This is a genomic window from Micromonospora sp. NPDC005252, assembly GCF_042872475.1.
Classification (GTDB): Bacteria; Actinomycetota; Actinomycetes; order Mycobacteriales; family Micromonosporaceae; genus Micromonospora.
Genome location: NZ_JBIAKN010000019.1, coordinates 1 through 56042, shown reverse-complemented (window position 1 = coordinate 56042; position 56042 = coordinate 1). Strand labels below are relative to the sequence as shown.

The 56042-nt window shown below is 73.4% G+C and carries 54 protein-coding genes and 2 pseudogenes (1 of these 56 running past the window's edge); 39 read left to right on the top strand and 17 right to left on the bottom strand.

The window, feature by feature from the left end; all coding sequences use genetic code 11:
- Window positions 1-294 carry the 3' portion of an Ig-like domain-containing protein gene (locus ACFYPH_RS29500; RefSeq protein ID WP_387186327.1) on the top strand. 966 nt of this gene lie to the left of the window's left edge, so the window shows 294 of its 1260 coding nt (coding positions 967-1260); the start codon falls outside the window, past its left edge; it ends in the stop codon at window positions 292-294.
- A 108-nt stretch (window positions 295-402) separates the two neighbouring features.
- Here the strand turns inward: ACFYPH_RS29500 and ACFYPH_RS29495 are convergent, their stop codons facing one another.
- On the bottom strand, window positions 403-1419 hold the full coding sequence (locus ACFYPH_RS29495) for an SMP-30/gluconolactonase/LRE family protein (protein ID WP_354859006.1): 1017 nt from the start codon (window positions 1417-1419) through the stop codon (window positions 403-405).
- A gap of 201 nt (window positions 1420-1620) precedes the next feature.
- Between ACFYPH_RS29495 and ACFYPH_RS29490 the strand changes: the two genes are divergently transcribed.
- Window positions 1621-2043, top strand: coding sequence for an STAS domain-containing protein (locus ACFYPH_RS29490; protein WP_355068341.1), 423 nt, complete (start codon window positions 1621-1623; stop codon window positions 2041-2043).
- A 132-nt stretch (window positions 2044-2175) separates the two neighbouring features.
- Here the strand turns inward: ACFYPH_RS29490 and ACFYPH_RS29485 are convergent, their stop codons facing one another.
- The 4 genes from ACFYPH_RS29485 to ACFYPH_RS29470 form a co-directional block, all read right to left on the bottom strand.
- Window positions 2176-2568: an FKBP-type peptidyl-prolyl cis-trans isomerase gene (locus ACFYPH_RS29485; protein WP_387186325.1), complete on the bottom strand. Its 393-nt coding sequence runs from the start codon at window positions 2566-2568 to the stop codon at window positions 2176-2178.
- A gap of 193 nt (window positions 2569-2761) precedes the next feature.
- On the bottom strand, window positions 2762-3319 hold the full coding sequence (locus tag ACFYPH_RS29480) for a hypothetical protein (protein WP_387186323.1): 558 nt from the start codon (window positions 3317-3319) through the stop codon (window positions 2762-2764).
- A 163-nt stretch (window positions 3320-3482) separates the two neighbouring features.
- Window positions 3483-4043, bottom strand: a complete 561-nt coding sequence (locus tag ACFYPH_RS29475) for a hypothetical protein (protein ID WP_387186321.1) — start codon at window positions 4041-4043, stop codon at window positions 3483-3485.
- Window positions 4040-4816: an Asp23/Gls24 family envelope stress response protein gene (locus ACFYPH_RS29470; RefSeq protein WP_387186319.1), complete on the bottom strand. Its 777-nt coding sequence runs from the start codon at window positions 4814-4816 to the stop codon at window positions 4040-4042. The genes ACFYPH_RS29475 and ACFYPH_RS29470 overlap by 4 nt, the downstream gene beginning before the upstream one ends.
- A 718-nt stretch (window positions 4817-5534) precedes the next feature.
- On the opposite strand from ACFYPH_RS29470, the gene ACFYPH_RS29465 reads away from it, so the two are divergent.
- Window positions 5535-6401 (top strand): hypothetical protein, encoded by an 867-nt coding sequence (locus tag ACFYPH_RS29465; protein WP_387186317.1) that lies wholly within the window; start codon window positions 5535-5537, stop codon window positions 6399-6401.
- Window positions 6402-6694: 293 nt separating this feature from the next.
- Window positions 6695-8014 (top strand): hypothetical protein, encoded by a 1320-nt coding sequence (locus ACFYPH_RS29460; RefSeq protein WP_387186315.1) that lies wholly within the window; start codon window positions 6695-6697, stop codon window positions 8012-8014.
- Between the two features lie 108 nt (window positions 8015-8122).
- On the opposite strand, the gene ACFYPH_RS29455 is transcribed toward ACFYPH_RS29460, so the two are convergent.
- Together ACFYPH_RS29455 and ACFYPH_RS29450 are read right to left on the bottom strand one after the other, a co-directional pair.
- Window positions 8123-8470 (bottom strand): Lsr2 family protein, encoded by a 348-nt coding sequence (locus tag ACFYPH_RS29455; RefSeq protein WP_007460530.1) that lies wholly within the window; start codon window positions 8468-8470, stop codon window positions 8123-8125.
- Between the two features lie 155 nt (window positions 8471-8625).
- Window positions 8626-8772, bottom strand: coding sequence for a LuxR C-terminal-related transcriptional regulator (locus tag ACFYPH_RS29450; RefSeq protein WP_354858985.1), 147 nt, complete (start codon window positions 8770-8772; stop codon window positions 8626-8628).
- Here ACFYPH_RS29450 and ACFYPH_RS29445 point away from each other — a divergent pair.
- The 4 genes from ACFYPH_RS29445 (at window position 8771) to ACFYPH_RS29430 (ending at window position 12345) form a co-directional block, all read left to right on the top strand.
- A complete protein-coding gene (locus ACFYPH_RS29445) occupies window positions 8771-9088 on the top strand; it encodes a manganese catalase family protein (RefSeq protein ID WP_355068355.1) in 318 nt (105 codons plus the stop codon). The two genes, ACFYPH_RS29450 and ACFYPH_RS29445, sit on opposite strands and share 2 nt — an antisense overlap.
- A 72-nt stretch (window positions 9089-9160) precedes the next feature.
- Complete coding sequence (locus tag ACFYPH_RS29440; protein ID WP_387186312.1) at window positions 9161-9442, top strand: hypothetical protein; 282 nt, start codon at window positions 9161-9163, stop codon at window positions 9440-9442.
- Window positions 9443-9480: 38 nt separating this feature from the next.
- Entirely contained in the window at window positions 9481-11811 is a 2331-nt protein-coding gene (gene lon / locus ACFYPH_RS29435; protein WP_387186310.1) for an endopeptidase La, read from the top strand.
- Between the two features lie 132 nt (window positions 11812-11943).
- The gene (locus ACFYPH_RS29430) at window positions 11944-12345 is read left to right on the top strand and encodes a DoxX family protein (protein WP_354858978.1); all 402 of its coding nucleotides are present in this window, start codon (window positions 11944-11946) and stop codon (window positions 12343-12345) included.
- 47 nt (window positions 12346-12392) lie between these two features.
- On the opposite strand, the gene ACFYPH_RS29425 is transcribed toward ACFYPH_RS29430, so the two are convergent.
- Window positions 12393-14138, bottom strand: coding sequence for a DEAD/DEAH box helicase (locus tag ACFYPH_RS29425; protein ID WP_354858976.1), 1746 nt, complete (start codon window positions 14136-14138; stop codon window positions 12393-12395).
- A gap of 63 nt (window positions 14139-14201) precedes the next feature.
- Complete coding sequence (locus ACFYPH_RS29420) at window positions 14202-15101, bottom strand: hypothetical protein (protein WP_387186308.1); 900 nt, start codon at window positions 15099-15101, stop codon at window positions 14202-14204.
- Window positions 15102-15232: 131 nt separating this feature from the next.
- Between ACFYPH_RS29420 and ACFYPH_RS29415 the strand changes: the two genes are divergently transcribed.
- Window positions 15233-16387: a sensor histidine kinase gene (locus tag ACFYPH_RS29415; protein ID WP_387186306.1), complete on the top strand. Its 1155-nt coding sequence runs from the start codon at window positions 15233-15235 to the stop codon at window positions 16385-16387.
- Window positions 16384-16989: a response regulator transcription factor gene (locus ACFYPH_RS29410; protein ID WP_354858967.1), complete on the top strand. Its 606-nt coding sequence runs from the start codon at window positions 16384-16386 to the stop codon at window positions 16987-16989. The genes ACFYPH_RS29415 and ACFYPH_RS29410 overlap by 4 nt, the downstream gene beginning before the upstream one ends.
- Before the next feature lie 294 nt (window positions 16990-17283).
- Here the strand turns inward: ACFYPH_RS29410 and ACFYPH_RS29405 are convergent, their stop codons facing one another.
- Entirely contained in the window at window positions 17284-17568 is a 285-nt protein-coding gene (locus tag ACFYPH_RS29405) for a hypothetical protein (protein ID WP_387186304.1), read from the bottom strand.
- Window positions 17569-17765: 197 nt separating this feature from the next.
- Between ACFYPH_RS29405 and ACFYPH_RS29400 the strand changes: the two genes are divergently transcribed.
- The 4 genes from ACFYPH_RS29400 (at window position 17766) to ACFYPH_RS29385 (ending at window position 19646) form a co-directional block, all read left to right on the top strand.
- On the top strand, window positions 17766-18533 hold the full coding sequence (locus ACFYPH_RS29400; protein ID WP_387186302.1) for a DUF5753 domain-containing protein: 768 nt from the start codon (window positions 17766-17768) through the stop codon (window positions 18531-18533).
- Window positions 18524-18715, top strand: a complete 192-nt coding sequence (locus ACFYPH_RS29395; protein ID WP_387186300.1) for a DUF397 domain-containing protein — start codon at window positions 18524-18526, stop codon at window positions 18713-18715. Before ACFYPH_RS29400 ends, ACFYPH_RS29395 begins: the two co-directional genes overlap by 10 nt.
- Before the next feature lie 176 nt (window positions 18716-18891).
- A complete protein-coding gene (locus tag ACFYPH_RS29390) occupies window positions 18892-19113 on the top strand; it encodes a hypothetical protein (RefSeq protein ID WP_387186298.1) in 222 nt (73 codons plus the stop codon).
- A gap of 23 nt (window positions 19114-19136) precedes the next feature.
- On the top strand, window positions 19137-19646 hold the full coding sequence (locus ACFYPH_RS29385) for a 2'-5' RNA ligase family protein (RefSeq protein ID WP_355137198.1): 510 nt from the start codon (window positions 19137-19139) through the stop codon (window positions 19644-19646).
- Between the two features lie 132 nt (window positions 19647-19778).
- Here the strand turns inward: ACFYPH_RS29385 and ACFYPH_RS29380 are convergent, their stop codons facing one another.
- Window positions 19779-22001: a family 43 glycosylhydrolase gene (locus tag ACFYPH_RS29380; protein WP_387186296.1), complete on the bottom strand. Its 2223-nt coding sequence runs from the start codon at window positions 21999-22001 to the stop codon at window positions 19779-19781.
- Between the two features lie 101 nt (window positions 22002-22102).
- Between ACFYPH_RS29380 and ACFYPH_RS29375 the strand changes: the two genes are divergently transcribed.
- From ACFYPH_RS29375 to ACFYPH_RS29345, 7 genes are all read left to right on the top strand, one after another.
- Entirely contained in the window at window positions 22103-22846 is a 744-nt protein-coding gene (locus ACFYPH_RS29375) for a winged helix-turn-helix domain-containing protein (RefSeq protein WP_354858952.1), read from the top strand.
- 121 nt (window positions 22847-22967) lie between these two features.
- Window positions 22968-23993 carry a cytochrome P450 gene (locus ACFYPH_RS29370; protein WP_387186294.1) on the top strand — a complete coding sequence of 342 codons (1026 nt, stop codon included), beginning with the start codon at window positions 22968-22970 and terminating at the stop codon, window positions 23991-23993.
- Window positions 23990-24781 (top strand): isocitrate lyase/phosphoenolpyruvate mutase family protein, encoded by a 792-nt coding sequence (locus tag ACFYPH_RS29365; protein WP_387186292.1) that lies wholly within the window; start codon window positions 23990-23992, stop codon window positions 24779-24781. Before ACFYPH_RS29370 ends, ACFYPH_RS29365 begins: the two co-directional genes overlap by 4 nt.
- Window positions 24782-24921: 140 nt before the next feature.
- Entirely contained in the window at window positions 24922-25890 is a 969-nt protein-coding gene (locus ACFYPH_RS29360) for a hypothetical protein (RefSeq protein WP_354858945.1), read from the top strand.
- A 4-nt stretch (window positions 25891-25894) separates the two neighbouring features.
- On the top strand, window positions 25895-27496 hold the full coding sequence (locus ACFYPH_RS29355; protein WP_355137186.1) for an asparagine synthase-related protein: 1602 nt from the start codon (window positions 25895-25897) through the stop codon (window positions 27494-27496).
- Window positions 27497-27552: 56 nt separating this feature from the next.
- Window positions 27553-28383, top strand: a complete 831-nt coding sequence (locus tag ACFYPH_RS29350; RefSeq protein ID WP_354858941.1) for a MerR family transcriptional regulator — start codon at window positions 27553-27555, stop codon at window positions 28381-28383.
- 113 nt (window positions 28384-28496) lie between these two features.
- Window positions 28497-28973 (top strand): DUF1203 domain-containing protein, encoded by a 477-nt coding sequence (locus tag ACFYPH_RS29345; RefSeq protein WP_387186289.1) that lies wholly within the window; start codon window positions 28497-28499, stop codon window positions 28971-28973.
- 6 nt (window positions 28974-28979) lie between these two features.
- Here ACFYPH_RS29345 and ACFYPH_RS29340 read toward each other — a convergent pair whose 3' ends face one another.
- Together ACFYPH_RS29340 and ACFYPH_RS29335 are read right to left on the bottom strand one after the other, a co-directional pair.
- The gene (locus tag ACFYPH_RS29340) at window positions 28980-30206 is read right to left on the bottom strand and encodes an SLC13 family permease (RefSeq protein ID WP_387186287.1); all 1227 of its coding nucleotides are present in this window, start codon (window positions 30204-30206) and stop codon (window positions 28980-28982) included.
- Window positions 30207-30387: 181 nt separating this feature from the next.
- Window positions 30388-31842, bottom strand: a complete 1455-nt coding sequence (locus ACFYPH_RS29335) for an LVIVD repeat-containing protein (RefSeq protein ID WP_387186285.1) — start codon at window positions 31840-31842, stop codon at window positions 30388-30390.
- 140 nt (window positions 31843-31982) lie between these two features.
- On the opposite strand from ACFYPH_RS29335, the gene ACFYPH_RS29330 reads away from it, so the two are divergent.
- The 4 genes from ACFYPH_RS29330 to ACFYPH_RS29315 all read left to right on the top strand — a co-directional run bounded on the left by ACFYPH_RS29330 (window position 31983) and on the right by ACFYPH_RS29315 (window position 37231).
- A complete protein-coding gene (locus ACFYPH_RS29330; protein ID WP_355068388.1) occupies window positions 31983-32681 on the top strand; it encodes a DUF305 domain-containing protein in 699 nt (232 codons plus the stop codon).
- Between the two features lie 43 nt (window positions 32682-32724).
- Window positions 32725-33936, top strand: a complete 1212-nt coding sequence (locus tag ACFYPH_RS29325) for a histidine kinase (RefSeq protein ID WP_363941531.1) — start codon at window positions 32725-32727, stop codon at window positions 33934-33936.
- Window positions 33933-34598 (top strand): response regulator transcription factor, encoded by a 666-nt coding sequence (locus ACFYPH_RS29320; protein WP_354858927.1) that lies wholly within the window; start codon window positions 33933-33935, stop codon window positions 34596-34598. Before ACFYPH_RS29325 ends, ACFYPH_RS29320 begins: the two co-directional genes overlap by 4 nt.
- Window positions 34599-34744: 146 nt before the next feature.
- Entirely contained in the window at window positions 34745-37231 is a 2487-nt protein-coding gene (locus ACFYPH_RS29315; RefSeq protein WP_387186282.1) for an ABC transporter permease, read from the top strand.
- A gap of 96 nt (window positions 37232-37327) precedes the next feature.
- Here the strand turns inward: ACFYPH_RS29315 and ACFYPH_RS29310 are convergent, their stop codons facing one another.
- Complete coding sequence (locus ACFYPH_RS29310; protein ID WP_387186280.1) at window positions 37328-38590, bottom strand: nucleotide sugar dehydrogenase; 1263 nt, start codon at window positions 38588-38590, stop codon at window positions 37328-37330.
- Between the two features lie 104 nt (window positions 38591-38694).
- The gene (locus ACFYPH_RS29305; RefSeq protein ID WP_387186278.1) at window positions 38695-40071 is read right to left on the bottom strand and encodes a serine/threonine-protein kinase; all 1377 of its coding nucleotides are present in this window, start codon (window positions 40069-40071) and stop codon (window positions 38695-38697) included.
- Window positions 40072-40596: 525 nt separating this feature from the next.
- On the opposite strand from ACFYPH_RS29305, the pseudogene ACFYPH_RS29300 reads away from it, so the two are divergent.
- The 10 genes and pseudogenes from ACFYPH_RS29300 to ACFYPH_RS29255 form a co-directional block, all read left to right on the top strand.
- Window positions 40597-41151 (top strand): annotated as a pseudogene (locus ACFYPH_RS29300) (RNA polymerase sigma factor); the annotation flags it as partial.
- Window positions 41152-41476: 325 nt separating this feature from the next.
- Entirely contained in the window at window positions 41477-42397 is a 921-nt protein-coding gene (locus ACFYPH_RS29295; RefSeq protein WP_387186276.1) for a hypothetical protein, read from the top strand.
- Between the two features lie 154 nt (window positions 42398-42551).
- Window positions 42552-43787 (top strand): ergothioneine biosynthesis glutamate--cysteine ligase EgtA, encoded by a 1236-nt coding sequence (gene egtA, locus ACFYPH_RS29290; RefSeq protein ID WP_387186274.1) that lies wholly within the window; start codon window positions 42552-42554, stop codon window positions 43785-43787.
- Window positions 43788-43843: 56 nt separating this feature from the next.
- Window positions 43844-45196 (top strand): ergothioneine biosynthesis protein EgtB, encoded by a 1353-nt coding sequence (gene egtB, locus ACFYPH_RS29285; RefSeq protein ID WP_387186272.1) that lies wholly within the window; start codon window positions 43844-43846, stop codon window positions 45194-45196.
- Window positions 45197-45236: 40 nt separating this feature from the next.
- The gene (gene egtC, locus ACFYPH_RS29280; RefSeq protein ID WP_387186270.1) at window positions 45237-45983 is read left to right on the top strand and encodes an ergothioneine biosynthesis protein EgtC; all 747 of its coding nucleotides are present in this window, start codon (window positions 45237-45239) and stop codon (window positions 45981-45983) included.
- 52 nt (window positions 45984-46035) lie between these two features.
- Window positions 46036-47001, top strand: coding sequence for an L-histidine N(alpha)-methyltransferase (gene egtD / locus ACFYPH_RS29275; protein WP_387186268.1), 966 nt, complete (start codon window positions 46036-46038; stop codon window positions 46999-47001).
- Between the two features lie 251 nt (window positions 47002-47252).
- A complete protein-coding gene (locus ACFYPH_RS29270) occupies window positions 47253-47840 on the top strand; it encodes a TMEM165/GDT1 family protein (RefSeq protein WP_354862932.1) in 588 nt (195 codons plus the stop codon).
- 39 nt (window positions 47841-47879) lie between these two features.
- Window positions 47880-48242: a DUF1622 domain-containing protein gene (locus ACFYPH_RS29265; RefSeq protein WP_354862934.1), complete on the top strand. Its 363-nt coding sequence runs from the start codon at window positions 47880-47882 to the stop codon at window positions 48240-48242.
- Window positions 48239-48562 carry a hypothetical protein gene (locus ACFYPH_RS29260; protein ID WP_354862935.1) on the top strand — a complete coding sequence of 108 codons (324 nt, stop codon included), beginning with the start codon at window positions 48239-48241 and terminating at the stop codon, window positions 48560-48562. The genes ACFYPH_RS29265 and ACFYPH_RS29260 overlap by 4 nt, the downstream gene beginning before the upstream one ends.
- Before the next feature lie 4 nt (window positions 48563-48566).
- Window positions 48567-48764 (top strand): hypothetical protein, encoded by a 198-nt coding sequence (locus ACFYPH_RS29255; protein WP_007460421.1) that lies wholly within the window; start codon window positions 48567-48569, stop codon window positions 48762-48764.
- 137 nt (window positions 48765-48901) lie between these two features.
- Here the strand turns inward: ACFYPH_RS29255 and ACFYPH_RS29250 are convergent.
- Window positions 48902-49189: pseudogene (locus tag ACFYPH_RS29250) on the bottom strand (Na+/H+ antiporter NhaA); the annotation flags it as partial.
- Window positions 49190-49303: 114 nt separating this feature from the next.
- Here ACFYPH_RS29250 and ACFYPH_RS29245 point away from each other — a divergent pair.
- Window positions 49304-50764, top strand: a complete 1461-nt coding sequence (locus ACFYPH_RS29245; protein ID WP_355137154.1) for a polysaccharide biosynthesis tyrosine autokinase — start codon at window positions 49304-49306, stop codon at window positions 50762-50764.
- On the opposite strand, the gene ACFYPH_RS29240 is transcribed toward ACFYPH_RS29245, so the two are convergent.
- Window positions 50745-51299, bottom strand: a complete 555-nt coding sequence (locus ACFYPH_RS29240; RefSeq protein ID WP_354863225.1) for a low molecular weight phosphatase family protein — start codon at window positions 51297-51299, stop codon at window positions 50745-50747. The genes ACFYPH_RS29245 and ACFYPH_RS29240 overlap by 20 nt on opposite strands.
- Window positions 51300-51467: 168 nt before the next feature.
- On the opposite strand from ACFYPH_RS29240, the gene ACFYPH_RS29235 reads away from it, so the two are divergent.
- The 3 genes from ACFYPH_RS29235 (at window position 51468) to ACFYPH_RS29225 (ending at window position 55242) form a co-directional block, all read left to right on the top strand.
- The gene (locus tag ACFYPH_RS29235) at window positions 51468-52715 is read left to right on the top strand and encodes a glycosyltransferase family 4 protein (RefSeq protein ID WP_354863224.1); all 1248 of its coding nucleotides are present in this window, start codon (window positions 51468-51470) and stop codon (window positions 52713-52715) included.
- A 99-nt stretch (window positions 52716-52814) separates the two neighbouring features.
- Window positions 52815-54599, top strand: a complete 1785-nt coding sequence (locus ACFYPH_RS29230) for a DUF4012 domain-containing protein (protein ID WP_387186265.1) — start codon at window positions 52815-52817, stop codon at window positions 54597-54599.
- Between the two features lie 13 nt (window positions 54600-54612).
- Complete coding sequence (locus ACFYPH_RS29225; RefSeq protein WP_354863222.1) at window positions 54613-55242, top strand: hypothetical protein; 630 nt, start codon at window positions 54613-54615, stop codon at window positions 55240-55242.
- Window positions 55243-56042 lie beyond the last annotated feature (800 nt).

The window sequence follows — 56042 nt, the reverse complement described above, 5'->3', positions numbered from 1 at the left end:
GGCGAGCAGGGCTACACCAACACCTCGCACGGCTGCGCGAACGTCTCCGCCACGGCCGCGGACTGGCTGATGGGGGTGACCCAGGTCGGCGACCTGGTCACCGTCAAGGGCACCGAGGTCGACCTGCAACCCGGCAACGGCTGGACGGCGTGGAACGTGAGTTGGGACGAGTTCGTCAAGGGCAGCGCCCTGCCGGTGCCGTCCGGGCTCAAGCCCGCGCCGGTCGCCCCGGCGCACCCGGGCGCGGTGGCCGGCGGGTCACCCGCGCCGGCGCCCTCGATCAGCGGGCGCTGAGGCACCGGGCCGACCCACCGTCGCGGTGGGTCGGCCCGTTCGCCGTGCAGGCACCCCGGCCGCGTCCGGGTCGGCCACCGCCCGCCACGCCGGGCGCGAGCCAGGCGGTCATCCCAGGGGTACGCGGGCCACGCCGGGCCCGATGAGGCTGCCCAGCCAGAGCTGGTCGCCGTGCTGTCGTACCCCGGTGATCATCCAGTAGTTCCCGGCCGGGCCGTGCAGCGTACGACGGACCGTGCCCTCGCCGTCGACCAGCGCGACCAGCCCGTAGCGGCGCGGCTGCGGCTGCATCGCGTCGGGCAGCAGAGCGGCGAGCTGGCGCAGCCGCGGGTGCGGCAGCAGCCGTTCGGCGATGGGCACCCGGGGGCTGGGCAGGGCGATCCAGTACGTCCCGTCGCCCACCGCGGAGAGATTGTCCGGGTACGCGGGCAGGTCGGCGAGCACCCGCACCCCGCCGCGCAACTCCACGCGGAGCAGCCGGTGGGTGGTGGTCTCGACCAGCATCAGCGCCGACTCGTCGGGGGTCAGCGCGATCCCGTTGGGGAAGTACAGCCCGTCGGCCACCACCTCGGTGCGTCCACTGCCCGGGTGGTGGGCCAGCACACGGCCGTTGGGGCGGTGCTCCAGCAGGTCCCGCTTCCAGTGCGAGACCGGGAACCGGTCCGACGAGTCGGTGAAGTAGACGGTGCCGTCGCGGGCCACCGTCGCGTTGTTGGCCAGGTGCACCGGCGGCGCCGTGCCGGTCAGCTCGCGGACCGCCCCGTCCGGCGTGACCCGCAGCAACCCGCGGTACGCGTCGCACACGATGAGCGCCTCCCCGGACGGATCCGCCTCGATGCCGAGCGGCCGGCCGCCGGTCTCGGCCAGCAGCCGGGGTTGGGTGCCGGCCGGCGCGTCGGCCGGCCACCACCAGATGTTGCCGTCCTCGTCGCCGCTGATGACCCGGCCGCTCGGGTCGACAAGCACGTCCTCCGGCCCGACGGCCCCCGGGGGGAGGGGCAGGAGGTCGACCTGGTCGAGCCGGCGGTCCGTGGCCGCCCACACGCCGTTGAGCGGAGGCGGGACGGTGGCCGGTTCGCGGACGGGACGGATCAGCCGTGGCGGCCGGGGCCGGGGGATCACCATCGGGTCATTCTCCACCGCCGATGCCCTGTCGACCTGGAGCGCCGTGCACGCGGCGCGGCACCTGGCCGTTCGGCCGACCGCGAGGGCCCTGGCCTCCACCCCTAGGGGGATGAGGGGCACATCGGGGGATGACCCTGGGCGTACCCGGGATCACTCCGCGGAGGGGCGAAACTGTCGGTGGTGGGGGCTAGATTTCACCTCATGGAAGAGCGCAGCGACCGGATCGACGTGCAGGTCAGCGTCGGTGACCAGGTGGTCCAGGTGCGGGTGGCCGGCGAGGTCGACATCGCCACCGTTGCCGCCTTCCGGTCCGCTCTGTGGTCCGCGCCGGCACGGCCGGTCGTGCAGCTGGAGATGTCCGGGCTGCGCCTGCTCTCCGCGGCCGGGGTGCGCGCGTTGCTCGCCGCGCACCTGCGCGTCCGGGCCCGGGGCGGCGAGCTGGTCCTGGTCGATCCCACCCCGGTGGTGGCCCGGGTGCTGCGCGCCACCGGCCTGCACCGGGTGATGCCGATCCTCGAGCCCGGCCGGGTGGTCGAGGCCGCCCGTCGTCCGGTGCCAGCCGATCTGGTCGAGGCCGCCCGTCGTCCGCCGGCCGCGGCCGGCGGCCTGGTGCTGGCCGCCTGACGCTGACCGCGGTGTGAGCAGGGGCCCCGTCCGAAACGCGGACGTGCGCACGCCGACCAGCGGTCCGACGCCGGCAGCGGGCGCGCTCAGGGGCCGCCCGGCATCGGGCCGAACGACCCCTGCCACGTTCGATCAGCCCACGCCGAGCAGGTCGACGACGAAGATCAGCGTCTCGCCCGGCTTGATGACGCCGGCAGCGCCGCGGTCGCCGTACCCCAGGTGCGGCGGGATGGTGAGGCGGCGACGGCCGCCGACGCGCATCCCCGCCACGCCCTGGTCCCAGCCGGCGATGACCTGACCGCCGCCGAGCGGGAACTCGAACGCCTCGCCCCGGTTCCAGGACGAGTCGAACTCGCCGCCGGTGGAGTGGGACACGCCGACGTAGTGAACGCTGACCAACTGACCCGGCTCGGCCTGCGGGCCGTCGCCCACGGTGATGTCCTCGACCACGAGGTCGGCCGGCGGCGCACCCTCGATCGGACCCACCTCGGGCTTGCCCGATCGGGCGCCTGCTGCCTGGTTCATGTGGGGATCTCCTGCCGTGTTGGGTGATGTGTCCGGTCACCGTCGATCCTGCCGGATAGCGCGTCACCGATGTGCGGCGGACCCGCCACCTGCCCCGACGCGTCCGGACCCGACCCCGGATCACCGAACTGGGGTCCGCGTCTCGGCGGGCGTCACCGGTGGTGACGCCCGCCGTGCGACGGTGCGGTGGTGCTCACCGCAGCCAGGGCGCCCGCGCGACGATCGGCAGCCTCGCCCAGAGCTTCCCGAGGCCCCAGGTGTCGCCGGCGTCGACCAGCGCCAGGACCGCGAGCACCGCGGCGTAGATCAGGTGGTCGTCCATGAAGAGGTTGTTCTCCGGAGGCAGGACGGCGGTCCACATGAGGACCAGCAGCAGCCCACCGGCCACGGCCGCGACCCGCATGCCGACGCCGAGCAGGAGCGCGATGCCGATCCCGGCGAGGCCGGCCATGAACAGCCAGTCGGCCCAGGCGGCGCCGGCGATGCCGGTGTAGACGTCCTTGAACGGGCCGGCGACCCCGAAGGTGAGGAAGCCCTTGGTGGGGCTGCCCCCGTTGATCCAGGCGTTCTTCGACCCGGTCTCGTGGCCGAGGCCGAACAGCTTGTCGAGGAAGGCCCAGAGGAAGATCCAGCCGAGCGCCATCCGGGTGCCGGCCAGGACGTACCGGGTGGCCTTCTCTCGGGTGGTGCCGGTCGCCGGAGCGGTGGTCTCGGCGGTGGTCCGCTCGATCGTCGCGGTCATGGTGTCCACGTCCCTTCTCTGCCTCGCACCGCGCTTCCCGGTGGCATCTCCATCAGACGCTCGCGGCGGCGCCCTCGGCAGGGCCGACGGACCGCACCGGCCCGGGACCTTGGACCCCCAACGGCCCTGCTGTTCGGGGTGGTCGTCTGGTGGGGCCTCGGCGGCGACCGGCTCAGGGTCGGGCCGGCGCGATCCGGGCCGTCACGTCGAGGTGTGCGGGTTGGCAGCCGGCCGTCGTGGCGAATCGGCGGACCGATTCGTGGACGTGCTCGCGGACTCCGGCGGCGCGGGCATCGCTGGTCAGGTCCACCCGGACCCACACGTCGGGGCGCGGTGGCGTGCCGGTGAGCACCACCCGGGCCCGGTGCACCCCGGGCGCGCGCAGCAGGTCCCGTTCCAGCGCGCGTACGAGCACCTCGCTGGCCATTCGGGTGCGACCGGGCAGGCGTCCGGGGCGGCTCAGCGTGCCCCGCAGGGCCCGGTCGGGTCGGCGTAGCGCCCGGTGCAGCAGGCGCTGGCCGGCGACGGCGGTCAGCAGCCCGCCGACCGCCGCGGCCAGGGTGCTCCAGGGCGTCGCGAGCCGCCACGCGTCCACCAGCCCGCCGCCGAGCAGGACCGCGTCGGGGTCGCCGAACGGCAGCGTGCCGGAACCGGCTGCCAGCGCGGTCGCACCGCCGGCGACCAGCAGCAGCGCGACGATCGTCCACAGCAGGCGGTGCGCGGCATCGGTCATGCCGGCCGCCGGCGGGGCAGCAGCCGGACGTCGACGCGGTCGGCGCGTGGCGAGGCGAGCTGACGCAGCTCCTGGCGCACGGCGAACTCGACCTCGGCGCGGGCCGCCGGGTCGCCGGTGGCGCGCAACCGGGGTCGCCACCGGTCGCCGTGGCGCCGGACCCGCACCCGGGTTCCGCGTACGCCCGGCACGGTGTCCGCCGCGTCGGTCAGCCGGCGTTCCACGCACCGCCGGTGCAGGTGCCAGCCGTCGCGCGGGTCGACTCGCAGTCGGACCGGCGTCCACCGGCGCAGTTGGGCGGTCAGGACGAGCAGGCCCAGCAGCGCGGCGGCGGCGGCCGCTGCCCGTACGCCGGGATCGTGCCACCGGGTGGTGGTCAGCGCGCCGTACCACCCGGGGCGGATGAGCAGCGGCGTCGGGCGACCCAGCGTGACCAGCAGCGCCTGCGCGGCCAGCAGGACGCCGCCGGCGAGCAGGGCGACGGCCAGCAGCGCGGACGCCACCCGGTTGGCGGTCGCCGTGGTCAGCTCGGGGCGTGCGACCGGTCGGTGCGGCGGGACGTCGTCGGCCGAGCCGGTCACCACCAGGTCCCGCACCGTGATCGTCACCGCTGCCACCGCGCGGCCGGTGCCGGCGAGCACCTGCTCGGCGACCGCCCGGCGGACCGCGTCGGCGACGGCGGGCACGTGGTGGCCGTACTCGATGATGAGGTTCAGGTCGAGGCCCACGGACCGGTCGCCCACGCGGACGGTTGCCGGGCGGACGTCGGACACGCCCGGCACCCGTCCGGCCGCGTCGGCCGCGATCCGCCCGACCTGGGCCGCGCCGTTTTCGCCGGCCGGTCGGTGCGCGGCGGGGCGCGGCCCGCCGCCGGTCGGGTCGGCGTTCGGGGTGGAACGGGTGGGGGTGGGGCGCGGGGGAAGTCTGTGGTGTCGTCCCGTTCGGTCGGCGTTCGGTCGGCGGCGGATGGTCGGATCACCGGCGGGGCGCGGCTGGCGAGGTCGACGCGGGCGCTCCCCCCGGGGTCGGCGAGGACCCGGCCCGCGCGCGGCGAGGGTGCCGAACTGCTGACGCGACATGCGCTGACCTCCCAGCCGGTCCGCTACGGGCGACCTCGCTGGATACACCTCGCCGGGCGTCCTGGAACACGACCCGCATGTGATCCAGGTCACAGGAGCCTGTCGAGCGCTGGCATCGCCCGCCGACCCTTGACAGGCTTCTACAACGGTGGAGATCCATTCGGACTGACCATCCACCGCGGCACCCCGAACGTCTCCGGGTCGGCCCGCCCAGTCCTGGTGCTCGGCGTCGACGCGCCCGGTGCGGGCAACGCGGCCCACCACGACATGGCCGTCACCCGGGGGTACTGGGAGCAGCTCCCCGGGGAACGCCCGCCCGGCCCGGCCGTCCGGGCCGCACCGCCGAGGCGCACACCATGATCGACCGCCTAGACTCGGCGCGGTTCGACCGACCGGCGGATGGATCAGGCAGATGACGAGCAGCGGTGATCGCGGCTGGCTGCGGGCGATGCCCGCCGATGGTGGACGCGACGCGCTGTTCGACCGCGCCGGCCACCGGGTGTACGGGACGTGCCGGCTCAGCGAGCTGGTGCAGGGGCGTCCGCCCGGCGTCACGGGCAGCCAGTGGGGTTCGGCCAGCCGGGCGGCGTTCGACCTCGTGGTCAGCGCCGCCGACACCGGGCGGCCGGTCGTCGCCGTGGCGATCGGTCCGGTCCCGCCTGCCGGGTCGACCGAGCAGCGCGTCGAGCGCCTCACCGACGCCGTGAGCGCGGCCGTCGGACTGCCCGTGCTGCGCATCGGGTCACCGACGCTGCGGGCCGCCGAGCACGGCCGGCGCCTCGTCGAGTACGTGGTCGACGCGCGCGCCTACGCGGCGGGCGGCACCGGGGACGAGCCCGCTCCGGTGGGCTTCCGCGACATCCTCGGACGGCTTCCGGACGGCCGGACCGGCCCGGTGAACGACCTCGGCACGTTGACCCGCGCGGCGGCGGTCGAGGCGTACGTGGCCGGGCGCCTGGCCGACCCGATCGTGCGCGGGCTGCACGTGCACTGGGCCGAGGGCCCGGCGGAGGGCTGGAGCTGGGTCCAGGTGCGCCCGGACGCCTGCCTGGTCGAGCGGGTCTCGGTGACCGCGCAGCGCTTCTCCTGCGGCGTCGACGCGGCCCGGCTGGCCGAGGACCTGGCGACCGTCGCGGTCGGCGAACGGCTGCGCGCCGTGCGGCCGGACGGCCCGGACCTGCTGGCGCGCGCGGACCTCACCACGGAGATCGTCGCGTTGAGCCGGCGGCGGGACGAGCTGGTGGGCGGTTTCGCGTTCGACCACCTCTGCGCGGACTGACCGGCCACTTTCCCTGCTGAACCCTGCTCCGCACCCGATCCGCTCGGGGGCGGAGCAAATTTTCCTGTGCGCGGGTTGAACCTTCCCCATCGCCGTCCCGTACTCCTGCGCGAATGAAGAGGATCTCCCCAACCGCGTCGACCGGACGCGGGAGACGGTGCGGAAAGGGCATCGTCGGCCATCGACACGTTACCGGGTAGGTCGCGGTGGTCGCCGCCGTGGCGTGCCATCTCACATCCGTCGGTCCGCCGAGGGCAGGAATCCACTACCGGATCGAGAAGGAGAGCAATTCGATGCGCAGGTCCACTCGGGCGCGCCGGTCACCCGGCATCGCGCGGAGCAAGCGTCTGCTGGCCGTTGTCGGCACGCTCGTGGTCTTCGGCGGAGTAGTCGCCGTCACCCAGATCTCGTCGGCCCAGGACCGGCGGACGAACAAGCCCCGGCCAGCCGCCGGGCAGTGCGTGGAGCCGAGCCCGGGCTCGACCGCGCCGAGTGGCGCCTCGACCAGCCGCACCTGGCAGAACGGTCGGTGGGTGCGTAACCACTGGGGTGACGGTCAGGAGTCGGTGGCGGAGTGCGAGGACGCCAAGGACGGCACGGTGGGCACCGGCTCGGCCGTCGCCTGTCCCGATGTGGCGGCCAAGCTGCCGCAGGTGCCGGATCGGGCGCGAGCCGAGGTCGACCGTAATCTCGCACAGTTGCAGACCCAGATCGCCGAGGCCGATCGACGGCTGGCCGCCGAGGGCAACAAGGGCGCCGATTTCATCCGCAGTGCGATCCTGCAGCCGCTGGCCGGAAAGCGTAAGGCGGTGCTGGACCGGATCACGACCGCTATCGACCGGGTCGGACCGCGTCCGCAGGGTTTGGCGCAGCTCGCCGAGTGCCAGGTGCAGCCGACCGGTAACAACAACGGCGGCAGCACCGGTGGCGGGAACAACAACGGTGGGAACACCGGCGGTGGCAACAACAACGGTGGGAACACCGGCGGCGGAAACACCGGCGGTGGCGGAAACACCGGCGGCGGCAACAACAACGGCGGGAACAATGGCGGCAACGCCCCCGGCGCGGGGCTCGGCGTGCTGGCCAACAACTGCGACGAGAGCCAGTTGCAGCCGCACAACGGTTTCCAGAACGGCAACCGGTGCGTGAGCACCGAGTTCGGTGAGGTCGGCGCCGCCGCCAACAACCCGTCGCTGCTGATCACCCAGTTCCCGCAGCAGGTCGGCCGCAACCAGCCCTTCACCCTGCGGGTCAGCACCAAGAACCTGGTCCGTGACCGCTTCCTCGCGGCCGGTCAGGGTGGGTACTACGTGGAGAGCTCGCTGCTCAACGCCCAGGGCCTGGTCCGGGGTCACTTCCACACCGCCTGCCGGATGCTGGACAGCCTGACCGCGCCGCCGGAGCCGCAGGAGGTGCCGGCGTTCTTCGTCGCGACCGAGGACGGTCGCGGTGGCGCCCAGCCGGACGACGTGACCATTCAGATTCCGGGCCTGCCGGAATCGGGTACGGCGCAGTGCTCGGTCTGGGCCGGTGACGGCTCGCACCGTCTGCCGATGATGGAGCGGGCGAACCAGACCCCCGCCTTCGACTCGATCCGCATCAACGTGAACTGATTCGACAGTCGGCCGGCCAGTCGGGGTGGACAGCCCCGGGTGGCCGGCCACGCACACAGCGACGGGGTCCTGCCGTTTCCGGCGGGACCCCGTCGCTGTTGCCGTGTGTCAGCGGCTCTTGTACGCCTCGACGACCTCGACCGGGATCCGGCCCCGCTCGGAAATCTTGTAGCCGTTCTTGACGGCCCATTCCCGGATCGCCCGGTTCTGCTCGCGGTCCATTCCGGCGCCGCTGGGTCGCCCCGGCCGCCGAACTGTCCGTGTGTTCTCCGCCGGGCCCCGACCGATCCGCCGACCCGCATTGATGTACGGGTCCAGCGCCTTACGCAGGACGCCGGCATTCTCGTCCGAGACGTCGATCGTGTAGGCCACGCCGTCGAGACTGAACTCGACCGTCCGGTCGGCCTTCCCGCCGTCGAGGTCGTCGGTCAGGACCGTGATTACTTTTCTCGCCATTGCCGATTACTCCCTGTGTGTGGCGGGATGTGTCCAAAGTCTGACCTACCACCCGGGGAATCCGCAACAATATGCGTCCCATTCATTCGGCGCGTCGCGATTGAGTGGCGCACAAAACCGCGAACCGACGCGGAATCGCGGGCGTTGCCGGCGCGTCAATCGGTAAGCAGGCCGGCGTGGCCGGCGATGGCCGCCGCCTGCGCGCGGTTGGAGACCCGCAGCTTGCGCAGCAGCGCGGCGGTCATCCGTTTCACCGTCCGTTCCGAGACGTGCAGTTCCTCGGCGACGTCGACGGTGCTCATGTGGCTGGCCGCCATCGAGCAGCTCAAGGAGGACGGCCTGGAGGACATGCCGGTGCCGGACGCCTTCCCGGATTCCGGGGAGTTCACCGACGAGTTCGGCTACACCTACCTGGGCTTCTCCTCCGGCACCGACGCCGCCCAGGGGCGCTGGGCGTCCGGGCCCGCGCCGGACGGCAGGGGCGAGTTCCGCTACGACGACAATCCGCGCGCGAACGCCCCCGAGCCGGTGCTGCCGCCCGGTGACCCGCGGCTGTACGGCACCAACCCGGGCATGGCCGGCAGCGCCGTGGACACCGTCACGAGCAAGCTCACCTGAGGTCGTCTCGTCGGGTCGCCCGCCCCGCACGGGACGGGACCGGCCCACCCAGGAAACGAGGAGGAGAAGCGCATGTCCGTCGTCGCGTCCGTCCGGGACACCGCCGTCGTCCCGCTGTCGCGTACCCGGGTGAAGCTTGTGGTCTGCACGGTGTTGACCGCGCTCGCCGTCGGCGTCGGGCTGCCCGCCCGGGTGGTGCTCGCCCTGTCGTTGACCAGCCTGGCCATTCCCGTCGCCGTGGCGCTTGCCGGCGGCGTCCGGGCGGTCCGGGAGCTGGTGCTGCCGGTTCGCCCGCCGGCGCCGGGCAGTGGTCTGGGTCACACCTCGGAACAAGGGGAACGCTTTGTTACTTGAGTGAGACACGCTCAACTCAACGCGATAGCAGGTGTTCGATGGCAACTCTTCCGGTACTTCCCCTGACCGACGCCGTGCTGCTGCCCGGCATGGTCATCCCGGTGACCCTCGACCCGACCACCCAGGCCGCCATCGACGCGGCCCGGACGACCGGCGACCGCAAGCTGCTGGCCGTGCCGCGTATCGACGGCGAGTACGGCCCGGTCGGCGTGGTCGCCACCATCGAGAAGGTCGGCCGGCTGCCCGACGGTGAGCCTGCCGCCGTGGTCCGTGGCCTGTCCCGGGCCCGGATCGGCTCCGGCGTGCCCGGCCCCGGCGCGGCCCTCTGGGTCGAGGCGACCGAACTCGACGAACCCGCTCCCGCCGGCCGTGCCCGGGAACTCGCCCGCGAGTACCGCGCCCTGGTGACCTCCGTGCTCCAGCAGCGAGGCGCCTGGCAGGTCATCGACGCGGTGGAGCGGATGACCGACCTGTCCGAGCTGGCCGACTCGGCCGGCTACGCGCCCTGGTTGACCCTGGACCAGAAGACCGAGCTGCTCGCCGCGCCGGACGTCACCGCCCGGCTGGAGCTGCTGGTCGGCTGGGTCAAGGCGTACCTGGCCGAGCAGGAGGTCACCGAGCAGATCAACAGCGACGTCCGCGAGGGCCTGGAGAAGTCGCAGCGGGAGTTCCTGCTGCGCCAGCAGCTCGCCGCGATCCGCAAGGAGCTGGGCGAGGACGAGCCCGACGGCTCGGCCGACTACCGCTCCCGGGTGGAGAGCGCCGACCTGCCGGACAAGGTCCGCGAGGCGGCGATGCGCGAGGTCGGCAAGCTGGAGCGGGCCAGTGACGCCTCCCCGGAGGCGGGCTGGATCCGCACCTGGCTGGACACCGTGCTGGAAATGCCGTGGGGTACGCGTACCCAGGACAACACCGACCTGGGCGCGGCCCGGGCGGTGCTCGACGCCGACCACGCCGGCCTGGCCGACGTGAAGGACCGCATCCTGGAGTACCTCGCGGTGCGCAACCGCCGGGCCGAGCGCAACCTCGGCGTGGTCGGCGGTCGCGGCTCCGGCGCGGTGCTCGCCCTCGCCGGTCCTCCCGGGGTCGGCAAGACCAGCCTCGGCGAGTCCGTGGCCCGGGCGCTCGGGCGCAACTTCGTCCGGGTGTCGCTCGGCGGCGTCCGCGACGAGGCGGAGATCCGCGGTCACCGGCGTACCTACGTGGGCGCGCTGCCCGGCCGGATCGTGCGCGCGCTGCGCGAGGCCGGCTCGATGAACCCGGTCGTGCTTCTCGACGAGGTGGACAAGCTGGCCGCCGGCTACGCCGGCGACCCGGCCGCCGCCCTGCTGGAGGTGCTCGACCCGGCGCAGAACCACACCTTCCGGGATCACTACCTGGAGGTCGACCTGGACCTGTCCGACGTGCTGTTCCTGGCCACCGCCAACGTGGTGGAGTCCATCCCCGGCCCCCTGCTGGACCGGATGGAGCTGGTCACCCTGGACGGCTACACCGAGGACGAGAAGGTCGCCATCGCCCGCGACCACCTGCTGCCCCGGCAGCGGGAGCGGGCCGGTCTGACCGCCGACGAGGTAAGCGTCGCCGACGAGGCGTTGGCGCTGATCGCGGGGGAGTACACCCGGGAGGCGGGCGTCCGGCAGCTCGAACGGGCGCTGGCCAAGATCCTGCGCAAGGTGGCGGTGACGCTGGCGACCGACCCGTCGCCGGTACGCGTCGACACCGACAACCTCACCGGCTACCTGGGGCGGCCGAAGTTCACCCCGGAGTCGGCCGAGCGCACCGCGGTGCCCGGCGTGGCCACCGGCCTCGCCGTCACGGGCGCCGGCGGGGACGTGCTCTTCATCGAGGCGACGAGCATGGAGGGCGAGCCGGGGCTGACCCTGACCGGCCAGCTCGGTGACGTGATGAAGGAGTCGGCGCACATCGCGCTCTCCTACCTGCGCTCCAACGGGCGGCGGTTCGGCATCGACCCGAACGTCCTGGCCGGGCGCCGGATCCACGTCCACTTCCCGGCGGGCGCGGTGCCCAAGGACGGCCCGAGCGCCGGCATCACCATGGTGACGGCCCTGGCGTCGCTGGTCACCGGTCGCCCGGTCCGCCCCGAGTTCGGGATGACCGGCGAGGTGACGCTCTCCGGACGGGTGCTGCCGATCGGCGGGGTGAAGCAGAAGCTGCTCGCCGCGCACCGGGCCGGCCTCACCGAGGTCATCATCCCGGCGCGTAACGAGCCGGACCTGGACGACCTGCCGACCGAGGTGCGCGAGGCGCTGACCGTGCACACCCTGGCCGACGTGGCCGACGTGCTCGCCCTGGCGCTGCGCCCGGCCGACGTCCAGGCGCTGGACGGTCCGGCGCTCTTCAAGGTCTGACGCTCCGAACCAATGGCCCCCGCCGTCTTCTGACGGCGGGGGCCATTGATGTACGCGCACAGGGGTCTACTGTCTCGCTTGAACCCTCAATCACCTCTCCGCCGCGAGGCGGTTCCCCCGGAGGAAACCCCCGTGAACCTGGTGCTCTGGATCATCCAGATCCTGCTCGCCGTCGTCTTCGCCGGCGCCGGCCTGGCCAAGCTGACCCAACCCAAGGAGAAGCTGCGCGACCGGATGGGCTGGGTCGACCCGGTCCCGCCGACCCAGGTCAAGGCCCTCGGCGCCGTCGAGCTGCTGGCCGCCATCGGGCTCGTGCTGCCCGCCCTCACCGGCATCGCCACCGTGCTCACCCCGCTCGCCGCCGTCGGGCTGGTCATCGTCATGGTCGGCGGCATCCTGGTGCACCTGCGCGACATGAAGACGCGCACCGGCGACCGACGCAAGCTGGAGATCCAGGGCGCGATCACCTGCGTCGTGCTGCTTGTCCTCGCCGCCCTGGTGGCGTGGGGCCGATTCGGGCCGTACTCCTTCTGAGCCTCTCGCCGGCGACCGTCGTACCCCGGCGGTCGCCGGCGGCGCGCTCAGCGCCCCTCGCCGCCGCGGTCGCGACGAACCGTGGCCTTGCGGCCCTTGATGGTGCTGGAGCGCAGCCCGGAGATCACCTCGTCGGCCACCCCCTGCGGCACCTCCACCAGGGAGAAACGGTCGGCGATCTCGATCGAGCCGATGTCCCGGCCGCGGATCCCGGTCTCGCCGGTGATCGCGCCGACCAGATCCTGCGGGCGCACGCCCGCGCGCCGGCCCAGGCCGACGAAGACCTGGACGGTGTTGCCACCGCCCGAGCGGGGCCGACCCCCGCCGCGCCGGTCGCCGCCCCGGCCACCGGCCTCCGGCCGACCCTCGCGCGGGCCGCGCACCGGCGCCTGCGGGATCTCCTCCTCGTCGTCGGAGCCGGGGGACGTCACCTCGTGCGCCAGTTTCACCGCGGCGAGCGCGACCTCCATCAGGTCGAACTCGTCGGTAAGCGTCTCCACGATCACCCGGAACGGGTCCAGGTCGTCCTCCAGCAGGCTCTCCCGCAGCGCCGCCTGGGTCAGCTCCAGCCGGCGGGTCCGCATGTCGGCCACGGTGGGGATCTTGTCGATGGTGATCCGCTGGCCGGTCACCCGCTCGATGGTCTTGAGCATCCGGTGCTCACGCGGCTCGGCGAGGGTGATCGCCACGCCCTCCCGACCGGCCCGGCCCACCCGACCGATCCGGTGCACGTACGACTCCGGCGCCGACGGCACGTCGTAGTTGACCACGTGGGTGAGCTGCTCGACGTCCAGCCCACGGGCGGCCACGTCGGTGGCGACCAGCAGGTCGGCGGTGCCGGCCCGCAGCCGGCCCATCACCCGGTCGCGCTGCTCCTGGCTCATCCCGCCGTGCAGCGCCTCGGAGCGGTAGCCCCGGCCGTTCATCGTCTCGGTCAGCCGGTCCACCTCCTCGCGGCTGCGGCAGAACACGATCGCCGCCGTGGGCGACTCGACGTCCAGGACCCGGCCCAGCGCGGCCGGCTTGTGCGCGCGCGTCACGATGTACGCGCTCTGCCGCACCCGGGGCGCCTCGCCGGCCACCGTCGGCTCCCGGCCGATCTCGATGCGGACCGGCTCGCGCAGGTGCTGGCGGGCCATCCCGTCGATCCGGGACGGCATGGTGGCCGAGAACAGCACCGTCTGGCGCTGCGCGGGGGCGTGCTCCAGGATCGCCTCGATGTCCTCGGCGAAGCCCATGTCGAGCATCTCGTCGGCCTCGTCGAGCACGACGGTGGCCAGGCCACCGAGGCGCAGGGTGCCCCGGGCGATGTGGTCGAGGGCACGACCCGGGGTGGCCACCACCACGTCGACGCCCATGTCCAGGGCCCGTAGCTGCCGCCCGATTGGCTGCCCACCGTAGATCGGCAGCACTCGCGCGCCCAGGTCCTTGCCGTAGCGGTGGAACGCCTCGGACACCTGCACCGCCAGCTCCCGCGTCGGCACCAGCACCAGCGCCACCGGGTCCCCGCCGTCGCGGTGGGCCGTCATGAGGTTCAACAGTGGCAGCGCGAACGCCGCCGTCTTGCCGGTGCCGGTGGCGGCCTGACCCAGCAGATCCCGACCCTCCAGCAGCGGTGGGATAGCCTCCCGCTGGATGGGGGTCGGCTCCTCGTAGCCGAGGGCGGCCAACGCGCCCAGCAGCTCGGGTCGCAGCCCCAGCTCGGTGAAGGCGTACACCTCTTCGGTGCCGGCGGGGGTGGCGTCAGTCGGTGCGTCAGTCGGTGCATCGTGCTGTGCAGGTGCGGAACTCATGTGCCAAGCCTTTCATTCCGCCGTCCGGGCCGCTGCGCCGACCGGCACAAGAGCGCACCCGGGTCAGCCGGCGGCGGTCAGGATCGCCAGCACCATCACCGCCGCGAGGGCCGCGTCGAGCACCCCGCACCACTCGGCGTAGGCGCGTGGCACCACCCGGCCGGTGCGGTGGTGCACCAGGTCCCAGCCTGCGTGCGTCAGCCACCCGAACGCCACCAGCCACGCGGCGGTCCGTCCGCCCGCCGCGACGGCGACCAGCGTCAGGGCGACCCAGGCCGCCAGACCGGCGAGTTGAGTGGCGAGCACGCCCGGCCCGCGCAGCGTCCGCCGGGCCACGCCGATCACCAGGTAGCCGCCGGGCAGCACCAGCATCGTCCACGGGCTGAGCACCCCCGGGTCGACCCACATGTCGACTGTCATCAGCAGCGCGAGCCCGGTCGGCCAGCGACGGGCGAGCGCCACCACGGCCGGGTGCCGGCGTACCGCCGTCGGTGTGTGGTGCCGGTGGCGGACCGCCACCAGCACCATGGCCGGCACCATCAGCAGGTGCCCGCCGAGCAGCAGGGCGTCGCCGTCCAGCAGACCGGCCCGAAACGGCACGAGCAGCAGCAGGAACGGAACGTACATCGTGGCGGCCATCTCGCCCACCCCACGCCAGCGGTGCCCCCGGTGACGCATCCACACGGTCATGCCGACGGTCATGTTCGTGGCCATCACCAGCGCGGCCACCTCCGGGCGACCCAGCGTCGCGCCCACCCCGAGCAGGGTGCCGGCCGCGTCCCACAGCGGGCCGAGCAGCAGCATCCCGACGAGCATCGCGATCGCCATCTCGCCGAGGTGCCACCACCACCCCCGCCTGCCGCCGGTCGCCGCCGGGACCGGGGGCGCCGGCTGACCGGTCGGCACGGGCGCGGCCGACGGTACGACGGGTGCGGTGTCCGCGTACATCTGTGTCTTGTCCATGCCTCGACCCTGCCGGCGGCGCGGCGGCAAGGGCAGATGCGTCCGTCACCGGAAGTTCGTGCGGGCCGCACGGTTCGACCGTGACATCTCGCAGGGGTGGACCGTGCGCGGGGCGGTCCTAGGATCGGTGCGTGCTGAGCGAGGCGGGGACTCCCCGGGCGGACCGCCGGTTGCGCCGGGCCCGCCAGGCGACGCTGCTGTCGCTCGTCACCGGCGTCTGGGCGAGTGTTCTGCTGCCCGCGGTCGGCCTGGCCCGCGAGCCCGATGCGGGCCGGGCGGTGCTCGGCGCGGTCGGCGTTCTCGCCTTCGTGATCGCCCAGACCGCCGTGCTGTACGCGGCCGTGACGCCGTGGCTCGACAGGCGCTGGCGCCGCCGTGCCCACCTGGGTCTGGCCGGGGCGGCGGTGCTGACCGTTCCGCTGGTGGGGCCGGTGGCGGCCGGCGCCTGGCCGACCTGGGCCTGGCTCGGGGCGGCGCTGATCGGCATGGCGCCGCTGCTCGTCCGGCCACCGGCCGCGCTCGCGGTGGCGGCAGCCGTCCTGCTGGTGTCGGTGGCCGTCGCCGGGTGGACCGGTGGTTCCGTCGCCCGCCACCTGGCGGTGACCGGCGGGATCGGGGTGGCCGTCGCGGCCGTCAACGGCTTGCAGGTCTGGTTCTGGGACCTCCTGGTGGACGCCCGGCAGGGCCAGGCGGCGCAGGCCCGGCTGGCCGCCGCCGAGGAACGGCTGCGCTTCGCCCGCGACGTGCACGACGTGCTGGGCCACCGCCTCACCGTGATCGCCCTGAAGGCCGAACTCGCCGCCCGGCTCGCCCCGGTCGACCCACAACGGGCCGGCCGGGAGGCCGCCGAGGTGCAGCGACTCGCCGCGTCGGCGCTGACCGAGGTACGCGAGACCGTGCACGGCTACCGCGCCGTCGACCTCGACGAACAGCTCACCGCGATCGTGGGGGTGCTGCGGTCCTGCGGCGTACGGTGCACGGTCGGGCCGCCGCCGGCGGACCTGCCGCAGTCCGCCGCCACCGAACTGGCGGCGGTGCTGCGCGAGGCCGGCACGAACGTGCTGCGGCACAGCCGGGCCGACTGGTGCCGGATCCACATCGACCGGGAGGACGACGTGGCCAGGATGACTGTGGTCAACGACGGCGCCGACGACCGGGGCCCGGACGCGCACAGCCACGGCCTGCGCGGCCTGGCCGACCGGCTCGCCGCCGCCGGCGGCGATCTGCGGGTACGCCGGGAGGACGCCGTGTTCACGCTCGAGGCCACCGTGCCGGTGGTGACGTGATCCGCGTCCTGCTCGCCGACGACGAGGACCTGATCCGGGTCGCCGTCGGCGCGCTGCTCGGTCTGGAGCCGGACATCGAGGTGGTGGCACACGCCGCCGACGGGCCGACGGCGGTCACGGCGACGCTCGCGCACCGCCCGGACGTGGCCGTCGTGGACCTGGAGATGCCCGGCCTGGACGGCATCGCGGTCGCCGCCGAACTGGCCCGAGCGCGGCCCGAGTGTGCGGTGGTGGTCCTCACCGGGCACGGCCGGCCGGGTCACCTGCGCCAGGCGCTGACCGCCGGCGCCCGAGGCTTCCTGCCCAAGGGCTCGCCCGGTGGCGCGCTCGCCGACGTGATCCGCCGGGTGCATGCCGGCGGCCGGTACGTCGACCCGTCCCTGGCCGCCGACGCGTTGACGCTGCCGGCCTGCCCGCTGACACCCCGCGAACTGGAGACGCTGCGGCTGGCCGAGTTCGGCGCACCGGTCGCCGTGATCGCCCGCCGGGTGCACCTGTCCACCGGCACCGTGCGCAACCATCTCTCCGCCGCCGTGCAGAAGCTCGGCGCGACCGACCGTGCCGAGGCGGTACGGACCGCCCGGGACAATGGCTGGCTCTGACCTGTCGTCACCCCTTTGCTCTGCTTCACCCCACGCAACACCGGGCCTTCGAAAGGCTCGGCTACCGGCAACGCGCCCAGGCGACGAACCGATCGTCGAGGTCTGGCGTGGACATGCCGGAATGATGCTCGGCGGCCTCGTCCCTCAGGGCTGTCAGGTGGACCAGCAGGGCCGCTCGGTTCTCGCGGTACTCGCCGAGGAGACTCAGCTTCGCCGCCGAGCAGGGCCAGGCGATCCCGCACGACTGGCACCGCCAGGTGGGACGGGTCGGCAGGTGGGGGAGACCGCGCCGCCTCACCCGGACGCTCCCGTCCGAGCCGGGCGGCGCTCGGGCCCCACGGACAGCCACCGCAGCCCGTCGCGGAGGACGAACACCTCCCGCTTCGCCACGGCCCGGCCGCCGCGACCCAGCTCGTACCCCTCGACCCACGTCCACCCGTGATAGGTGTGGCGGTCGGTCAACTCGCGTACGACCCGCAGGGTGAGCGGGCGGACGAACTGCGGACTGGCGGCACGGGTCAGGTACAGAACGTCTCCGACCCTGATCGTGCGGGCATTCGCCGCGACATCCTCTGACACGTCGCGCTCCTTCCGAGGTGGAGGGAGCCGCCCCTGAGCGTCATCCCCAGGGACGGCTCCGTTGCGAACGCGTCCGCCGGGTCTCGGGTCCCTGCCGGCCGCGCCGTTCCACCAACACCCTGCCGACTGTTGCGGCCCAACTACACTGCGTTGCACTATGGCGGTAGGACGTTCGGGATATCCTGGGAGGACAGCGGATGAACCACGCCGTCGTGGAGGCCATGACCCAGTGCGGTGAGACGGCCGACTCCCTCGCCGCTCAAACGGGCGTCGACCCGAAGACCGCCGCCCGCTGGGCAAACCCTGGACGGATCCCGCAGACCCGACACCGCGCCCAGGTCGCGGCGATCCTCGGCCGAGAGGTAACCGAGCTGTGGCCGGACATCCTGAAGCGCCGCGAACCGGTGTGGTTGCGCGCCTGGATCGACTGGGAACGGGAGGCGGTGGCGCTCCGCTGGTTTGAGCTGGCCTGGGTTCCTGGCCTTCTGCAGACCGAGGCTTATGCGCGGGCGACGCTGGCGGGGGAACCGCTATCCACGGAGGAGGTGGACCACTTCGTGAAGGCCCGCATCGGGCGTCAGGCCATCCTCCACCGTGATCAACCGCCCCTGCTGATCGCGGTCATGGATGAAGCCGTTCTGTGGCGATCGGCAGGCGGCGACCGGGGCTTCATGCGCGACCAGTGCACTCACCTCGTTCAGTGCGCGCAACTTCCTTCGGTGCAGATCTACGTCGTGCCGACGTCTGCGGGGATGTATTCGGGTCTCGGCGGACCGTTCATCGTTGCCGAGTTGGACGGCGGTGCACGCGTTGCCCATGTGGACAGCCAGGCGCAGGCGCAAATAATCGACCAGTCTCCAGAGATTGCTACCCTTGACCGACGGTGGGAACGCATCCGCGGAGAAGCTCTCTCGCGCGGGCAGTCCCTAGATCTGCTCAGGGAAGCGGCTGCATCATGGACCTGACCGGTGCGCAGTGGCGCAAGAGCACCAAGAGCGGCAACAACGGCGGCTCATGCGTGGAGGTCGCCGACAACCTGCCGGGGGTCGTTCTCGTTCGGGATACGAAGGACCGTGACGGTGGGACGTTGACCTTCGCGCCGGAGGCGTGGCGGGGCTTCGTGACCTTCGCGCGGGCCCAGCGCTGACCGATGGGACAAGTCAGGCCCTCGTGTCCGAATTGGCTGCAATGATGGCTTGATGCCCAGGAAGGTCGCGGCGGGCCCGGTCAACCCGGTCCGGGCAAGCGTCGTCGAACTGTTCTTCGACCTCGTCTTCATCTTCACCCTCGGCCGTCTGTCGACGGCTGATCTTCGAGGCATGGGTGTTTGGCCAGCTGACCAAGTACTGCCTCACGGCCGTGGTGGGCTGCCTGATCCTGAGCCCGGTGGCGGCACAACTCCCGCCACTGGCGGTGGGTCTGCTGGGCGCGGCGACCATCACCGCCGTCGCCGCGTTCGACCTGACGATCCGAGCGCGGGTCATGGGCGCGGTCAACCCGACGGCCGCCGGCGGGGCCAGTCACCTGTACGGCCGGGGCCGGTGACGCGTTCGGGCTAGCGTGTCTGCGTGCGTACGGTGGAATTGGTCTGCTCGCCCGGGTTGGACGCCGCGATCCGGACGGTCTGGGTGCGGTTGGCGGCCGCAGGGTTGCCCAGCCTGGCCCGCAACATCCATCCGACGAACCGGCCGCATCTGACCATGGCGGCCGTGGACGAGTTCCCGCCCGGTGTCGAGCACCGCCTGGCCGAGTTGTTCGACGCCGCGCTGCCGGTGCCGGTGACGCTCGACCGGGTCGTCGTCCTCGACGGCAGCGCCCCGCTGGTCTGGCTCGTACGGCCCACGCCGGCGTTGACCGCGCTGCACGCCGCCGTCTGGGACGTCCTCGACCAGGCCGACGGGCACCGTCCCTGGCACGCCCCGGGAGCGTGGGTGCCGCACCTCAGCCTGGCGCTGCGGTTCCGCGACGCGGACCTGCGGATGGCCCGCGCCGTGACCGGTGGGCAGCGCCCGACGGGCGCGTTCGTCGCCGCCCGCAGCTACGACGGTACGGACCGGACGGTGACCCCGCTCCCATGACGTCACCGGCGCTGTTGAAGGGCTCCCTGCGCGATCGGTGGCAGCTGAGCAGTCCGACACGCCGAGGGTCGCACTGCTGAACTGCCACCGATCGCCGCGGCTGTCCCGCGTGCGGCCGACCAGGCCGTTGCGTCAGCGGTAGAAGCGCAGGTAGTCGAATTGAGCGGTGACGGCCGGCTCGGCGCCGCCGTGCGCGACCAGCCCGATCCGGGGGGTGGTGTCTGCGGGGAACGTCCACACCGCGCCCCACGTCCAGGTACGCCCGTCTGAGCTGGAGCCGGCCCGGAACTCGTGCTCCCCGGTGGCCCGGTCGACGTGGTGTGCGAGGCGTAGCCAGGTGGTGGTGGCCGGTGTGCCGACGATGCTGCCGCCGTACACCGGCTGGCCGGCGAAGGGCAGCTCGTAGCCGTACTCGACCTGCCGGGTGTTCCAGATCGCCACCTGGGTCAGCCGGGCGAACCGGTCGTCGTCGACGTAGGCGACCAGCCCGGCCTGCTGGTAGTTGCGGACCGTCTCCTCGCCCAGGTCCAGCGTCACCTTCGTCTCGGCGACGTAGTCACCCCGCGGAGCGTCGCGCAGCAGCACGCCGGCCGTGTTGCCGGTGCCGGTCAGGTCGGCGGCCTGCACGGGCCAGCGCAGCGCCCCGTCGGCGACGGTGGCCGCCGGGTCCGCGCGTACCCACTGCCAGTCGTCGTCGAGCCCGCCGCCGAACTCGTCGGAGTACGCCGGCAGCGGCGCACCGACCCGGGGCTCGGGCACGGCCCGCCTGGCCGGCTGGTACAGCCGCGCCACGCTGACGTTGTCGAACTCGGCCGTGCCGCCGGTGGCCGTCAGCCCGGGTCGGCCGGCGACCGGGCGGTCCAGCCGCAGGGACACCACGGCGAGCTGGTCACCGAGGCGGGCGGGGCTCAGCTCGGCGACGAGCTGCTGTCCGCGTACCTCGATGGCCAGGTTGTGTCGACCGCCCAGGTCGAGCCCGGCGGGCAGCGGCGCGCTGGCCTGGCGGCGGCCGTCGCGGGCGACCAGCCGGCCGGCGGCGGCGTCCACCCGGACCTCGACCCGATCGCCGAGGGTGACCCCGGCGCTGGTCGCGCCGGTGAGCCGCAGGTCGGCCTCCGCGCGCACGTCCCCGCCGACTGTGGTACGGCTGGTGAGCGCGCCGCTGCCGCTGAGCCGGCCGTCGATGACCCGCCACTGGCCGGCGCGCTGCCAGCCGGCGAGGCTCGCGGTGTCGAAGCGTTCGTCGACGCGGCCGGTGGTGACCGGTGCGGGTCGGGTGCCCTCGGACGGGCCCGCGCCGGCGTTGACCGTCGGCCAGCCGTCGATCCAGTCCAGCCGGTCGAGCAGCATGGGTCGCTCGTTGATGCCGAAGGGCTCGTCGAGGTACGGGTCGGCCCGGTCGATGGCGTGGTAGACGATCCAGTCCTGGCCGGACAGGTCGGTGAGGAACCCGTTGTGCCCGGTGCCGATCCAGCGGTTGCCGTTCTGGGTGAGCACCGGCGTGCCACCGGCCCGGGACGCGGTCAGGGCGACGCCGTCGCGGTCGGTGAACGGGCCGCGCGGGCTGCGTGCGCGTCCGACCTGGACGGAGTAGCCGGTGGCCGGGCCGGCGCAGCAGTTCGCGGTGGAGGCGAACAGGTAGTACCAGCCGTCGTGGCGCAGCACGTAGCTGCCCTCGAACTTGTTGTCGATCGCCACCAGCGTCGGTGCGCCGACCGCGCGCAGGCCGTCCGGGCTGAGTTCGGTGACCGAGATGCCGCCGTAGTAGCTGCCGTAGTAGAGGTAGCTGCGGCCGTCGACGTCGGTGAACTGGCTCGGGTCGATGGTCCACAGCCAGCCGCCACCGCCGCCGGGGCGCGGGGCGACGACGGGCTGGTCGGCGAACGTCCACGGCCCGGCGGGGGTGGGGGCGGTGGCCGCCCCGATCGCGTAGTCGCTGCCCTCGGTGGAGACGGTGGTGTCGGTGACCGTCACGTACATGACCCAGCGGTCGCCGAGGCGGCGGACGTCCGGCGCCCAGTACGCCGCGCCGGGCGCCGCGTAGGGCGGGCGCTGGTCGGGGCCGAACGCGTCACCGACGTACGTCCAGTCGACCAGGTCGGCCGAGCGGGCGGTGGGCACCCGGTGGAAGACGCCCTCGCCCTCGCGCAGCGGGTCGGTGGTGCCGTAGGCGTACCAGAAGCCGTCGTCGCCGCGGACGATCACGGGGTCGGCGAAGGTGTCGCCGACGTCGGCGGAGATCGGATTGCGGTAGCGGGACGGGCCGTCGGATCCGGCGGCCGACGTGGACGGGGACACGGCCAGGAGCAGACCGAGCACGGCGGCGAGCGCGCCGCCGCGGCGGAGATGTCGCATGTGGACCTGCCTCGGGGGAGTGGGCGGTGTGCCCTCCGTTCTTACAACGTTGGATACAACGTTGTAAAGAGTCTGCGGTGGCGTCTCCCTAGACTGGGTCGATGAGTACTGGCACCGACGGCCGGGGAATGGCCGAGCTGGCCGCCCTGTTGGCCGACGGCACCCGAGCGGGCATCTGCGTGGCGCTGCTCGACGGCCGGGCCTGGACCGCCGGCGAGCTGGCCCGACGTGCCGGCGTCGCCCCGTCGACAGCCAGCGACCACCTCACCCGCCTGGTCCGGGGTGGGCTGCTCGTCGAGGAACGGCAGGGCCGGCACCGCTACCTGCGCCTGGCCGGGCCGTCGGTGGCCCAGCTGATCGAGGACCTTGCCGGGCACGCGCCGACCCCGCCCGCGCCGACCACGTCCCTGCGCGCGGCGCGTGCCACCGCCGCCCTGGCGTACGCCCGGACCTGCTACGACCACCTCGCCGGGCGGCTGGGCGTGCTGATGTACGACGCACTGCTGGCCGCCGGCCGGCTGGACCGGTCCAGTGGGTTGGCGCTGACGCGTGACGGGTGGGCCTGGGTGAGCGAGTTGGGCGTACCGGTGGACGTGCTGCGCGCCGCCCGCCGACCGGTGGTCCGCGACTGCCTGGACTGGACGGAGCGTCGGCCGCACCTCGCCGGAGCGCTCGGCGCGGCACTCTGCCGCCAGTTCTCCGATCTGGGCTGGATCACCCAGGGCGCCGGCCGGGCGGTACGCCTCACCCCGATCGGCCGCGCAGCCCTGGCCGAGAGCCTGGGCGTGCCCGTCAGCACCCTCGTTCCCGGCACGCCCCCGGCGCCGTCCAGCGGCCGAGCCTGACCCGCCGGCCGCCGCGCTCCGGCGCGGCACGACATCCCGGATCACGCACGATTCTGTTCGGTGTGATGCGGTGCGGGACGGTTCGGTGGGGAGCGAACGGTTCGGGCTCTACGGTCGGGCGGTGATCGACATCTGGCCTGACATCGCGCCCGTTGCGGGAACGCCGGCGTGCGGCCCGCCCGCCTTTGAGCCGGGCAGCGGGTGGTGGGTGACCCGGCACGCCGACGTCCGGGCGGCGCTGACCGACCCGGCGTTCCGGGTGCCAGCCGTCGACAGCGGTCCGCCCGGCACGCTCGCCTGGCTGCGCGCCTCGGTGAGCAGGTTCAGCCCGCCTCAGCGGCACGCCGAGCGCCGCGCGATCGGGGTGACCGCGCTGGCCGAGCTGAACCCGGACGAGCTGCGGCACGAGGCGGCCCGGCTGACCGTCGCCCTCCTCGACCGGGCGGGTGACCACCTTGACGTGATGCGTGAACTGGCCCGGCCGGTGCCGCTGCGGGTGCTGGCCGACCAGCTCGGTCTCGTCGATCCGGCAGCCGCCGGGACGGCGGTCGCGGTCGTCGCCGCGGCGTACCACCCGGGGGTTGATCCGGCGCTGGCCGAGCGGGCCGACCGAGCGGTGGCGGCGCTGCTGGCGCTCTGCCCGCCGGCCCCGCTGGAGGTACGGGCGAACCTCATCGGTCTGCTGGTCCAGGCGTGCGACGCGACCGCCGGCCTGATCGGCGCCGCCGCCCACCACCTGCTGAGCCCGGCCGTCCCGATCACGGCGGGGACCGCCGACCTGCTGACCGAGGTGCTGCGCCTCGACCCCCCGGTCCGGGCCACCCGACGGGTCACCGTCGACGCGGTACGACTGGGCGGACGCGACCTGCCGGCCGGCAGCGCGGTGCTGCTGCGCTTCGACGCGGCCAACCGTGACCCGCGGGCGTTCGCCGAGCCGGAGACGTTCCGACCCGGCCGGCCGGGCGCCGGTCTGCTCACCTTCGGCGCGGGGGAGCGCGGCTGCCCCGGTGACCGGCATGCCCTCGCGCTGGCCGGCGGGGTGCTCGACGTGCTGCGGGAACGCTGTCGGCGCACCCCGACTCCGCTGCGCCACGAGCCGCACCCGACCCTGCGCGTCCCGACCACCGTGGAGGTGAGCGTCCGATGATCGAGCGCCGTGCCGCGTTCCATGCCCTGCACCACACCGGCCGTCCCCTGCTGTTGCCCAACGCCTGGGACCACGCCTCGGCGGCGGCGCTCGCCGCGCGTGGCCATCCGGCGGTCGGCACCACCAGCCTCGGGGTCGCCGCGACCGCGGGCCTTCCCGACGGCGTGGCGGCCACCGCCGAGGAGACCCTGGCCCTGGCTCGCCGGCTGGCCCGGTTGCCGGTGCTGCTCAGCGTCGACGTGGAGGCCGGGTTCAGCGACGACCCGGCCCAGGTCGCCGGGTACGTGGCGGAGTTGGCCGGCCTCGGTGTGGTCGGGATCAACCTGGAGGACGGGCGCTCCGACGGCACGCTTGCCGATCCCGAGTGCGTCGCGGAGAGGATCGCGGCGGTGAAGGCGGCGGTGCCGGACCTGTTCGTGAACGCGCGCACCGACCCGTGGTGGCTGAACGTGGCCGACCCGCTGCCGCAGGCCCTCGCCCGCGCTCGCGCCTACCGGGCGGCCGGCGCGGACGGCATCTTCGTGCCGGGCGTCGTCGACGAGGCGACGCTGCGCCTGCTCACCGAGCGGCTCGACGCGCCGGTCAACGCGCTGTACCAGCCGGGCGGGCCCGGGCTGACCGAGCTTGGTCGGGCCGGTGTGGCCCGGGTCAGCACCGGCTCCCTGCTGTTTCGGGCCGCGCTGGGTGCCGTGGTCACCGCCGCCGACGCCGTCCGCGCTGGAGGGCTCACCGCACCGCCGGGACTGCCGTCGTACGCCGAGGTGCAGGACCTGGTGCCGGGCGACTGACGGGCCCCGCCGGCCTGCGATGGTGGTCGCGTCCGTTCAGGGGTAAATCGGAGGATTGTTCGGTCTCTGCCGGTCCCGATGATTACGGTGTATTTCAGGGTGATTTACCCAGCGCCGTGGCCGGAGAAAGGGACCCCGTCATGCGAGTGCCCAGCCGTAGTCCGGGGCAGCAGCCCGGACCGCCCGCGTCGCCCGCCGCCCCCGCCCGCCGCCGGCCACCCAGCGCCGCCGCCCGCCGGCTGCCCGCCGCCGCGCCCGACCTCGCCGCCTACCGGGCGGCGGTGGCCGACCTGCTGGTCGAGGTGGGCGCCCTGGCCGACGCCACCAGCACCCGGGCCCGCCAGGTGCTCATCGACGAGCGGCTGCGCGAGCCGGCCCTGGCGGCCGTGCTCGACGCCACCCCGCAGGGTCTGCTCGGCGCGCGTGAGACGTTGCTGCTGGAGATGGCCCGCTACCAGCCGAACGAACGCACCTCGGCGCGGGACCTCACCGCGCTGGTCCGGATCTACCTGCTCTCCCGCATCGACGTGCTGTGGTGGCAGGACGCCCCGATCTTCGTCACCGACGACCAGGTCAACGGCAGCGCCGACCTTGTCGACCTGGAGTGGCTGCGCCGCCGGGACCTGCTGCGCTTCCGGTACCAGGAGCAGCCCACCACCGTCCTGGGCCGCGCCGCGCGCGGACTGCGTCGGCGACTGCTACCCGACGCGAGCCCGCGCACCGCCGGGCTGCTGTTCCGTCGGGCCCGCCGGGAGGTGGTGGCCCTGCTCAACGAACTCGGCCGGGAGTTCGCCGCCGCCACGCCGCCGGCCACCCCGCCGCTGTGGGTGACCAGCCTCGTGCGCAGCACCGAGCACCAGTACCGGCTGCGTCGCCTGGGCTACGCCGCCATGCTGCCCAGCGGGCACTGCCTCGGCTACTCGGCCGACGTCGAGCTGGCCTGGTTCGAGCGGTTCGGCGCACGCGACACCCTCGCGGAGCTGCTGTTGGCCCGCCAGGACGCCGGCGAGCTGAACGTGATCGACGAGGGACAGGCCTGGCACCTGTGTCTCGCACCCTCCGCCCGGCGTCGTCTGCGCCGGGCGTACGAGGCCGAGATGGGGGTCTGAGCCCGTGTGTGGCATCGCGTTGAGCCTCGGCCCCGAGGCCGACCCCGCGACCTTCCGGCGGATGCTCGCCGTCCTCGCCCCGCGCGGCGAGGTCACCGAGACCCGCTTGGAACGCGGGCTGCTCGCCGGCACCCGCCGACTGCGCGTCGTCGACCGTGACCGGGCCGTGCAGCCCTGGACGTCGACCGACGAGCGCTGGCTGCTCTGCTTCAACGGCGAGATCTTCAACCACCGGGAGTTGCGCGCGCAGCTCACCCGGCTCGGGCAGGTGTTCCGCACCGACAGCGACACCGAGGTGCTGCTGGCCGCGTTCCAACAGTGGGGCGAATCCGCGGTGACGCGGCTGCGCGGCGAGTACGCCTTCGCGGTCGTCGAACGCGCCAGCGGTCGGGCGTACCTGGCCCGCGACCCGCTCGGGGTGAAACCGCTGTACTGGTCCCGGCGACCCGGCTGCCTGCACCTCGCCTCCGAGGTGAAGGCGCTCGTCGGGCACCACGCCCCGGTCGCCGAGGTGCCGCCCGGACACCACGGCTGGGCCGAGCCGGACGGGCCCGTGCGGCTGCGCCCGTACGTCGACCTGCTCACCATCGGCGCGGGTCTGCCGGTCATCGACGACCCGGACGAGGCCACCCTGCTCGTCCGGGCTGCCCTGACCGACGCCATCCGGATGCGGGTGGAGACCGATCTGACCGTCGGGGTGGTGCTCTCCGGCGGGCTGGACAGCTCGTTGACGCTGCGGCAGGTGCGGGACATCCACCCGGACTGCGTGGCGGTGACGGTCGGCGTGCCGGACAGCCCCGACGTGGCGTACGCCCGGCGGCTCGCCGCCGACCTCGACGTGCCGCACGTGGTGGTCGAGCTGCGCCCACGCGACATCCGGCTGGCCGACGTCCGCGAGGCCATCCGGATCTCCGAGCTGACCGAGTACGGCGACATCATCAACGCCGTCGTCTCGGTGCCGATCTTCCGGCGGCTGCGCGACCTCGGCGTGAAGGTGGTGCTCACCGGCGACGGCTCCGACGAGCTGTTCGGCGGGTACCCGATGTACCACCAGGTCGACCCGATCGCGTCGCGTCGGCTGTTCCTGCACCGCATCCGTAACCTGTGCCGTACCGAGTTGCAGCGGGTCGACCGGACCGCCATGGGGCACGCGGTGGAGGCACGGGTGCCGTTCCTCGACCTCAGCGTGGTGGAGTTGGCGATGCGTCTGCCCCTGGACCTGAAGGTGCGCGACGGCCAGGAGAAGTGGATCGTGCGGCGGGCGTTCGCCGACGTGCTGCCCGACTACGTCCTGCGGCGGCCGAAGAACCCCATGTCGTACTCCTCCGGGCTGCACGAGCGGGTCCGGCTCTACAAGCCGCTGTTCGCGCGGATGCACCGGTCGTTCGGCTACGACCTGCTGGAACCGGTCCGCCGTGACTTCGACAGCGTGCTCAGCCGCTGCGGCAACGACCTGGACCGGGCCATCGCCGACGGGATGAACCGGCCCGACTACACCGTCCTGGAGCACGCCCGCGACCTGGTCGGGGCGGCGAGGTGGAACGCCGCGCCGATGGTCCGCCGACTGGTCGGGCCCCGCCCGCCCCGCCGCTCACCCGTCGGCTGAGCACCCCACCCGACGCTTGACTCTGACACCGTGTCAGGGACGAGCGTGAGGGGACCATGTTCACCATCGGAGACTTCGCCCGACTGGGCCGCGTGTCGGTGCGGATGCTGCGCCACTACGACAGCATCGGCCTGCTCCGCCCGGCCAGCGTCGACGCGCACACCGGCTACCGCTTCTACCGGGCGGACCAGCTGCGTCGGCTCAACCGGGTGCTCGCCCTCAAGGACCTGGGTCTCACGCTGGAGCAGGTGCGGGCGATCCTGGACGACGCCGTCGACGTGGCCGAGCTGCGAGGCATGCTGCGGTTGCGTCGCGGTCAGCTGACGGCGCAACTGGCCGCCGACACCGCCCGGCTCGCGGCCGTCGAGGCGAGGCTCCGGATGATCGAATCGGAGGGTCGGATGACCGCCCAGGATGTCGTCCTCAAGGACATCGCGCCGGTTCGCCTCGCGGAGCTGACCGCCGTCGCGCCCAGCTATGAGAGCCAGGACATCGGTCCGGTGATCCAGCCGCTCTACCCGGAGCTGTTCCGCCGGCTGGCCGAGGCCGGGATCACGCCGACCGACCCGGCCATCGCCTGGTACGAACCCGCCGGCGACGACGACGGCGACGCGGTCGTCGTGCACGCCGGGGTGACCGTCGGCGCCGGCGTGTCGGCAGGTCCTGACCTGGCGGTACGTGATCTGCCCGCGGTGGGCACGGCCGCGACGATCGTCCATCACGGCGCCATGGACGACGTCGAGCAGAGCGTCGAGGTGCTTGCCCGGTGGATCGAGGAGAACGGCTACCGCACCGACGGATTCGCCCGTGAGGTGTACCTGGACTATTGCCAGGACTCCCCGGAGCAGGGCGTCACCGAGCTTCAGCTCGCCGTCTACCGCGCCTGACGGTCGCGCTGCCGTCCCGACGGCGGCGCGTCGGCGGCCGGAGCCCGGACCGTCCCCAGCGCCAGGTCCGATCGCCGCCAGCACCCGCGCCGCCGCCGGGCCAGGCTGGACGCATGACCACCACCACCACCTTCCGCGTCCAGGCCCTGCCGGCCGCGGCGCTCGACCTCGTCCGTCGGACCGGCCGCGACGCCGCCGGCCATCTCGTCGAAGGTCGCCTGGCCGGCGGCGGGGAGCCGCTGCGCTGTTGCCTGCGCGACGCCGAGGCGGGGGAGGCGCTGCTGCTCTTCGGCTACGCCCCGCCGATCGCCGCCGTCGCATACCGGGAGATCGGGCCGATCTTCGCGCACGCCGCCGCCTGCTCCGGTCCGGATCACGGCGGCGGCCATCCGTCGGCCTGGCGGGCACGTCCCCAGGTCCTGCGGGCGTACGACCGGCAGGGACGGATCTGCGGCGGCCGGCTGCATGACGGCACGGACCCGGAGGCGGTGATCGCGGAGCTGTTCGCCGACCCGCAGGTGCACCAGCTGCACAGCCGCAACGTGGTCTACGGCTGCTTCATGTTCGTGGTGGAGCGGGCCGCCGGGTGACGGTCCTCAGCTGACCAGCAGCAGCGCGCCGACCGCCGCGAGCGTGCCCACGACGGCGAGCAGGGTGCTGGTCAGCACGAACCGCTTCACCGGCACCGCCACACCGGCCGCCCGACACCGTTCGAACCACAGCAGGGTGGCCAGCGACGCCCACGGCGCGGCCAGCGGGCCGACGTTCGTGCCGATCAGCAGGGCCAGCAGGCGGGTGTGGTCGGCGCCGGGCAGCACCGACTCACCGGCCAGGTACGCCGGCAGGTTGTTCACCGCGTTGGCCAGCAGCGCCCCGGTGCCGCCGGCACGCAGCGCGCCGGCCGCTCCACCGTCGGCCCCGACCAGGCCGGCCACCAGGTCGTCCAGCCCGTGCCGGCCGAGGGTCTGCACCACCAGGAACAGGCCGACGACGAAGAGCAGCAGCCGTACGGGCACCAGCCCGGGGCGCAGCGTCGCCGGGGAGCGGACCACGAAGCCCACCAGCACCAGCGCGAGCGCGACGCTGGAGGCGAGCCCGATCTCCACCCCGGCGAGGATGCCGGCGACGAAGAGCAGGCAACCGGCGAGCGCGGTGCGGTGCAGCACCGGGTCGGGCGGCACGTGCCGCTCCGGCGGGACGAAGCGTCCGCCGGTCGGCCGTTCGCGCCGCCACCAGCCGTACCAGAGCAGCACCATCGTGACCGCCACGGCGGCGAGCTGCGGCAGCGCCATCCGCTCGGCGTACGCCAGTGGTGCGAGGCCGACCCGGTCGGCGGCCAGCAGGTTCGTCAGGTTGGACACCGGCAGCAGCAGGCTGGCGGTGTTCGCCAGCCAGACCGTGGTGACCGCGAGCGGCGCGGCCGGGACCCGCAGGGTGCGCGCCAGCGCCAGCAGCACCGGGGTGAGCAGCACGGCTGTGGTGTCGAGGTTGAGCACGAGCGTGGTCACCGTGGCGAGGCCACCGCAGAGCAGGAACAGCGCCGCCCAGCGGCCGCGGGCGGCGATGGCCAGCCGGCTGGCCAGCACGTCGAAGACGCCGGCCACGGCGGTCAGCTCGGCCAGCACGATCACGGTGCCGAGGAAGAGCAGCAGCGGCAGGATGCGGTGCAGGGTCGCCGTGGTCTCGGCGCGGGGCAGCAGCCCGCTCAGCGCGCAGGCCGCACCGGCCACCGCGAGGACGACCGCCACCAGGTCGAGCGGGTGGGGGCGCCAGCGCGCGGTCGGCTCGGGCGGGGCGGGCGGCGCGCCGGCGGCAGACTTCACAGCTGACCACGTTGGCACATCACCCGCCGGCCCGGCCGGCCGCCCCCGCCCAGGTGACGGGCCCCACCGGGCTGCCCCCGATCGGGGCGCCGGCCTGCCGGGCAGGGGCCTGATCCACGCGGCTGACGTGGCCGGGCCCGGCCCCTCGACGAGAGGCCGGGCCCGGGTCGCGCGGTCGGTGCTACCAGCTCAGGTAACCGGGCTGGGTCTGCACGTTCAGCTCCTGGAACCGGGTCAGGTTGGCCGTCCAGGTCCGCCAGTCGTTCAGCTCCAGGACGTCCAGGCCCTTCTGGATGTCGTTGGAGTAGATGTTGCCGTTGTAGTAGTACGTCGACCAGGCGCCGCCCGTGATGGCCTGGGTGGCGGACAGCGGGCCCCGCTCCCAGTACGCGATCTCCTTGGGGTGGCGCGAGTCGGTGAAGTCCCAGACGGAGATGCCGCCCTGGTACCACGCCTGCACCATGATGTCCCGCCCGAGCACCGGGATCAGCGAGCCGTTGTGCGCCACGCAGTTCTCGGTCTCGGCGTTCGTCCGGGGGATCTTGTAGTAGCTGCGGAACGCCAGCGTCCGAGCGTCACCGCGGCCGGTGATGTCGTAGATGGCGTCCGCCCCCCGGTTGGGGCCGACGGTCTCGTTGCAGGTGGCCGCCCCGCCGCCGCCCAGCTCGTCGGTGAAGACGACCTTGGTGCCGGCGTTGTTGAAGGTGGCCGAGTGCCAGAAGGCGAAGTTGACCGTGTCGCGGACCTGGGTGATCACCCGGGGCGCTTCGCGGTTCTTGATGTCGAGCAGGATGCCGTCACCCATGCAGGCGCCGGCGGCGATGTCCTTCGACGGGTACGCGGTGATGTCGTGGCAGCCGGTGGTCGCCGAGCCGGTCTCGCTGCCCGGGAAACCGCCGTCCGGGAAGAGGTTCGGCGTCGAGATGACGGCCGCCTGGGTCGGCTTCTTCACCGGCACCTTGATGATGGAGATGGAGTCGTGCGGCGGCTGGCAGTCGGGGAACTCGGCCCGCGGGCTGTACGACGAGACGTACAGGTAGACGTTCTTGCGGTCCTTGCCCGGCACCAGCGTGTGGGTGTGCGACCCGCAGGCGGTCTCCACGGACTTGATGTAGCGCGGGTTGGCCTTGTCGCTGATGTCGAAGACCTTGATGCCCTCCCACGACTCCTTCACGGAGGCGGGCTGGGCGACGCTCGCGCACGAGTCGTCGCTGCGCGACGAGTCGGTGGAGACGAAGAGCAGGTCACCGTAGACGGAGATGTCGTTCTGCGAGCCCGGGCAGGACACCTGAGCGGTGATCTTGGGGGCGCTGGGCCGGGAGATGTCGTAGACGACGAACCCGTTGTAGTTGCCGGCGAAGGCGTACCTGCCCTGGAACGCCATGTCGCTGTTGAGCGCGGCCGTCGTGTCGAACGGCGCCTGCTTGGGGATGTTGGCGATCTGCCGCAGGTTGGGGCTGCTGCGGATCTCGTCGACGCCCGGGATGTCGGCGGCGGCGGCCTGTGGTGCCGCGGCCGGTGCTGCCTCCTGGGCGCTGCTCGGCGTCGCCACGGCGACGCTGGTCAGCAGCAGGCCCGTTGCGGCCAGGCTGACGATGCGGAGTTGTCGGAGCCGTGCGGTGGCCAACTTGATCATCGGCGGCGCCCTTCGAAAGGGGGGATGACGTTGTCGGTACCTTACCGAGACACGGAGATCATCGATGTGATCTGGGTCACATCTAACTCGACTCGTCAATGGATAGGATCGCTGCGACCTCGACCTGAGGGGGGTGTGGCATGACCGTCCGACGTGCTCGGTTACTGGCCGTCGTCATATCGGCGGCCATCATTGTGGTGCTGACGGTGCTGGCTGTCCGCGCCGCCGGCGACCCCGGCCGTCCGACCGCCGAACGCGGTTCGGCGTCACCGTCACCGACGACCAGCCCGACCGGTCCGCCACCCCCGCCGGTGCTCGTGCCCGGCCGCCCGGGGGAGCCGGCCGTCGCCCGGTCCGCCCAGGAGCTGCGCGACGACAGCCCACCCCGCTACAACGGCCTGGACACCGTCTTCGTCCAGATGATGATCCCGCACCACGAGCAGGCGCTGGAGATGAGCACGCTGGCCCAGGAGCGGGCTGCCGATCCTCGGATCCGCGCCTACGCCGACCGGATCCGCGCCGGCCAGGGCCCGGAGATCAAGGTCCTGCGCGGCTGGCTCGCCACCCGCGGGCTGCCCGAGACGGCGCCCGGTCACGACCACGCCGGCATGCGGGGAATGCAGTCACCCGAGGCGATGAGGCAGCTGACCGCCGCCCGGGGCGTCGAGTTCGACAGGCTCTTCATCGCGATGATGACCGACCACCACCAGGGCGCCGTCACCATGGCCACCGACCTGCTGTCGGTCGGCGTCGATGCGACACTCAACGAGCTGGCCACCTCACTCGCCACCGAGCAGGCCATCGAGATCACCCGCCTGCGCGAGCTGACCCCGCCCTGACCGGCTGCCGGCCGGCCGCCACCAGCCACGACACGTACGCTGGGTGACCGTGAGACGCACGCTGTTCGGCCGCCCCCTGCGCGGCGTCGCCTTCGACGTGGCCGTCTCCGCCGTGGTGGCGTTCGTCGGCCTCGCCTCGGCGGTGGCCCAGCCCGGCGGTTGGGCCGCCACCGGCGTCGGCGTGGGCATGGCGGTGGCGCTGCTGTTCCGCCGCACCCACCCGGGCGCGGTGACCGTCGTCGTGGCGGCGCTCGCCCTGGTCCAGGTGATCGCCCGGTGGGGTCCGCTCGCCTTCGACGTCGCCGTCCTCATCGCGCTCTACAGCGTCGTGAAGTACGGCAGGCGCCTGCGCGACGGGGTGCTGGCCGGCGCGGTCGCCGCCGTGGGCGTGCTGCTCGCCGCCGCGCAGACCCCCGGCGTCATCGACTGGTGGGTGACCGCGCTGTGGTACGCGCTGGTCACCGGCGCGGTCTGGCTCGTCGCGCTGAACGTGCGGACCCGCCGCCTCTACGTGCTCAGCCTCGAGGAACGGGCCGCCACCCTGGAACGCGAGCGGGAGGCCGAGTCCCGGGTGGCGGTCGCCGAGGAGCGCACCCGGATCGCCCGCGAGTTGCACGACGTGGTGGCGCACAGCATGGCGGTGATGATCGTCCAGGCGGACGGGGCCCGGTTCATGCTCGACCGTGACCCCGAGCAGGCCCGCACGGCCGTGAAGGTGGTCGCCGACACCGGCCGTTCGGCGCTGGAGGAGATGCGCCGGCTGGTCGGGGTCCTGCGCGACGCGGGCCCGTCCGGAGCGGGCGGGTCGGTGGTGGCCGCCGACCCGGAGCACCGCCGGCTGGCCCTGGCCGAGCTGCCCGACCTGCTGGCCCGCTTCCGCGACGCCGGGCTGCGCATCCGCGACGGTGCCACCGGTCAGCCGCCGGCCCTGCCTCCGGGTCTGGAACTGACCGTCTACCGCGTGGTGCAGGAGGCGCTGACCAACGCACTCAAACACGCCGGCGTCGGGGCCGCCGTCGACGTCACCCTGACGTACACCGCCGAGGCCGTCGTGGTCCGGGTCGTCGACGACGGCCGGGGCCGCCCGGTGGTCAGCCCGGCGCCGTCCGGCGGTCACGGTCTGCTCGGCATGCGCGAGCGGGTGGCGGTGTACGACGGCAGCCTCACCGCCGGCGCCCAGCCGACCGGGGGTTGGCAGGTCCAGGTCCGGCTACCGCTACCGTCGGAACCCTCAGCGGAGGTGATCGCGGCATGACGGTCCGGGTGGTGATCGTGGACGACCAGGCGCTGGTGCGCGCCGGGTTCCGGATGGTGCTGAGCTCCCAGCCTGACCTGGAGGTGGTCGGGGAGGCCATCGACGGCGCGGACGCCCTGCGGGTGCTGGCCCGCACCGAGGCCGACGTGGTGGTGATGGACATCCGGATGCCCACCATGGACGGGGTGGAGGCGACCCGCCGGCTCTGCGCCGACCGGCCGTCGGGCCCGCCCCGGGTGCTGGTGCTGACCACCTTCGACACCGAGGCGGACGCGTTCGCCGCGCTACAGGCCGGCGCCAGCGGCTTCCTGCTCAAGAACGTCCCGCCGGAGGAGCTGCTGGACGCGATCCGGGTGGTGGCGCGGGGCGACTCGGTGGTCGCCCCGTCGATCACGCGGCGGCTGCTGGACCGCTTCGCCGGTCAGCTCGGCGCCGGCCCGACCGCCGACCCCCGGCTGGCCCAGCTCACCGAGCGGGAGCGGGAGGTGCTGCTGCTGGTCGCGCAGGGCCTGTCCAACGCCGAGATCGCCGCCAAGGCGCACGTGGCCGAGGCCACGGTGAAGACCCACGTCGGGCGGATCCTGGCGAAGCTGCACCTGCGCGACCGGGTCCAGGCGGTCGTGCTGGCGTACGAGAGCGGCCTGGTCACGCCCGGCCGGTGACCCGCCGTACGACCCGGGTCGTACGGCCGGCGGGCCGGGCGCTACCTCGGGCGTACGCGGGTCGAGCGCGCAGGTGGAGATCGATCGGATCGGACCGGCCATAGCGTCGGAGGGGTCCGATCCGCGCCTGCACCGGGAGCCCGCACATGATCCGATTGACCCTGCGCTCGCTGCGCGTCGAGGCGCTGCGCATGCTGCTCTCCGCGCTGGCCGTCGTGCTCGGCGTCGCGTTCATCGCCGGCACGCTGATCTTCGTCGACGGGATGCGCGCCGGCGCGTACGAGCGGGCCGGGACCTTCGACCGGCACACCGACCTCGGCGTCTACCCGAGCGGCGACAAGGCGCTGCCGGCGAGCCTGGTCGACAGGGTCCGCGCCGTCGACGGCGTGGCCGCCGCGGCCGGGGAGCTGACCGGGGCCGGAGGGCTTCTCGGCGCCGACGGCCGGCCGGTGCTCGGCTACGCCGTGCTCGCCGCCATCCCCACCGAGGCCGCCCTGCGCTCGTACGACGTGGTGTCCGGCCGCCTGCCCGACCGCGCGGGCGAGGTGGTGCTCGACGCGCCCACCGTGGCCGAGGAGGGCTTCACCCTCGGCGCCCCGGTCCAGATCGGCGGCACCGGCGGGGCGGCCCGCCCGTACACCCTGGTCGGTACGGTCGACGTGGCGGGCAGCGTGCGTGACGTCGGCGGGCCGTTCATCGGCCTGGTCGGCCCGGACGCGCTCGCGGTCAGCGGTGCGCGCGGCTATGGCCGGATCATGGTGGCGGCACGGCCGGGAACGTCCGAGACGGTGCTGGCCGACCGGCTGCGCGCGGTCGTCGGGGGTGCCGACGCCAGCGTGAAGGGCCGTCAGCAGATCCTCGACGAGGCCGTCGACGACGCGGTTCGGGACCTGAACCAGTTCATGATGCTGCTGCTCATCTTCGTCGGGGTCGCGGTGGTGGTGGCCGGCTTCGTGATCGCCAACACCTTCGCGATCGTGCTGGCGCAGCGCACCCGGCGGACCGCGCTGCTGCGCCTGGTGGGCGCGACCCGGGGGCAGGTCTTCCGGGCCGCCCTGCTGGAGTCGGCGCTGGTCGGGTTCGTCGCGTCCGTGCTCGGGGTGCTGCTCGGGGTGGCTCTCGCCGCCGGTATGCGGCTGCTGATGACCCGGCTGGACGTGCCGATCTCCGGTGGGCTGACCGTCGCCGGCTCGACCGTGCTGACCAGTCTGCTGCTCGGCACCGCGCTCACCGTGGCGTCCGCCCTGCTGCCCGCCTGGCGGGGGACCACTGTCGCCCCGGTGGCCGCGCTCACCGACGCCGCGGTGCAGCCCAGTCGGGGCGCCGGTCGGCTGCGCCTGATCTTCGGCGCGGTGGTGCTCGGTGCCGGCGTGGCGGCCCTCGCCGGCGCTGCCAGCGCCGGTCAGGTGCTGCTCGTGGCCGTCGGCGGCGTGTTGGCGTTCTTCGGGATCGTCCTGTTCGGGCCGGTGCTCGTCCCGGCGCTGGTCCGGGTGATCGGCTGGCCGGCCCGGCGGCTGTTCGGGATGACCGTGGGCCTCGCGGTGGCCAACGCCGTGCGCAATCCGCGCCGGATCGCCGCCACGGCGACCGCCCTGGTGATCGGGATCGGACTGGTGTCGGCGTTCGTGGTCGGCGCGCGCAGCACCAAGGACGGCATCGAACGCAGCGTCGACGCCGAGATCGGGACGGACTTCGTGGTCAGCGGCATCGGCCAGAACCTGCCCGCCGCGCTCGCCGGTGAGCTGGCCGCGCGCCCCGAGCTGGGCGTGGTGCACGAGCAGCGCAGCACCGTCACCGGCGACATCGAGGTCCGCGCCGCCCACCCGGCGCTGGTGGGGCGGACGCTGACCGGGGTGCTGGCCGGCGATGTCGGGCGGCTCGGGCCGGGGCAGGTCCTGGTGCACCGGGAGTTGGCGCAGGCGCGCGGCTGGCAGGTCGGCTCCGCCGTCACCATCGCGGGGCGGCCGTTCCGGGTGGCAGCGGTGGTCGCCGACGACGCGCCGGCCATGGTCGCCAGCGCGGCGCCCGAGGGGCATGTCATCGAGGTGGACGACGCGGACTTCGCCGCGCTCTTTCCCCGCGAGCGGGGCTTCCTGGCCGAGATCGACCCCGCCAGCGGCGTGAGCGCCGAAGAGGCCCGCGACGCGATCGAGGCGGTGCTGGCCCGCTATCCGACGGTGAACCTGATGGACCAGGGCGCGTACAAGAAGATGCTCACCGGCACGGTGGACATGCTGTTGGCCTTCGTCACCGCGCTGCTCGGCCTGGCCGTGGTGATCGCGCTGGTCGGCGTGGCGAACACGCTGAGCCTGTCGGTGGTCGAGCGCACCCGGGAGAACGCGGTGCTGCGGGCGGTCGGGCTGACCCGGGCCCGGATGCGGGCCATGCTCGCGGCGGAGGCGGTCCTGATGGCGCTGGTCGGCGCGGTGCTCGGCATCGGGCTGGGCACCGGTGTCAGCGCCGCCGCGATGGCGCTGCTGGCCCGTCTCGGCGGTGACTTCCACGTGGTGCTGCCGCTCGGTCAGCTCGGCCTGATCCTCGGCGTGGCAGTGCTGGCCGCCCTGCTGGCGTCGGTGCTGCCGGCCCGTCGGGCGCTGTCGCGGCCCGTCGTCGAGGCGCTCGCCGACCAGTGATCTCGGCCGTCTCCGTCTCGCGGCCTTCGGGCGGGGACATCCGCCGGCCGGTCCCGCCGTCTTCCCCGGCGGCGGGACCGGCCAGCGGTGCCGGGTCTAGAGGCGCTCGACCATCTCGCCGACGCACCGGTTGCGGGTGTCGAAGACGTAGCGGGCGTGCCGGACCACCAGGTCGTAGTCGAAGCTGTCGTGGTCGGTGACGACCACCACCGCGTCCGCGGCCCGCACCTCCCGCTCGGTGAGCTCGACGATGGTGACCCCGGCGGGAATGTGGTGGGCCTCCGCGTACGGCTCCACCGCGTAGACCTCGGCGCCGAGGGCCTGCAACCGGCGGGCCACGTCGACGGCGGGGGAGTCCCGCATGTCGCCGGTGTTCTTCTTGTACGCGAGCCCGAGCAGCAGCAGCCGGGCGCCGCTCACCGCCCGGCCAGCCCGGTTCAGTCCCGCCATGATCCGCTGCGCGACGTGCTCGGGCATCTCGTGGTTGACGTCGTTGGCCAGCTCGATGAACCGGAACTGCCGGCCGAGGCGCCGTTTGACCTGCCAGGACAGGTAGCACGGGTCGATCGGCAGGCAGTGCCCGCCGACACCGGGGCCGGGCCGGAACGGCAGGAACCCGAACGGCTTGGTCTCGGCGGCGTCGATCGCCTGCCAGACGTCGATGTCCAGGTGGTGCGAGAGCATGGTCAGCTCGTTGATCAGCGCGATGTTGACCTGGCGGAACGTGTTCTCGATCAGCTTGGTCAGCTCGGCGACCCTCGTGGAGTCCACCGCGACGGTGCGCTCCACGAGGCGCTGGTAGAACCCCTGCACCCGGGCCAACGACACCGAGTCGACACCGGAGACCACCTTCGGGGTGTTCTCCAGTCGCCAGGTCGGGTTGCCCGGGTCGATCCGCTCGGGGCTGTAGCCGAGGTGGAAGTCGCCGGGGCTGGTCAGCCCGCTGGCCGACTCCAGCAGCGGTCGGAGCAGCTCCTCGGTGGTGCCCGGATAGGTGGTCGACTCCAGGATCACCGTGCAGCCCGGCCGCACGTACGGGCCGATGCCGACGCCGGCCTGCTCGACGAAGCTCAGGTCCGGGGTGCCGTCGCGCAGCGGGGTGGGCACGGTGATCACGCAGATGTCGAAACCCTCGGCGTCGGTGTACTCCGTGCTGGGACGGTACCGACCGCTGCCCAGCGCGCGGCCCAGCCGGTCGGTGGGGATGTCCTCGACGAAGGACTCACCGGACGCGAGCCGCTTCACCCGGCCGGCGTCGACGTCGAGGCCGACGACGTCCAGGCCCGCCTCGACGGCGCGCATGGCCAGCGGCAGTCCGACGTACCCCTGGCCGATCACGACCAGCTTCTCAGCGCTCACCCGGGCTCCCGCGGCAGATGGTGGAAATGACCTGCGGAGAGCCTAGAGGGGTCTTCGGCCGTGTAAGTCCGTTTTGGGGATATCGGTGCTGGTGCGACGGCTGGTCAGTTGCCCGCCGGTTCGCCCGGACCGGTCGGCGCCTCCGTGGTGGGGACCGGCTCGGTCGGGGGCGGGTTGCTCGGCGGCGGGTCGGACTTCGGCGGGTCGCTGGGCGGGGGCGCGGTGGTCGCGCTCGGCGTCGCCGACGGCGGGCTGGACGACTGGGAGGGCTGCACGCTCGGCGTGGCGGTGACCGACGCCGACGCGGTCGCGTCCGGGACGGTCGGCCGGTTCGGGCGCTCCGGGTCGTCCGTGCTCTGCTCGTTCGCCGCCGGCAGCTCCGCCTGCTGGGTCGGCCCCTGCGTCACGGAGGTCGTCGGCAGGTTGACGGCCGGCTCGTCGTCGCCGGTGTTGCGCGCCGCACCCAGTGCCGCCCCGAGGCTGATCAGGGCGACCAGCATCGCGGCCGCCGCGCCGACCAGTGGCCCGCGACGTCGCTGACGCCCGGCATCCGCCGTGCTCGCCACCGCCGCGCCGACCGGCACGTCGGTGCGGGTACCCGGTCCGGCCTCGCGCAGCGGAACCGACGCCGCCATCGCCGTCGGCGGCTCGCCGCCGGTGACCGCGGTGCGGGCGGCCTCGGCCATGGCCGAGCCGCTGGTGAAGCGGTCGAGCGGATCCTTGGCGAGGGCCCGCGACACCAGGGCGCGGACCGCCTCCGGGATGTCGTGCGGCAGCTCCGGCGGCTCGTCGTCCAGGTGCCGGACGGCGACCTGGAGGGGGTTGTCCCCGGTGAACGGTGGACCGCCGGTGAGGCAGCAGTAGGCGACCGCGCCGAGCGCGTAGATGTCGGTGGCACCGCTGACCGGACGACCGGCGGCCTGCTCGGGCGCCATGTAGAGAGCGGTGCCGGGCACCGCGTTGGTGCTGGTGATGCTGGTCACGTTTGTGGAACGGGCGACGCCGAAGTCGACGAGGACGACCGTGCCGTCCTCCTGGACCAGCAGGTTGCTGGGCTTGACGTCGCGGTGCACGATGCCGCCCCGGTGCGCCGCGCTCAGCGCGTGCGCCGCCTGGGCCACGATCGACATCGTCTCGGCCACGTCGAGCCGGCCGGCCGCCTCGATCCGCTTGGACAGCGGCTCACCCTCGACGAACTCCATGACCAGGTAGTCCGCCCGACCGCCGTCGGGCAGGTCGTCCTCGCCGCAGTCGTACACCTGCACGATGCCGGGGTGCCGCAGAGCCGCCATGATCCGTGCCTCGGCCCGGAAACGGGCGATGAAGTCCGGATCGGAGACCAGCGCCGGCAGCAGGACCTTGACCGCGACCTGTCGGCCGAGGACCAGGTCCGAGGCACGCCAGACGTCGCCCATGCCGCCGGTGGCGACACGTTCGTCCAGGCGGTACCGCCCGCTGAGCACGACCTCCGATGACAACACAGCATTACCGTACCCAGAGTGGCGGGCAACGGCGCGCTGCGGTTGATCGGCCGCGTGGTCGTACCCGCCGGTCCGTCCGGTCTGACCTCTATGGACGCGGTCGGATCTGTGACGGCTCGACGACGGCGGGTGACAAAACCCGACACATCCCGGCGTACGCTTGCCGGATCACCGCCCCGGGCCGCCTACCGGCCCGGGGAGCGTCCTGCGGTTCACACCTGTTACGGCGGCACGCCGGTCTGGCGGCTTGATAATTGTCACTCTTCCGTGACGCGATCCCGACTTGTCGCTCGGATGGTCCCCTTTTACCGTTAGCCCGGCTCGGGGCCGCCCGGCCGGCCGTGCGTCGAGAGCCGAGAGCCATCGCGCCGGTGCGGACGCCCCGGCCGGCCCGGACGCGGGCGCGAAGCGAATTCGGTGGAGGGCGGTGCGCGTGCGGGAGCCGGCGGGGTCGACGGTTCGCGCGCGGACGCAGGCGTGGCGCGTCGGGCCGGGCCGCCGTCCCGAGCCACCCGTGAGCCGCGGATGACCGGCGAGCTGTCCGAGGCGGTCACCGCCGCGCAGGCCGGGGACGAGGACGCCTTCCGCTTCCTGTACCGCAGCCTGCAGCCGGGCCTGCTGCGCTACCTGACCGCCCTGGTCGGCGCGGACGCCGAGGACGTGGCGTCGGAGACGTGGTTGCAGATCTCCCGGGACCTGCCCAACTTCACCGGCGGTGAGTTCCGCGCCTGGACGGTCACCATCGCCCGTAACCGGGCCATGGACCATCTGCGTCGGCTGCGCCGACGACCGTCGCTGCCGGTCCCGGTGCAGGCGCTCACCGAGTTGGCCGGCGACGGCGACACCGCCGAGCGGGCCGGCGAGACGATCAGCACCGAGGCGGCCCTGGCGCTGATCGCCACGCTGCCGCCGCGCGAGGCCGAGGCGGTGCTGTTGCGGGCCGTGATCGGGTTGGACGCGGAGTCGGCCGGTCGGGTGCTGGGGCGTCGGGCCGGGGCCGTCCGGACCGCCGCCCACCGTGGGCTGCGGCGGCTGGCCACCCTGTTGGACCGGCAGACGGTGACCGCACCGCCACCCGACGGCGTCGTCACGACCGGGGCGCCCGGCGCGCCGGGCCGGGTGTCCGCGCCGACCACGCGGCCTGCGCCTGCCGTGCCGCGCGGGGTGTCCGTGCCGAACGCGCCTGGCGGGGTGTCCGCGCCGGGCGGGGTGTCCGTGCCGAACGCGCCGGGCGGGGTGTCCGTGCCGAACGCGCCGGGCGCGACTGCGGCGCCGGCCCTCGGCGCCGACGGCGTCGCACCGTCGGTCGGCGCTGAGGTGGTTCCGCCACCTCGCGGACGCACCAGCCGATCCCGGCGGACGTCACACGCCGAGCAGGCGGACGGCTGACGTGAGGGGATTCCGGATGAACCCGTACCGGCCGGACCGGCACGCCGGCCGTGCCGAGACCGAACGGCTGCTCGACGCCACCCGCATCGACGCGGCCGTCTACCCCGAGGCGTCCCTCCGCGCTGGCACGTCTGCGGACTTCGACGCAGCCGTCGACTCCGACGCGGCACTCCACGTCGACACGGCCGTCGACTCCGACGCGGCGCTTCACGTCGACGCGGCCCTCGACCTCGACGCGGGCGAGCGGTCCCGCGCGCCCGCCGCCTCGCAGGCGGCGGCCGACCCGCTGGCGCGGCTGCTCGCCGCTGCCGCCGGCCCGGCCCGGCCGGGGGAGCTGGCGGGCGAGGAGGCCGCGCTGGCCGCGTTCCGGGCCGCCCGGGCCGCCGCCCCGGAGCCCGCCGCGGCCCGACGACCACGCAGCCGTCGGCTCACCACCAGCGCGTTGGCCTGGATCGGGGCGCTGGCCGCCACCGCCACCGCGGGCGCCGCGTTCGCCGCGGCCGGCCTGGACCGGGCACCCGACCCGGTCCCGCCGGCGCCGAGCAGCGCGCCACCGACCGCCAGCGATCCCGCGGCGACCGCGGCGACCACGCCGACCGCGCCGAGCCGATCGGCGTCGCCCGGCCCGCCGTCCCCGACCGGCACTCCGACCGTCGGTTCGGCGCCGAACGGTCAGCTGCACGGGCTGTGCCGGGCCTGGCGCGCAGGGAAGCCCGAGAAGCGGGAGAAGAAGTTGCGGACGCCGGCCTTCCAGCGGCTGGTGGAGGCCGCCGGTGGCGTCGCCGCGGTCGAGGAGTACTGCCAGCGACTGGTGCCCGAGGCGAAGCCGTCGGCTCCGGCGCGGTCGTCTGCCCCCGCCGAACCGTCCTCGGCGGGGACGCCGCCCGGATCGGCGAAGACCAAGCCCTCCCACCCGGCCGGGTCGGCCGCGAACTGAGCGTCCGGCCGGCGCGTTCGTTCTGCCGTGCACCGGGAAATTCGTCTGTTAGACAGGGGTTGGTGGCACCGTCGACGCCGCCGACAGTGTCGGTGGCCTGGTTTACGGTGGCACAGTGTTCCGGAGTTGGCGCACGACGAAGGAGGCTGCACCAATGGTGACGTCGCCCGAGCTGGATCGCAGCGCGATCCTGCGTGAGTCCGCGGCCGCAGGCCGACATCTCGCGCGCATCTGCTTCAAGACCGGCCCCCCGACATACACCGGCGTCGAACTGGAATGGACCGTGCACGACGCCGCCGACCCTGCCCGACCGGTCGACCCGGTGCGGCTGCGGGCGGCGCTGGGGCGCCACAGCCCCGTCACGCTGGACCCCACGAGCCCCGCCGAGCCGCTGCGACACGGCGGCACGGTGACCCTCGAACCGGGCGGCCAGTTGGAGATCTCCACCCCGCCGCGCTCTTCGACCGGCGCGCTGATCCAGGCCACCGAGGCCGACATCGCCCAGGTCACCGGCCTGCTGGCCGCCGCCGGGCTGACCCTCGGCCGCAGCGGAATCGACCCGCACCGTCGGCCCCGCCCAATGGTGGACACTCCCCGCTACCGCGCCATGCGTCGCGCCTTCGACCGGCGGGGTCCGGCCGGCCGGACGATGATGTACAGCACCGCCGGTCTGCAGGTCTGCCTCGACATCGGCGAGCCGGACCAGGTCGCGGCGCGCTGGGCGACGGCCCACGCGGTCGGGCCGCCGTTGCTCGCGGCGTTCGCCTCGGCCAGCCGGCACGCCGGGCGGCGCACCGGTTGGGCGTCCGCGCGTATGGCCGCCTGGCTGGCCATCGACCCGGCCCGCACCCGCCCGGTGTGGGTGCCCGGCAACGCCGACGAGGATCCGACGACCACCTGGATCCGGTACGTGCTTGCCGCGCCGCTGCTCTGCCTGCGCCGACGCGGCCCGGACTGGGCCCCGCCGCCGGGTGTCACCTTCGCCGACTGGCTCGACGGCGCGCTGCCCCGTCCGCCCACCACCGACGATCTTGACTACCACGTCAGCACCCTTTTTCCACCCGTGCGCCCGCGCGGCTACCTGGAACTGCGCTATCTCGACGCCCAGCCCGACCGGGACTGGCGTCTCCCGCTGGCGGTGCTGAGCGCGCTGTTCACCGACGCGGGCACCGTGCGCGCGGCGTACACGATCGGCGCGCCGGTGGCGCACCGCTGGTCGGCGGCCGCGCGGCACGGCCTGTCCGACCCGACGCTGGCCGCCGCCGCGGCCGCGCTGCTCGACCTGGCCCTGGCCACACTGCCCCAGCTGGAGCTGCCGGCCGGCACCCACGACGAGCTCCAACGAGGCGTACGACGGCGGCTGGCCGCCGCACAGAGGGGAGACCGGTGAGCGCGAGGAGTGAGCCGGGGTGGCGAGCCCCGCAGTCGCGAACGGAGGGGAGACCGGTGAACGGCGAGACGGTGAGTGTGGGCACGACGGACCATCCCGAGGGGGAGCGGTTGCGGGGGCGGATCGCGGCGGAGTTGGCGCGCGCCCGGTCCCGTACCGCCCTGCTGACCGAGGCGGTCGACGACGCCGACCTGATGCGCCAGCACTCTCCGTTGATGTCGCCGTTGGTCTGGGATCTGGCGCACGTCGGCAACCAGGAGGAACTCTGGCTGGTCCGTGATGTGGGTGGCCGCGAGCCGGTCCGCTGCGACATCGACGAGCTGTACGACGCGTTCAAGCAGCCCCGCCGCGACCGGCCCGCGCTGCCGCTGCTGCCACCGGCGGAGGCGCGTGCCTACCTGGGCACGGTCCGGGACAAGGTGCACGACCTGCTCGACGCCGTGAGCTTCACCGATCGGCCGCTGGTCGCCGACGGGTTCGCCTTCGGCATGATCGTCCAGCACGAGCAGCAGCACGACGAGACGATGCTCGCGACCCACCAGCTGCGCGCGGGCGCGGCGGTCCTGCACGCCCCGCCACCACCCGAGCCGACCGCCCGCGTCGGCGGTGAGGTGCTGGTGCCGGCCGGGGAGTTCACGATGGGCACCGACACCGACCCCTGGGCCCTGGACAACGAACGTCCCGCGCACCGCGTCGACCTGGCCGCGTACGTCATCGACGCCGCGCCGGTCACCAACGGCGAGTACGAGGCGTTCATCGCCGACGGCGGCTACGACGACCCGCGCTGGTGGAGCGCGGCGGGTTGGGAGCATCGTGTTCGGGAGCAGCTCGTCGCGCCGATGCACTGGCGTCGCGACGGCGACGGCTGGGCGTACCGGCGTTTCGGCCGGTGGGATCCGGTGCGCGCCGACGAGCCGGTGGTGCACGTGTGCTTCCACGAGGCGCAGGCGTACGCCGCGTGGGCCGGTAAGCGTCTGCCGACCGAGGCGGAGTGGGAGAAGGCCGCCCGGTGGGACCCGGCGACCGGGCGGTCGCGCCGCTACCCGTGGGGCGACGGGGACCCGACCGAGGCGCACGCGAACCTCGACCAACGTCACCTGCGGCCGGCGCCGGTGGGAGCGTACCCGGCCGGCGCGTCGCCGCTGGGCGTGCACCAGCTCATCGGGGACGTCTGGGAGTGGACGTCGACCACCTTCCGCGGGCATCCCGGCTTCACCGCGTTCCCCTACCGCGAATACTCGGAGGTCTTCTTCGGCGACGACTACCGGGTGCTGCGCGGCGGCTCGTTCGGCACGGACCGGTCGGCCTGCCGGGGGACGTTCCGCAACTGGGACTATCCGATCCGGCGGCAGATCTTCAGCGGCTTCCGCTGCGCCCGGGACGCCGCACCGGACGAGTCGCGCCGGTGATGCCGCACCGGGCCGGCGCGGCGGCGGCCGGATTGCGCTGATGTGCCGTCACCTGGCCTATCTGGGGCCGCCGGTCACGCTGGCCGAGTTGCTCTTCGCGCCGGCGCACGCACTCGTACGCCAGTCCTGGGCGCCTCGCGACATGCGCGGCGGCGGCACGATCAACGCCGACGGGTTCGGCGTCGGCTGGTATCCGAGCGACGGCGAGCCGGTGCGTTACCGGCGTGCCCAGCCGATCTGGAGCGATCCGACGATCGCCGAGCTGGCTGCGGTGACCCGCGCCGGCGCTGTGCTGGCCGCGGTCCGCTCGGCCACCGTCGGGATGGCGGTGCTCGACGGCGCCGCCGCGCCGTTCGCCGAGGGTCGGTGGCTGTTCAGCCACAACGGTGTGGTCCGGGGCTGGCCGGACGCGATGGTGTCGCTCGCCGCCGGCCTGCCGGTGCGTGACCTGCTGACCCTGGACGCGGCCACCGACTCGGCCCTGCTGTGGGCGCTGGTGCGGCACCGGCTGCGCGCCGGTGACGACCCGGCGGAGGCGGTGGCCCGGACGGTGGCCGAGGTCGCCGTGGCCGCTCCGGGGTCGCGGCTGAACGTGCTGCTCACCGACGGGCGGCGGGTGGTGGGCACCACGTCCGGCCACGCGCTGTCGGTGCGTGCGGCGGCGGGCTCGGTGCTGCTGGCCTCCGAGCCACACGATGACGACCCCGGATGGCGGCCGGTGCCGGAGGGGCACCTGGTCACGGCCACCGTGGACGAGGTGCGGATGTGCCCACTGCCGACCCGGTGAGCCGCACCGGTCGGGCACGCGAGGTGTGTGACTGAGCAGAGAGGCAGGACCGATGACCGCGGAACCGTTGGAAATCTACCTTGAGCCGCAGGACCTGGAGCGTGGTCTGCGTCAGGACGTCCGGGCCGGGTTGACCGCCGAGCCGAAGTGGCTGCCGCCGAAGTGGTTCTACGACTCGCGGGGCAGCGAGCTGTTCGAGGAGATCACCCGGCTGCCCGAGTACTACCCGACGCGGGCGGAGCGGGCGGTGCTGGCCGAGCACGCACCGGACGTGGCGGCGCTGACCGGTGCCAAGACCCTGATCGAGCTGGGCTCCGGCTCGTCGGAGAAGACCCTGCTGCTGCTGGACGCGTTCACCCGTCGGGGCGGCCTGGGCACGTTCGTCCCGTTGGACGTGTCGGTCAGTGCCCTGCTGGGGTCGACCGCGCAGATCGCCGCCGACTATCCGGGGCTGCGGGTCCGGGGCATCGTGGGGGACTTCACCCGCCAACTCGACCGGCTGCCCACCGGCGGTCGGCGGTTGGTGGTGTTCCTGGGCGGCACGATCGGCAACCTGCTGCCGGCCGAGCGGGCCGACTTCCTGGCCGCGATGCGCGCCGCGCTGGAGGTCGGCGACTGGCTGCTGCTCGGCACCGACCTCGTGAAGGACCCGTCGGTCATCGTGCCCGCGTACGACGACGCGGCCGGGGTCACGGCCGAGTTCAACCGCAACGTGCTGTACGTGATCAACCGGGAGTTGGGCGCCGACTTCGACCCGGAGGCGTTCGAGCACGTCGCCCGCTGGGATGCCGACCACGAGTGGATCGAGATGCGGCTGCGGGCGACGCGCCCGATGCGGGTCCGGGTGCTGGACCTGACGGTCCAGTTCGCCGCGGGGGAGGAGCTGCGGACGGAGGTGTCGGCGAAGTTCCGCCCGGAGCGGGTGGCCGCCGAGCTGCGCGACGCGGGCTTCGCGGCGACGAACTTCTGGACCGACCCGGACGGGCTCTTCGGGGTGACGTTGGCCCAGGCGCGGTGAGGCTGTTCACCACGACTTCCGGCCCGGGCACGGTGAGGCTGTTCACCCACGGCGTCCGAGCCGCTCGGTGATCGGTTAAGCTGGTCGCGCGAAGGGGAGTAGCCCTCAATGTCGTGGTCGACATACTGGTGCGTTCCGCACCCGGCCACGCGGCCCCGGTCTCCGGGGCGGGCGAGACCTTCGACTCAGGCTGTTGCAGCCGGGTCGAGGGCGCCCCCGTACCTCCTCCCGGCGTGAACGGGAAGGATGTCATGGAGGGATTCCTCGCCGCGCTGGTCGTCAGCTTCGGTGTCATTTTCGTGGCCGAGCTGGGAGACAAGTCCCAGCTGATGGCGCTGACGTTCGCTACGCGGTTCAAACCGATTCCGGTGCTGATCGGCATCACCGTCGCCACGGCGGTGGTGCACCTGGCGTCGGTCGCCATCGGTTCGGGCCTCGGCGCCGTGCTGCCCACCGAGTGGATCTCCCTGGTGGCCGGTGTGGCGTTCCTCGGCTTCGGCGCGTGGACCCTGCGCGGTGACACGCTCACCGAGGAGGAGAAGCGCAAGGCCGAGAAGACCAGCAAGACCGCGATCGTGGCGGTGTCGGTGGCGTTCTTCCTGGCCGAGCTGGGCGACAAGACGATGCTCGCGACGATCACCCTGGCCACCAAGTACGGCTGGTTCGGCACCTGGCTCGGCTCCACGATCGGCATGGTCGCCGCGGACGCGCTGGCCATCCTGGTCGGTCGGATGCTCGGTCGCCGCCTGCCGGAGAAGACCATCAGGTACGGTGCCGCGGTGCTCTTCGCCATCAGTGGCCTCTGGCTGATCCTGGAGGCCGTCAACGAGCTGACCTGAGCACCGACTAGCCGCCCCGCTGGCGGGTAACGGCTCCGGGTGGAGCCGGCGGAGCTGCTGCGCCACGGCGACGAGGTGCTGGTCGCCGTGGTGGAGGTGGCCGGGGCCCTGGTGATCTTCGTGGGTGCCGTCTGGGCGGCGGTGCGGTTCGCGGTCGAAGGGCTGCGACACCGCACCGCCGCCGTCTTCACTCCGATCCGACTGTCCCTGGGCCGGTTTCTGACCCTCGGTCTGGAGTTCCAGCTGGCCGCCGACGTCCTGCGCACCGCGGTGTCACCGTCGTTCACCCAGATCGGCCAGCTGGCGGCGATCGCCACGATCCGGACGGCGCTGAACTACTTCCTGGGCCGGGAGATCCGGCAGGAGCAGCGGCAGGTCACCGACGGGCAGCGGCGGCCGTGAGCGGTGCGCTGGTCGAGGTGGTGACCGCGCTGGCCCTGGTCGCCGGTGTGGTCACGGCCCTGTGCACCGGTGCCGTCCGGGTCGCGGTCCGGGTGCTGTTGGACCTGCTCACGGCGGCCGGCCTGCTCCGCCTGGCCGGTGATCCGCAGTGGGGTGGCCTGGCCGCCGCGGCGGCGATCGTCGCGCTGCGCCAACTGCTCGCGGCGGCGTTGAGTCTCGCGCCGCCGTGGTCGCGCCGACAATCCCCGCCGCGCTGCGCCGAGGACGATCACCACTTACCGTGGGCAGTAGCAGCGAAACAGGGAAAAGCGGGAGGATAACCACATGAGCCGGCACGACGAACCGAACGAGTACGGCTACGCCGGTGGCGCCACCGCTCCCGAGCCCCAGCCCGGCGGCAAGCCCGACGAGCAGGACCTCGCGGAGGAAGTTGCGGTGCCCGGCGACGATCTCACCGCGCCGGCGACCGACGCGCTGGCCGACGAGACCGAGGAGCGTCGCCCCAGCGAGCGCCGCCGCTGACGCGTCACGCCTAACGGCGGTCGCCCGCACGGGCGACCGCCGACGCCGTTCGGGTCATGATTGACCGCCGACGCCGTTCCGGTCACGACCGACCCGAGTGAAGGCAGCTCGTCCGTGACCACCCTGCCGGCCGGTGCCAGGTGTGAGCTGACCACCGTGAGCGCGGCCAGCGTGCGGGCGATGTCGGTGGCAATCGGGATGGCCCGACCGCGCAACCTCCCCCCGCCCGCTGTCTGGACCACCGCCGCGTAGATCAGCGCGAGGGGCAGCAGTGCGCCTCCGATGGTGGGGTGCGGGCGATCACTCGGCGTCCGGGACGGGGGCGGCCAGAGATCGGCCGTGGACTTTTCCCGGATGTCGCCGCTGCCGAATGACCCTTTGTCGGGTTGGTCATGTGGGCGCACTTGTTCGCCTCGAAAATGCATAACTCCGGACATAAGCCCTATGAGGGGCTTTAATGGTTTCACGAGTTGGCAGACGACCTTGGGGGTTTTCGTGAAGTTCTTTGGCGTAACCGGACCCGCACGGAGGCACTCCTGATGGACCTGCTCCGCCAATTGCGCCACGTGCGTCGGCACTGGTGGGTCGTGCTGGTCACCGTCATGGTGGCCCTGGGCGTCTCGGCGTTTCTGACCGTACGGGCCCAGCCCCGGTACGTCGCTTCGGTGACCTTCTTCGTCACCACCCCCAACCAGGGCGTCAGCGACGCCTACCAGGGTGGTCTGTTCCTTCAGCAGCGGGTCAAGTCGTACGCCGACCTGCTCAGCAGCGATCGCCTGGCGCAGAGCGTGGTGGCCGAGACCCCGGTCGGGCTCACCGCGGACGAGGTGCAGCGCCGGGTGACCACCTCCACGGAGACGGGCACCGTGCTGCTGCGCGCCTCCGTCACCGACACCGACCAGGCGCGGGCGATGCGGGTGACCGAAACCCTCGCGGCAAAGTTCGTCGAGCTCGTGCAGAAGGTCGAGACGCCGCCCGAGGGCAAGGCGCCGATCAAGATCGAGGTGGTCAGCGGCCCACGGGTCAGCGCCAGCCCCGTCTCGCCGCAGCCGGTCCGCAACCTCACGCTCGGCGGTCTGGTCGGTCTGGCGCTCGGTGTCGGCCTGGCGATCCTGCGCGGCGTCGCCGACGTCCGCCTGCGCGACGCCGCGGGCCTGCAACGCGCCACCGGAAGCCCACTGCTCGGTGAGATTCCGTTCGAGAGCGCCGCCCGCACCGCTCCGCTGATCGTCGGCGAAGCCGCGACGTCGGCGCGCGCGGAGGCGGTCCGCAAGCTGCGGACCAACCTGCGCTTCGTGGACGTGCACGAGCCGGCCCGGGTCATCGCCGTGACCAGCGCCCTGCAGGGCGAGGGTAAGACGACGCTCTCCTGCAACCTGGCCATCGCGCTGGCCGAGGCGGGCTGGCGGGTGCTGCTGGTCGACGCGGACCTGCGCCGCCCGAAGGTCGACGAGTACCTGGGCCTGGACGCGGGCGTCGGTCTCACCGACGTGCTGGTCGGCGACGTCCAGGTCGGTGACGTGGTGCAGCGCTGGGGCGACAAGTCCCTGCTGGTGCTGCCCAGCGGCTCCGCGCCGCCGAACCCGAGCGAACTGCTCGGCTCCAAGGCGATGGCGGACCTGCTGCTCGCGCTGCGCGAGTCCACGGACATCGTGATCATCGACACCGCGCCGCTGCTCGCGGTGACCGACGGTGTCGTGGTGGCCGTCCAGGCCGACGGCGCGCTGCTGGTGAGTCAGCAGGGCCGTACGTCGCGAACCCAGGTGGCCGCGGCGGCCCGCTCGCTGCACTCGGTCTCGGTGCGGTTGCTCGGCTGCGTGCTGAACATGGCCAAGGTGGCCAAGGCCGAGGCGTACCAGTACGAGGCTTACCGGGTGGCCACCTCGTCGGCCACGCCGTCGGTGCCGACCGACCGGGCCACCGCGGCCCGGCACAGCGAGGGCGCCGGCGTCAACGGCGTCAGCGACCGCACCCAGGAACTCACCCGGTTGCCCCGATGAGCGCGGCGAGGGGTCGTAGCGAGCGTTCGATCTCCTCAGCGCAGCGACGGAAGTCGGCGGCGGTCCCGCCGATCGGGTCCCGCAGGTCGTCCGCGTCCGGAGCGGCGGGTTGCAACCGTCCCCTGGCGTGGGCGGCGGCGGCGATGGCGGCCCGCAGCGGGTCGTCGCGCGACTCGGCGGGCGGCTCGGCCGCCGCCGCCAGTCGGCCGAACTGGCGCAGGGTGAACGTCCGGTGCAGCGCGCCGGGCGCCAGCGCGGTGCAGATCGAACGCTGCCGCCGTGTCGCGGTCAGCACGAGCGTCGCGTCGGCGAGGTGTTCGGGACGCAGCGTCCGGCTGGCGAAGGCCGCCGGGTCGCCGCCGCCCTCGGCCGCGACCTGGGCCGCGTACGGGTGCATCGCCATCCCGTCCATCGCGTCGGTGCCGGCGCTGGACACCAGCACGGGCCGGTCGGCCAGCAACCGGCGGGCCAGGTATTCGGCCATCGGCGAGCGGCACAGGTTGGCGTGGCAGACGAACAACACGCGGTCGGCCATCGGGAGCCCTCTCGTGGGTGCGGACACGGGTCTCCACACCCCGAGGGTGGTGCGTCGACGCCGCTGGCCGCGCGGGGAGGGGATGTCGGCATCGTACGCGGGCCGACCACCCGCCGGACGTGCTGCCGCGCCGGCCGAGGCCGATCAGTGGTCCTCGGCGGTGCCCCGGTGAAGATCGGCATCCTGTCGTACCACTTTCCACCCGAGCCCGCCTTCATCCCCGGCAGCCTCGCGGAGGAGCTGGCCGCGCGCGGGCACGAGGTCCGCGTGCTCACCGGCTTCCCGGACTACCCCGGCGGCCACGTCTATCCAGGGTGGCGGCAGCGCTGGCACCACGAGACGCACAGTCAACGGCTGGCGGTCCGGCGGGTGCCGCGCTACTCCGGCGGGGCCACCTCCACGTACGGGCGGATGGTCAGCTACCTGTCGTTCGCGGGCAGCGCGTCGCTGGCGGCGCGTCGGTTCCTCGGCGACGTGGACGCGCTCTACGTCTTCCAGCTGCCGGCCACCACGTTCGCCACCGCCGCTCTGTTCCGGCTGCTTCCGAAGGTGCCGGCCGTGTTGCACGTACAGGATGTCTGGGCACGCGACGGCGCGGACGCGGACGGCGACGGCCGCTGGTCGGCACGGATGGGCGCCGCGATGACCCGCATCTACCGGACGGCCGCGCGGGTCGCGGTGGCCGCACCGTCGATGCGGGACCTGGTGGTCGCCGCCGGGGCCGACCCGGCCCGGGTCCAGCTGGTGCTGAACTGGACCGACGAGCGCATCTTCTACCCGGCGACACCCGGCGCGGCGGCTCGGCAGATGGTCCGCCGGGATCGCCGGTGCGTGGTCATGCACGCCGGGACCATCGGCGCCCGCCAGGGGCTGGAGACGGCGGTACGGGCCGCCGCGGCGTTGGACCGCACCATGGATCTGGTCCTGGTCGGGTCGGGCGCGGATGAGCAGCGGGTGCGGGGGCTCGCCGCCGAACTGAAGGCGGAGAACGTCCGCTTCCTTCAGCGGCGGTCGCCGGTCGACATGCCCGAGCTGTACGCCGCCGCCGACTACCAGCTGATCATGCTGCGCGACCTGCCGGAACTTCGGGGCATGGTGCCCGGCAAGCTGCAGGCCGCGCTCTCCTGCGCCGCGCCGGTGGTGGCGTCGGCCGGCGGGGACACCGCCGAGCTGGTCGAGCGCGCCCGAGCCGGGTTGTCGTGCCCTCCCGAGGACTGGGCCGCGCTGGCCGACCGGTTCTGGTTGGCCGCCACCATCCCGCCGCCGGCGCGCACCGAGATGGGCCGCCGGGGCCGACAGACGTACCTGCGGGAGATGTCGTTGCCGGCCGGGGTGGACCGCATCGAGCGGTTGCTGCACGAGGCCGCCGGCCGGGTCCCGCAGGGTGCAGGAGAGCCGCGAGGAAACCTCGCGTAAAGGACGAGAAGGCCCATAACCGTACGAGATCCCTTGCAACGTGCTAAGAACGTCAGGGAATCGAACGGACTGTCCGATTCCGGCAAACGGGAGTGTGGTGTGACGGAGAGCGAACGGCCGCGTCGACGGCGAAGCCGATCCCGGCGTCGCCGGCGCGCACGGCTGCGACGGGCCCTGCTCGGCGCCCTGGTGGTCGGATCACTGCTGCTGGCCAGTGGCGGATGGATCGGCTTGCGGGGCTGGCAGGCGCGCGCGCACCTGCTCAACGCCGCCGGCCTGGCCCGGGAGCTGAGCACACAGGTGGTCGGCGGGGACACCGACCGTGCTCTGCGGACTCTCTCCGCTCTGCAGGAGCAGTCCGGCGCGGCCCGAGCCGCCACCTCCGACCCGAGCTGGAAGGTCGGTCGGCGTACCCCGATCGCCGGCGACGACCTCGACGCGGTCCGGCTGATCGCCATCGCCATCGACGACCTGGCCCGGCGGGCGTTCCCGACCCTGCTGCGGACGGACCTGACCAGCCTGGTGCCGGCCGAGGGTCGGTTGGACCTGGCCCGGCTCAGCTCGGTCTCCGCAGAGCTGACCCGGGCGAACGACGCGGTGCAGGCCACCCGCCGTGACCTGAGCGAGGTGCCCGTCGACCGGCTGGTCAACCAGGTGCGCCAGGCGCTGACCGATCTACGTGGCGAGATCGACCGGCTGGCCAGTCTCACCGCTGCGGCCGACCAGGGCGCACGGCTACTGCCGCCGCTGCTCGGTGCGAATGGCTCGCGGCGTTACCTGCTCGTCTCGCAGAACCTGGCCGAGCTGCGTGCCACCGGCGGCATGTTCGGCGCGTACGCGATGATCGAGGCCGAGAACGGACGGGTTCGGATGGGCGCGCAGGGCAGTAGCGCGTCCCTCGGCCGGTTCACTCCCGCGTTGAAGCTGCCCGCCGAGACCCGAGCGGTCTGGACCGACCTGCCGGGCATCTACCCCGCCGACGTGAACCTCACCCCGCACTTCCCGACCGCCGCCGCCCTGTACCGGGAGATGTTCCGGCGCAAGACCGGGACCACCGTCGATGGCGTTCTCGCCGTCGACCCGGTGGTGCTGTCCTACCTGCTGAAGGCGACCGGCCCGGTGCTGGTGCCCGGTGGAGTGCCGCTGGCTAGCGAGAAGGTCGTGCAGACCCTGCTCAACGAGACCTACCAGCGGCTGGGCACCACGGAGCAGGACGCCTACTTCGCGTCGTCGGCCGCCGCGGTGTTTGACGCCTTCTTCAAGAAGAATGTCAACCCACGGGTGTTGTTGTCCGCATTCGACCGTGCTATCACGGAACGCCGGATATTGTTCTGGAGTGCTCATCCGGAAGAACAGCGGACATTCGGCGACAGCCGGATGGCCGGGACGCTCCCGGAACAGGACACCGTGCCGACTGTCGGCGTGTTCCTCAACGACGGCAGCGGCGCGAAGCTCGGCTACTACCTGCGGCCGACGGCGAGCCTCACGGTCGGCGAATGCCGGCCCGACGGCCGCCGCGAGCTCCGGCTGCGGGTGACCCTGCGCTCGACGGCGCCGAAGTCAGGGCTCAGCAAGTCGATCCTTGGCCTCGGTCTGGCTGGCGATCCGTACACCGTCCGCACGCTGGTGTCGATCTACAGCCCGGCTGGCGGCTCCGTGCTCGACGCCCGGCTCGACGGGGCTGAGACGGCACTGGGCAGCGGCACCGAACGCCGCCGCCAGGTGGCGACGGCCAACGTCGACATCGGCCCCGGCGTCGAGAGGGCGCTGGAGGTCACCGTCCTGACGGCCAAGACCGACGTCGGGCAGGCCGAGCTATGGCTGACCCCCACCGCCAGCCCGTGGACCACCCAAGTTCATTCCGCACCAAGCTGTGACCAGTAGGAGGGAACCAATCATGCGGCTATCCCGCATCATCATGGCGCTCACGGTCGGCCTGGCCGTGGTGGCCGTGCCGACGGCAGCGGGGGCGGCACAGCCGCAGCCGACGCCCAGCGCGACCACCGATCCGACTCAGCCGCCGCCGTACCCGCCGACCGCCGCGTCCCTGACCGTCAACCGGCCGACGATCTTCCTCGGCGAGACGGTCATCCTGACCGGCACCAACTTCGGCCCCAACGAGACCGTCGACATCACGGTGACCGTCACCCCGATCGCGGCCCCGGCCGCAGGCAAGGCGCCGGCCCGCCGCAGCGACGGCACCACCGTGGCCATGGCGCCGGTGGCGTACCAGGCGAGCGCGCCGCTGCAGTTCACGGCGTTCACCAACGCCCAGGGCGGCTTCACCAAGAGCTACAAGCCGTCGGTGACCGGTCTGCTGACCTTCACCGCCACGGGCCGCGAGTCCGGCCGGACCGCCAGCACGGAGCTGCGGGTGCTGCACAAGAAGCAGCCGCTGCCCGTCACCGGTGACAGCATCGGTACGCCCATGAAGCTCGGCGGCGGCCTCGTCGGCGCCGGCGCGATCATGCTGCTGCTGACCCTGGCCTGGCGTCGCCGCCAGCGCTTCAGCGGGGCCGCGCACTGATCGCCGTACCACCAACCGGGCAGTGCCCGGAGCGCACTTCAGGCTGGCGCCCGTCGGATCTCCCGACGGGCGCCAGCCCCCTGTCATCCCTCCGACGGGACGTGATCGACTCGCGTGGTCGGAAAACCGGGGCATCCGGACGACCGGGACACCCCGATATCCAGGATCCCGAGTCGATCACACCCGCAGTTCCGCCCAGGTCGCCGTGCCCGGGGACGTCCGCGCGGGCCTGGTCCCGGCGGAGGCGTGTTCGGGCAGGTCAGGTCGACGTGACCGGCCCGGTCGGGTTGCCCTGATCGGCACGGTGTCGGCGAGGTGGGGGTGTCCGGCTGGCCGGATGCCGCGATATCACCGATCTGGAGTCGATCAGCCCGGCTGTCCGGTGTGACCGGTCGGGGTCGTGCCCGGTTGGGTGGGATGTCCGTTTCTGGGGCTGTTGGGGTGTGACCGGGTGCATCCGTGGGCTGGAATCGTGGCGGGCCGGGGGTCGTTACATACCCTGACGATCGCAGGACCACGGCCAGCCGCCCCGCCCGCTCAACCGGGATGGGAATGGCCGGCCCGGCCGGGTCGTTGCAGACCCCCGGAACGAGCGTGGGCTCGTCCCCCGGGTCCGCTATTCGGCGCCGGTGGCCCGGGAATGACTCCGGCCCGACGGTCGTTACACACGGTCCCGGCGCCACGAGCCCCGCTCGCGGGCCGCCCCGGGAATCCCCCCGGCCCGACGGTCGTTACACACCGTCCCGGCGCCACGAGCCCCCCGCTCGCAGGCCGCCGCGCCGCGAGCCCCGGCTCGCAGG

Excerpts from the sequence above, each read along its gene's own strand:
- ACFYPH_RS29495 (WP_354859006.1), bottom strand. The coding sequence starts at position 1,419 with ATGGTGATCCCCCGGCCCCGGCCGCCACGGCTGATCCGTCCCGTCCGC.
- ACFYPH_RS29490 (WP_355068341.1), top strand. The coding sequence starts at position 1,621 with ATGGAAGAGCGCAGCGACCGGATCGACGTGCAGGTCAGCGTCGGTGAC.
- ACFYPH_RS29485 (WP_387186325.1), bottom strand. The coding sequence starts at position 2,568 with ATGAACCAGGCAGCAGGCGCCCGATCGGGCAAGCCCGAGGTGGGTCCG.
- ACFYPH_RS29475 (WP_387186321.1), bottom strand. The coding sequence starts at position 4,043 with ATGACCGATGCCGCGCACCGCCTGCTGTGGACGATCGTCGCGCTGCTG.
- ACFYPH_RS29465 (WP_387186317.1), top strand. The coding sequence starts at position 5,535 with ATGACGAGCAGCGGTGATCGCGGCTGGCTGCGGGCGATGCCCGCCGAT.
- ACFYPH_RS29460 (WP_387186315.1), top strand. The coding sequence starts at position 6,695 with ATGCGCAGGTCCACTCGGGCGCGCCGGTCACCCGGCATCGCGCGGAGC.
- ACFYPH_RS29455 (WP_007460530.1), bottom strand. The coding sequence starts at position 8,470 with ATGGCGAGAAAAGTAATCACGGTCCTGACCGACGACCTCGACGGCGGG.
- ACFYPH_RS29445 (WP_355068355.1), top strand. The coding sequence starts at position 8,771 with ATGTGGCTGGCCGCCATCGAGCAGCTCAAGGAGGACGGCCTGGAGGAC.
- ACFYPH_RS29450 (WP_354858985.1), bottom strand. The coding sequence starts at position 8,772 with ATGAGCACCGTCGACGTCGCCGAGGAACTGCACGTCTCGGAACGGACG.
- ACFYPH_RS29440 (WP_387186312.1), top strand. The coding sequence starts at position 9,161 with ATGTCCGTCGTCGCGTCCGTCCGGGACACCGCCGTCGTCCCGCTGTCG.
- lon (WP_387186310.1), top strand. The coding sequence starts at position 9,481 with ATGGCAACTCTTCCGGTACTTCCCCTGACCGACGCCGTGCTGCTGCCC.
- ACFYPH_RS29425 (WP_354858976.1), bottom strand. The coding sequence starts at position 14,138 with ATGAGTTCCGCACCTGCACAGCACGATGCACCGACTGACGCACCGACT.
- ACFYPH_RS29420 (WP_387186308.1), bottom strand. The coding sequence starts at position 15,101 with ATGGACAAGACACAGATGTACGCGGACACCGCACCCGTCGTACCGTCG.
- ACFYPH_RS29400 (WP_387186302.1), top strand. The coding sequence starts at position 17,766 with ATGAACCACGCCGTCGTGGAGGCCATGACCCAGTGCGGTGAGACGGCC.
- ACFYPH_RS29395 (WP_387186300.1), top strand. The coding sequence starts at position 18,524 with ATGGACCTGACCGGTGCGCAGTGGCGCAAGAGCACCAAGAGCGGCAAC.
- ACFYPH_RS29380 (WP_387186296.1), bottom strand. The coding sequence starts at position 22,001 with ATGCGACATCTCCGCCGCGGCGGCGCGCTCGCCGCCGTGCTCGGTCTG.
- ACFYPH_RS29375 (WP_354858952.1), top strand. The coding sequence starts at position 22,103 with ATGAGTACTGGCACCGACGGCCGGGGAATGGCCGAGCTGGCCGCCCTG.
- ACFYPH_RS29365 (WP_387186292.1), top strand. The coding sequence starts at position 23,990 with ATGATCGAGCGCCGTGCCGCGTTCCATGCCCTGCACCACACCGGCCGT.
- ACFYPH_RS29360 (WP_354858945.1), top strand. The coding sequence starts at position 24,922 with ATGCGAGTGCCCAGCCGTAGTCCGGGGCAGCAGCCCGGACCGCCCGCG.
- ACFYPH_RS29350 (WP_354858941.1), top strand. The coding sequence starts at position 27,553 with ATGTTCACCATCGGAGACTTCGCCCGACTGGGCCGCGTGTCGGTGCGG.
- ACFYPH_RS29345 (WP_387186289.1), top strand. The coding sequence starts at position 28,497 with ATGACCACCACCACCACCTTCCGCGTCCAGGCCCTGCCGGCCGCGGCG.
- ACFYPH_RS29335 (WP_387186285.1), bottom strand. The coding sequence starts at position 31,842 with ATGATCAAGTTGGCCACCGCACGGCTCCGACAACTCCGCATCGTCAGC.
- ACFYPH_RS29330 (WP_355068388.1), top strand. The coding sequence starts at position 31,983 with ATGACCGTCCGACGTGCTCGGTTACTGGCCGTCGTCATATCGGCGGCC.
- ACFYPH_RS29320 (WP_354858927.1), top strand. The coding sequence starts at position 33,933 with ATGACGGTCCGGGTGGTGATCGTGGACGACCAGGCGCTGGTGCGCGCC.
- ACFYPH_RS29315 (WP_387186282.1), top strand. The coding sequence starts at position 34,745 with ATGATCCGATTGACCCTGCGCTCGCTGCGCGTCGAGGCGCTGCGCATG.
- ACFYPH_RS29295 (WP_387186276.1), top strand. The coding sequence starts at position 41,477 with ATGAACCCGTACCGGCCGGACCGGCACGCCGGCCGTGCCGAGACCGAA.
- egtA (WP_387186274.1), top strand. The coding sequence starts at position 42,552 with ATGGTGACGTCGCCCGAGCTGGATCGCAGCGCGATCCTGCGTGAGTCC.
- egtC (WP_387186270.1), top strand. The coding sequence starts at position 45,237 with ATGTGCCGTCACCTGGCCTATCTGGGGCCGCCGGTCACGCTGGCCGAG.
- egtD (WP_387186268.1), top strand. The coding sequence starts at position 46,036 with ATGACCGCGGAACCGTTGGAAATCTACCTTGAGCCGCAGGACCTGGAG.
- ACFYPH_RS29270 (WP_354862932.1), top strand. The coding sequence starts at position 47,253 with ATGGAGGGATTCCTCGCCGCGCTGGTCGTCAGCTTCGGTGTCATTTTC.
- ACFYPH_RS29255 (WP_007460421.1), top strand. The coding sequence starts at position 48,567 with ATGAGCCGGCACGACGAACCGAACGAGTACGGCTACGCCGGTGGCGCC.
- ACFYPH_RS29245 (WP_355137154.1), top strand. The coding sequence starts at position 49,304 with ATGGACCTGCTCCGCCAATTGCGCCACGTGCGTCGGCACTGGTGGGTC.
- ACFYPH_RS29240 (WP_354863225.1), bottom strand. The coding sequence starts at position 51,299 with ATGGCCGACCGCGTGTTGTTCGTCTGCCACGCCAACCTGTGCCGCTCG.
- ACFYPH_RS29225 (WP_354863222.1), top strand. The coding sequence starts at position 54,613 with ATGCGGCTATCCCGCATCATCATGGCGCTCACGGTCGGCCTGGCCGTG.